The sequence below is a fragment of the Pantoea sp. JGM49 genome (genome assembly GCF_018257655.1).
Taxonomy (GTDB): Bacteria; Pseudomonadota; Gammaproteobacteria; order Enterobacterales; family Enterobacteriaceae; genus Pantoea; species Pantoea communis.
The window spans coordinates 226,364-284,034 of sequence record NZ_JAERJM010000001.1 but is presented as its reverse complement, the minus strand read 5'-3'; the positions used below and the strand labels follow the sequence as shown (position 1 = coordinate 284,034).

Annotated in this window: 57 protein-coding genes and 1 other annotated feature (2 of these 58 running past the window's edge); of the genes, 14 read left to right on the top strand and 43 right to left on the bottom strand. The window is 53.9% G+C overall.

The features are described 5' to 3' along the window. From JK231_RS01495 to JK231_RS01420, 16 genes are all read right to left on the bottom strand, one after another. Window positions 1-874 carry the 5' portion of a protein adenylyltransferase SelO gene (locus JK231_RS01495; RefSeq protein ID WP_097119268.1) on the bottom strand. 566 nt of this gene lie to the left of the window's left edge, so only the first 874 of its 1,440 coding nucleotides appear in the window; its start codon is at window positions 872-874; its stop codon lies beyond the left edge, outside the window. Between the two features lie 97 nt (window positions 875-971). After that, a complete protein-coding gene (locus JK231_RS01490) occupies window positions 972-1,715 on the bottom strand; it encodes an EAL domain-containing protein (RefSeq protein WP_211727974.1) in 744 nt (247 codons plus the stop codon). Window positions 1,716-2,026: 311 nt separating this feature from the next. Then, window positions 2,027-2,488, bottom strand: a complete 462-nt coding sequence (locus JK231_RS01485) for an NlpC/P60 family protein (protein ID WP_097119267.1) — start codon at window positions 2,486-2,488, stop codon at window positions 2,027-2,029. Window positions 2,489-2,556: 68 nt separating this feature from the next. After that, window positions 2,557-3,303: a vitamin B12 ABC transporter ATP-binding protein BtuD gene (gene btuD, locus JK231_RS01480; protein ID WP_211727838.1), complete on the bottom strand. Its 747-nt coding sequence runs from the start codon at window positions 3,301-3,303 to the stop codon at window positions 2,557-2,559. Further along, window positions 3,304-3,849, bottom strand: a complete 546-nt coding sequence (locus JK231_RS01475) for a glutathione peroxidase (RefSeq protein WP_160834583.1) — start codon at window positions 3,847-3,849, stop codon at window positions 3,304-3,306. Between the two features lie 39 nt (window positions 3,850-3,888). After that, window positions 3,889-4,872: a vitamin B12 ABC transporter permease BtuC gene (btuC, locus tag JK231_RS01470; RefSeq protein ID WP_211727837.1), complete on the bottom strand. Its 984-nt coding sequence runs from the start codon at window positions 4,870-4,872 to the stop codon at window positions 3,889-3,891. Between the two features lie 90 nt (window positions 4,873-4,962). Continuing rightward, window positions 4,963-5,325 (bottom strand): DUF2502 domain-containing protein, encoded by a 363-nt coding sequence (locus JK231_RS01465; protein WP_097119263.1) that lies wholly within the window; start codon window positions 5,323-5,325, stop codon window positions 4,963-4,965. Between the two features lie 191 nt (window positions 5,326-5,516). Next, on the bottom strand, window positions 5,517-5,819 hold the full coding sequence (gene ihfA / locus JK231_RS01460; RefSeq protein WP_007892687.1) for an integration host factor subunit alpha: 303 nt from the start codon (window positions 5,817-5,819) through the stop codon (window positions 5,517-5,519). Between the two features lie 4 nt (window positions 5,820-5,823). Further along, on the bottom strand, window positions 5,824-8,211 hold the full coding sequence (gene pheT, locus JK231_RS01455; RefSeq protein ID WP_211727836.1) for a phenylalanine--tRNA ligase subunit beta: 2,388 nt from the start codon (window positions 8,209-8,211) through the stop codon (window positions 5,824-5,826). A gap of 14 nt (window positions 8,212-8,225) precedes the next feature. After that, on the bottom strand, window positions 8,226-9,209 hold the full coding sequence (gene pheS, locus JK231_RS01450) for a phenylalanine--tRNA ligase subunit alpha (RefSeq protein ID WP_034821723.1): 984 nt from the start codon (window positions 9,207-9,209) through the stop codon (window positions 8,226-8,228). A gap of 71 nt (window positions 9,210-9,280) precedes the next feature. Then, window positions 9,281-9,406, bottom strand: a sequence feature (Phe leader region). Beyond that, on the bottom strand, window positions 9,357-9,401 hold the full coding sequence (gene pheM / locus JK231_RS01445; RefSeq protein WP_121626058.1) for a pheST operon leader peptide PheM: 45 nt from the start codon (window positions 9,399-9,401) through the stop codon (window positions 9,357-9,359). It overlaps the preceding feature by 45 nt. Before the next feature lie 115 nt (window positions 9,407-9,521). Then, window positions 9,522-9,878, bottom strand: coding sequence for a 50S ribosomal protein L20 (gene rplT / locus JK231_RS01440; protein WP_211727835.1), 357 nt, complete (start codon window positions 9,876-9,878; stop codon window positions 9,522-9,524). Between the two features lie 82 nt (window positions 9,879-9,960). Then, a complete protein-coding gene (gene rpmI / locus JK231_RS01435) occupies window positions 9,961-10,158 on the bottom strand; it encodes a 50S ribosomal protein L35 (protein WP_006118955.1) in 198 nt (65 codons plus the stop codon). Window positions 10,159-10,257: 99 nt separating this feature from the next. Next, window positions 10,258-10,809 (bottom strand): translation initiation factor IF-3, encoded by a 552-nt coding sequence (gene infC / locus JK231_RS01430; RefSeq protein WP_034821726.1) that lies wholly within the window; start codon window positions 10,807-10,809, stop codon window positions 10,258-10,260. Between the two features lie 4 nt (window positions 10,810-10,813). After that, the gene (thrS, locus tag JK231_RS01425; protein ID WP_038647340.1) at window positions 10,814-12,742 is read right to left on the bottom strand and encodes a threonine--tRNA ligase; all 1,929 of its coding nucleotides are present in this window, start codon (window positions 12,740-12,742) and stop codon (window positions 10,814-10,816) included. A 244-nt stretch (window positions 12,743-12,986) separates the two neighbouring features. After that, window positions 12,987-13,748 carry a DUF481 domain-containing protein gene (locus tag JK231_RS01420; protein ID WP_097119261.1) on the bottom strand — a complete coding sequence of 254 codons (762 nt, stop codon included), beginning with the start codon at window positions 13,746-13,748 and terminating at the stop codon, window positions 12,987-12,989. Between the two features lie 332 nt (window positions 13,749-14,080). Here JK231_RS01420 and ghoS point away from each other — a divergent pair, with 332 nt between their 5' ends. Together ghoS and JK231_RS01410 are read left to right on the top strand one after the other, a co-directional pair. Further along, window positions 14,081-14,371, top strand: coding sequence for a type V toxin-antitoxin system endoribonuclease antitoxin GhoS (ghoS, locus tag JK231_RS01415; RefSeq protein ID WP_211727834.1), 291 nt, complete (start codon window positions 14,081-14,083; stop codon window positions 14,369-14,371). A gap of 89 nt (window positions 14,372-14,460) precedes the next feature. Beyond that, entirely contained in the window at window positions 14,461-15,354 is an 894-nt protein-coding gene (locus JK231_RS01410) for a fructosamine kinase family protein (protein WP_211727833.1), read from the top strand. Window positions 15,355-15,358: 4 nt separating this feature from the next. Here JK231_RS01410 and JK231_RS01405 read toward each other — a convergent pair whose 3' ends face one another. Beyond that, complete coding sequence (locus tag JK231_RS01405) at window positions 15,359-15,895, bottom strand: YniB family protein (RefSeq protein WP_034821741.1); 537 nt, start codon at window positions 15,893-15,895, stop codon at window positions 15,359-15,361. 143 nt (window positions 15,896-16,038) lie between these two features. On the opposite strand from JK231_RS01405, the gene hxpB reads away from it, so the two are divergent. From hxpB to JK231_RS01375, 6 genes are all read left to right on the top strand, one after another. Beyond that, on the top strand, window positions 16,039-16,707 hold the full coding sequence (hxpB, locus tag JK231_RS01400) for a hexitol phosphatase HxpB (protein WP_211727832.1): 669 nt from the start codon (window positions 16,039-16,041) through the stop codon (window positions 16,705-16,707). A 231-nt stretch (window positions 16,708-16,938) separates the two neighbouring features. Further along, window positions 16,939-17,775 carry a 5-dehydro-4-deoxy-D-glucuronate isomerase gene (gene kduI, locus JK231_RS01395; protein WP_034821747.1) on the top strand — a complete coding sequence of 279 codons (837 nt, stop codon included), beginning with the start codon at window positions 16,939-16,941 and terminating at the stop codon, window positions 17,773-17,775. A gap of 12 nt (window positions 17,776-17,787) precedes the next feature. After that, on the top strand, window positions 17,788-18,549 hold the full coding sequence (gene kduD, locus JK231_RS01390; RefSeq protein WP_097119257.1) for a 2-dehydro-3-deoxy-D-gluconate 5-dehydrogenase KduD: 762 nt from the start codon (window positions 17,788-17,790) through the stop codon (window positions 18,547-18,549). A gap of 134 nt (window positions 18,550-18,683) precedes the next feature. Then, window positions 18,684-19,274: a metal-dependent hydrolase gene (locus JK231_RS01385; RefSeq protein ID WP_058959772.1), complete on the top strand. Its 591-nt coding sequence runs from the start codon at window positions 18,684-18,686 to the stop codon at window positions 19,272-19,274. Window positions 19,275-19,427: 153 nt separating this feature from the next. Then, on the top strand, window positions 19,428-20,819 hold the full coding sequence (locus JK231_RS01380) for an L-cystine transporter (RefSeq protein ID WP_160834589.1): 1,392 nt from the start codon (window positions 19,428-19,430) through the stop codon (window positions 20,817-20,819). Between the two features lie 198 nt (window positions 20,820-21,017). After that, window positions 21,018-21,401: a DUF6515 family protein gene (locus JK231_RS01375; RefSeq protein ID WP_211727831.1), complete on the top strand. Its 384-nt coding sequence runs from the start codon at window positions 21,018-21,020 to the stop codon at window positions 21,399-21,401. Window positions 21,402-21,455: 54 nt separating this feature from the next. Here the strand turns inward: JK231_RS01375 and osmE are convergent, their stop codons facing one another. Then, entirely contained in the window at window positions 21,456-21,791 is a 336-nt protein-coding gene (gene osmE, locus JK231_RS01370) for an osmotically-inducible lipoprotein OsmE (protein ID WP_034821760.1), read from the bottom strand. Window positions 21,792-21,982: 191 nt separating this feature from the next. On the opposite strand from osmE, the gene JK231_RS01365 reads away from it, so the two are divergent. From JK231_RS01365 to cho, 3 genes are all read left to right on the top strand, one after another. Further along, window positions 21,983-23,173: a multidrug effflux MFS transporter gene (locus tag JK231_RS01365; RefSeq protein ID WP_211727830.1), complete on the top strand. Its 1,191-nt coding sequence runs from the start codon at window positions 21,983-21,985 to the stop codon at window positions 23,171-23,173. 117 nt (window positions 23,174-23,290) lie between these two features. Further along, a complete protein-coding gene (gene nadE / locus JK231_RS01360; RefSeq protein WP_058959728.1) occupies window positions 23,291-24,118 on the top strand; it encodes an ammonia-dependent NAD(+) synthetase in 828 nt (275 codons plus the stop codon). Window positions 24,119-24,230: 112 nt separating this feature from the next. Then, a complete protein-coding gene (cho, locus tag JK231_RS01355; protein ID WP_097119253.1) occupies window positions 24,231-25,091 on the top strand; it encodes an excinuclease Cho in 861 nt (286 codons plus the stop codon). A gap of 78 nt (window positions 25,092-25,169) precedes the next feature. On the opposite strand, the gene spy is transcribed toward cho, so the two are convergent. From spy to JK231_RS01325, 6 genes are all read right to left on the bottom strand, one after another. Continuing rightward, window positions 25,170-25,667 carry an ATP-independent periplasmic protein-refolding chaperone Spy gene (gene spy, locus JK231_RS01350; protein WP_034821771.1) on the bottom strand — a complete coding sequence of 166 codons (498 nt, stop codon included), beginning with the start codon at window positions 25,665-25,667 and terminating at the stop codon, window positions 25,170-25,172. A gap of 280 nt (window positions 25,668-25,947) precedes the next feature. Next, window positions 25,948-26,943: a succinylglutamate desuccinylase gene (gene astE, locus JK231_RS01345; RefSeq protein WP_211727829.1), complete on the bottom strand. Its 996-nt coding sequence runs from the start codon at window positions 26,941-26,943 to the stop codon at window positions 25,948-25,950. 43 nt (window positions 26,944-26,986) lie between these two features. Beyond that, window positions 26,987-28,315, bottom strand: a complete 1,329-nt coding sequence (gene astB, locus JK231_RS01340) for an N-succinylarginine dihydrolase (protein ID WP_211727828.1) — start codon at window positions 28,313-28,315, stop codon at window positions 26,987-26,989. After that, on the bottom strand, window positions 28,315-29,781 hold the full coding sequence (gene astD, locus JK231_RS01335) for a succinylglutamate-semialdehyde dehydrogenase (RefSeq protein ID WP_097119251.1): 1,467 nt from the start codon (window positions 29,779-29,781) through the stop codon (window positions 28,315-28,317). The genes astB and astD overlap by 1 nt, the downstream gene beginning before the upstream one ends. Continuing rightward, the gene (gene astA / locus JK231_RS01330) at window positions 29,778-30,809 is read right to left on the bottom strand and encodes an arginine N-succinyltransferase (RefSeq protein ID WP_160834592.1); all 1,032 of its coding nucleotides are present in this window, start codon (window positions 30,807-30,809) and stop codon (window positions 29,778-29,780) included. Before astA ends, astD begins: the two co-directional genes overlap by 4 nt. Continuing rightward, a complete protein-coding gene (locus tag JK231_RS01325; RefSeq protein WP_211727827.1) occupies window positions 30,806-32,026 on the bottom strand; it encodes an aspartate aminotransferase family protein in 1,221 nt (406 codons plus the stop codon). Before JK231_RS01325 ends, astA begins: the two co-directional genes overlap by 4 nt. Window positions 32,027-32,914: 888 nt before the next feature. On the opposite strand from JK231_RS01325, the gene JK231_RS01320 reads away from it, so the two are divergent. Further along, window positions 32,915-34,006: a porin gene (locus JK231_RS01320; RefSeq protein WP_097119247.1), complete on the top strand. Its 1,092-nt coding sequence runs from the start codon at window positions 32,915-32,917 to the stop codon at window positions 34,004-34,006. A 172-nt stretch (window positions 34,007-34,178) separates the two neighbouring features. After that, a complete protein-coding gene (locus JK231_RS01315) occupies window positions 34,179-35,237 on the top strand; it encodes an alpha/beta fold hydrolase (protein WP_211727826.1) in 1,059 nt (352 codons plus the stop codon). Here the strand turns inward: JK231_RS01315 and JK231_RS01310 are convergent. The 8 genes from JK231_RS01310 to JK231_RS01275 form a co-directional block, all read right to left on the bottom strand. After that, a complete protein-coding gene (locus JK231_RS01310) occupies window positions 35,170-36,189 on the bottom strand; it encodes a helix-turn-helix domain-containing protein (protein WP_211727825.1) in 1,020 nt (339 codons plus the stop codon). The genes JK231_RS01315 and JK231_RS01310 overlap by 68 nt on opposite strands. A gap of 85 nt (window positions 36,190-36,274) precedes the next feature. Further along, complete coding sequence (locus tag JK231_RS01305) at window positions 36,275-37,675, bottom strand: YchO/YchP family invasin (protein ID WP_249221600.1); 1,401 nt, start codon at window positions 37,673-37,675, stop codon at window positions 36,275-36,277. A gap of 247 nt (window positions 37,676-37,922) precedes the next feature. Beyond that, complete coding sequence (locus JK231_RS01300; RefSeq protein ID WP_211727823.1) at window positions 37,923-38,720, bottom strand: SDR family oxidoreductase; 798 nt, start codon at window positions 38,718-38,720, stop codon at window positions 37,923-37,925. Window positions 38,721-38,731: 11 nt separating this feature from the next. Then, entirely contained in the window at window positions 38,732-39,799 is a 1,068-nt protein-coding gene (locus JK231_RS01295) for an ABC transporter permease (protein ID WP_034821800.1), read from the bottom strand. Between the two features lie 19 nt (window positions 39,800-39,818). Beyond that, window positions 39,819-41,339 (bottom strand): sugar ABC transporter ATP-binding protein, encoded by a 1,521-nt coding sequence (locus JK231_RS01290; RefSeq protein ID WP_160834646.1) that lies wholly within the window; start codon window positions 41,337-41,339, stop codon window positions 39,819-39,821. A gap of 9 nt (window positions 41,340-41,348) precedes the next feature. After that, entirely contained in the window at window positions 41,349-41,960 is a 612-nt protein-coding gene (locus JK231_RS01285) for a DUF2291 domain-containing protein (protein ID WP_034821806.1), read from the bottom strand. Between the two features lie 44 nt (window positions 41,961-42,004). After that, window positions 42,005-42,940, bottom strand: coding sequence for a D-ribose ABC transporter substrate-binding protein (locus JK231_RS01280; RefSeq protein ID WP_058959717.1), 936 nt, complete (start codon window positions 42,938-42,940; stop codon window positions 42,005-42,007). Between the two features lie 65 nt (window positions 42,941-43,005). After that, the gene (locus tag JK231_RS01275) at window positions 43,006-43,803 is read right to left on the bottom strand and encodes a GolD/DthD family dehydrogenase (protein ID WP_034821811.1); all 798 of its coding nucleotides are present in this window, start codon (window positions 43,801-43,803) and stop codon (window positions 43,006-43,008) included. A gap of 376 nt (window positions 43,804-44,179) precedes the next feature. Between JK231_RS01275 and JK231_RS01270 the strand changes: the two genes are divergently transcribed. Next, on the top strand, window positions 44,180-45,001 hold the full coding sequence (locus JK231_RS01270) for a DeoR/GlpR family DNA-binding transcription regulator (RefSeq protein WP_160834647.1): 822 nt from the start codon (window positions 44,180-44,182) through the stop codon (window positions 44,999-45,001). A gap of 47 nt (window positions 45,002-45,048) precedes the next feature. On the opposite strand, the gene cheZ is transcribed toward JK231_RS01270, so the two are convergent. The 11 genes from cheZ to motA all read right to left on the bottom strand — a co-directional run. Continuing rightward, window positions 45,049-45,690, bottom strand: a complete 642-nt coding sequence (gene cheZ / locus JK231_RS01265) for a protein phosphatase CheZ (protein ID WP_160834648.1) — start codon at window positions 45,688-45,690, stop codon at window positions 45,049-45,051. Window positions 45,691-45,699: 9 nt separating this feature from the next. Beyond that, window positions 45,700-46,089, bottom strand: a complete 390-nt coding sequence (gene cheY, locus JK231_RS01260) for a chemotaxis response regulator CheY (RefSeq protein ID WP_007892562.1) — start codon at window positions 46,087-46,089, stop codon at window positions 45,700-45,702. Window positions 46,090-46,128: 39 nt separating this feature from the next. Continuing rightward, window positions 46,129-47,178, bottom strand: a complete 1,050-nt coding sequence (locus JK231_RS01255; RefSeq protein ID WP_160834649.1) for a chemotaxis response regulator protein-glutamate methylesterase — start codon at window positions 47,176-47,178, stop codon at window positions 46,129-46,131. Next, on the bottom strand, window positions 47,175-48,050 hold the full coding sequence (gene cheR, locus JK231_RS01250; protein ID WP_034821825.1) for a protein-glutamate O-methyltransferase CheR: 876 nt from the start codon (window positions 48,048-48,050) through the stop codon (window positions 47,175-47,177). Before cheR ends, JK231_RS01255 begins: the two co-directional genes overlap by 4 nt. 90 nt (window positions 48,051-48,140) lie before the next feature. Beyond that, window positions 48,141-49,820 (bottom strand): methyl-accepting chemotaxis protein, encoded by a 1,680-nt coding sequence (locus JK231_RS01245; RefSeq protein WP_097119237.1) that lies wholly within the window; start codon window positions 49,818-49,820, stop codon window positions 48,141-48,143. A gap of 165 nt (window positions 49,821-49,985) precedes the next feature. Continuing rightward, on the bottom strand, window positions 49,986-51,656 hold the full coding sequence (locus JK231_RS01240) for a methyl-accepting chemotaxis protein (protein WP_211727822.1): 1,671 nt from the start codon (window positions 51,654-51,656) through the stop codon (window positions 49,986-49,988). 249 nt (window positions 51,657-51,905) lie between these two features. Beyond that, window positions 51,906-53,582: a methyl-accepting chemotaxis protein gene (locus JK231_RS01235; RefSeq protein WP_211727821.1), complete on the bottom strand. Its 1,677-nt coding sequence runs from the start codon at window positions 53,580-53,582 to the stop codon at window positions 51,906-51,908. 170 nt (window positions 53,583-53,752) lie between these two features. Further along, window positions 53,753-54,250 carry a chemotaxis protein CheW gene (gene cheW / locus JK231_RS01230; protein WP_034821837.1) on the bottom strand — a complete coding sequence of 166 codons (498 nt, stop codon included), beginning with the start codon at window positions 54,248-54,250 and terminating at the stop codon, window positions 53,753-53,755. A 22-nt stretch (window positions 54,251-54,272) separates the two neighbouring features. Beyond that, window positions 54,273-56,255, bottom strand: a complete 1,983-nt coding sequence (cheA, locus tag JK231_RS01225) for a chemotaxis protein CheA (protein ID WP_196250088.1) — start codon at window positions 56,253-56,255, stop codon at window positions 54,273-54,275. 10 nt (window positions 56,256-56,265) lie between these two features. After that, complete coding sequence (motB, locus tag JK231_RS01220) at window positions 56,266-57,297, bottom strand: flagellar motor protein MotB (RefSeq protein WP_034821843.1); 1,032 nt, start codon at window positions 57,295-57,297, stop codon at window positions 56,266-56,268. Further along, window positions 57,294-57,671: the 3' end of a flagellar motor stator protein MotA gene (motA, locus tag JK231_RS01215; protein WP_034821846.1), read on the bottom strand. 510 nt of this gene lie beyond the right edge of the window; 378 of the gene's 888 nt are visible here — the last part of the coding sequence; its start codon lies off the right edge, out of view; its stop codon occupies window positions 57,294-57,296. The genes motB and motA overlap by 4 nt, the downstream gene beginning before the upstream one ends.

The following is a 57,671-nucleotide window of genomic DNA, read 5'->3' as shown; positions in this document are numbered from 1 at the left end:
TCCACAAACCAATCATCGGCTGATTCTCAAAGGAATAACGCCCCTGATAATCGCTGTGATTGCAGATGAATCCGGGTTGGTAATCATCAAGGAAGCCATAGGGACCATAATCCAGCGTCAGTCCGAGGATCGACATGTTGTCGGTGTTCATCACGCCATGCGCAAAGCCCACGCTCTGCCAGTGGGCGATCAGGCTGGCAGTGCGTTTCACGATATCGGTAAACCACAGCACATAGCGGTCAGCGTCATCGCTTAATTCTGGCCAGTGATGATGAATGGCGTAATCTGCCAGTTGCCGGACCTTATCCTGCTCGCCGCCATAGTAAAAATGTTCAAAGTGACCAAAACGCAGATGACTCTCAGCGATGCGCATCAGCATTGCCCCGCGTTCCTGCGTTTCACGCAGCACTGGCTCATCGCCAATCGCCAGAGCCAGCGCGCGAGTGGTGGGAATCCCCAAATGGTGCAACGCTTCCGAAGCCAGGAACTCACGCACGCTGGAACGAATCACCGCCCGGCCATCACCCATACGCGAATAGGGTGTCAATCCCGCCCCTTTCAAATGCCAGTCGAGTTTACGTCCGTTCGTCAGTTGCTGTTCACCCAGCAGAATGCCCCGCCCATCGCCCAGCTGGCCGGCCCACACACCAAATTGATGTCCGCTGTAAACCTGCGCCAGCGGGGCCATACCTGGCAATAGCTCACGACCACTCCAGACGCCGTGCCCCTGCCCAGTGAAGAGCCCGGCATCCAGTTCCATTTCTGCCGCCAGCGGCGCGTTATGATAGAACAGACGCCCGCCTTCCAACGGCGTTGGCATCAGCGCCGTATAGCATCCCGGCAGCTCTTGCTGCCAGCTATTAATAAATTGCATCACCACTCCAGAAGGTGCACACAAAAAGCACCAACAGTGAGTTTAAAGAATAGGGTTCAGTGTAACGCTGGGCGTCAGCGGATGACAGTTGAAAGGACTACTGCTGTGAAGGGGTGTGCGAAGTCACATCAGGATAAATAAGATCACCTAACCGTTCCGCTTTGACAACCGGGAACAAATTGCCTTGCAGTTGAGCTCCGCTCAGCGTGCTGACTTTCTCCAGCATGAGGTTATCGTCAATACCACATATTATGAGCTGATCGGCATAATCTGAGAAATTATCGATGACCGTTTGGATAAATGGTGTAAAAGATGCACGTTTAGCCAGGCCTTGTATAAAGGTTTTATCCAGTTTCAGTACACTAAAGAGATTATCGTAAACTGCGGTTGCAGGTGCTTTACCTGCACCAAATTGGGAAAGTGATAAACGGAATTCCTGCTGTAATGTTGCCAGAAGTGGCTGCGCTTTTCCGCGCGCTAATTGCGGAAACGTTTCGCTAATATCGAGAATAATAAAAGGAAGTTGTTTAAATTTCCTTAACAGAAATTCACTTTCAAGCAGCGTTAACGCCATCGAATCATCAATACGAACCAAAGCGGTAATTTGATGTAGCTCAAAAAAGTCACGGTACTTTTCCAGTAAAGAAAGCTGGCTCTGCATTAACCGTAATTGCTGCGCATCGTCTAATTGCGGCAACAGCAAATCCTGCGGCAGCGTAATAGGTGCGCTGTCGTGGACGAATTGCGTCACCAGCTCGACCGCAGTCAGCTGGCCCGCCAGTGTATAAACTGGATAGAACCAGGTTTCCGACTGATAGTCGGCAGATAAATGGACTTTCATTTTAGCAGCCAGAAGCAGTGGCAATTGGCGCATCGTATATCAATGAAAACGGTCAGGCAATAGGACCAAACGTTAGAAGAGACGCAATTTTGTGCCTGATTAAACCGTTTTAAGCCATAAATAAAACTTAAGCCAAATAGCCGAGGTGGTTGTCCATACTCATTAAATAAATTCAGTCCTATTTTTAGTATTTATGCGAGCACAGGTAAAGTGCCATTTTAAATGAGAGTTAAATTTGAGGGGAATTCAATAATAAACCGGCTGAAAAACCATGAAGAGAATAGGTCATTCAGCACTGGTATGGTAATCATTCAGATACGACGTGCCTGCCAAAATACCTTGCGCCAATAGACATTATCCAGTGAAGAGCGAATCACGCCCTGGCTGGTAGAAGCGTGGATGAAGGTGTTATCGGTATCATAAATACCCACATGCAGGCCATTCTCTCCGCTGCCCGTTTTGAAGAAGACCAGATCACCGGGCAGCAAATCGCGTTTATCAATGCGAGTGCCAATATCCGTCTGGTCAACGGTAGAACGCGGCAGTTGCATATCGAATTTATCGCGGAAGGTCAGATAAACAAAACCAGAGCAATCCACACCGCCTCGACTTAACCCGCCGTAGCGATAAGGCGTGCCACGCCAGCGACCTAACTGATCGTTGAGTTGAGCAATCACGGTGATGGAATCAGAAAGGCGGCCATTCGGCGGCGGCGCGTGATGGCTACTACACCCAACCAGCAGCAGCATCAGAAGAAATACCGTTATTCGCATCAGAATGTCCCTAAATCCGTCGCCCGGATGACACTTTAGCGGCAAATCTGCTTAACAGGCAATGTTATTCAGGGAATAAACAGCAGAGGGCCTTGCGGTGTATCTAATTGTTGAAACTCGGTTTGGTATAACGGAGAGAGATTGGCGGCGGTTAATACATCCCGCGCACGCCCCTGCATCACCACTTCCCCCTGATGCATCAATCCTACGCGGTCGGCATGGCGCAGACTGTGGTTAAGATCATGGCCGCTGGCAATCACCGCAATACCGGCGTGGCACAGCTGGAGCAGCAATTTATCCACGGCTCGCTGCTGCGCGACATCCAATGCCGTCATCGGCTCATCCAGAATTAAAAGCTTGCCGTGAGGATTGCTCGCCGGATGGATTTGCATCACTACTGCCGCCAGCCGCACACGCTGCCATTCGCCACCAGAGAGCTGCGTCAGTTGACGGGTTAATTTGTCGTGTATGCTGAGTTGCGTCAGCACATCATTGAGTGTGACATCTACCTGCGGCGACGCCGAAGAGAAATGCAGACGCAGATAGTGCCAGACGGGCATGGTCCCTAACGCGGCCTGTTGTTGCGGTAACCAGGCACGCCATTGAGCCAGTGCAGCCCCGCTTAAGCGGCTCAACGACGTTCCTGCAAGCTGAATCACGCCTTGAGCCGGCAATAATCCCGACAGCGCACAGAGTAAAGTACTTTTTCCCGCGCCATTCGGGCCCACCAAATGTATCCATTCACCTGCATTGACGCTGAGATCAACCGGAGCCAGACGTCCCGCGACGCTGACTCCCTGACACTGCAACAGCATTTACTCTGCCAGCGCCTGCTCAACGCGTTTCAGGATGATCGGATCATCAGGCGTCATATCCGGAGAGAAACGCGCAATCACCTTACCCTGTTTGTTGATGAGGAATTTTTCGAAGTTCCACAAAATGTCGCCCTCGGCTTTTGGTGTACGTCCTTTGCTCACCATACGCTCGAGGAAACCGCTGCCTTCAGGACGTTCGGCTTCAGGCTGTGCCGCCGTTAACTGCGCATACAGCGGATGACGATTGGCACCGTTCACATCGGTTTTATCGAACATCGGGAAAGTCACACCATAAGTGGTGCTGCAGAAGGTTTTGATCTCTTCGTTGCTGCCCGGTTCCTGCTCCAGAAACTGGTTGCAGGGGAAACCCAGCACGCTAAAGTTTTTGTCCTGCCAGGCTTTCTGCAGTGACTCAAGCTGCTCATACTGCGCCGTCAGCCCACATTTTGACGCCACGTTGACCACCAGCAGTACGTTGTCCTGATACTGTGCCAGCGTCGTTTTTTCGCCGTCCAGGGTAACCAGTTCTGTCTGATAAATGCTCATTGTCGATTCCTGTTGTTGAGACCAAGATGCCAGCCATTGCTAGCGCGAAGATTTCACTAATAGCACGATAAACAGCGGTGCGCCGAGGGTGGCGGTGACCACGCCAATCGGCAACTCTGCCGACGTCAGCACCAGTCGGGCGATAATATCTGCCCCGAGGAGCACCGCAGCCCCTGCCAGCGCCGAGACGGGCAGCAGGTATCGGTGATCGCTAAAACCGCTTAAGCGTAACAGATGAGGGATGACCAATCCGACAAACCCGATGGCACCGGCCATCGCCACGCTGGCGCCAACCAGCCAGCCCATCGCCAACACTAACAGGTTACGCCATAACAATAACGGCAGGCCTAGCTGACGCGCCGAGGTTTCCCCCAGTGAAAGTAAATTCAGCGTCCAAGCGGTGGCTGTCAGCAGCAGAGTGACCGGCAACAGCGCCAGCATCATCCAGCCATAGCGCCAGTCAATACCGCCAAAGCCGCCCATCATCCAGTACATTAACTGCCGTAGATCGAGGCTGGTGCTAAAGTACACGGCCCATGTCATCACTGCGCTACAGATAATGCCGAGCGCAACTCCCGTGAGCAATAAGCGGCTAGCTGAAAGCTGACGATGGGCAAAGTGCAGCAGGATCAGCGTGATCAATAATGCGCCCGCCATCGCCGCCAGCGTCAGGCTCCATAATGAGCCATTGCCCAGCATGACACCCAACACTAACCCAATGCCCGCGCCATTGGATACGCCAAGCAGGCCGGGTTCTGCCAGCGGATTGTTGAACAGCGCCTGCATCACCACACCACACACCGCCAGCGCAGCGCCCACAAGCAGCACCGCCAGCGTCCGCGGTAAGCGCAACTGCCAGACGAAGAGTTCACCGTTAGAGGAAAACCATTGGGTTGGCGATATCCAGATGTCTCCGGCGCACAGGCTGAGAATAAACAGCAGCAGCAGAATGGCACCGAGCAGCATCAGCCAGCGCTGGCTACGACGATCGGCCTGACGGGCAAGCTGGTCCAACAGAGTCATAGATAAGATTGGCAGAGAAAACAGAGATTTGATTGTAGTGGGATTGTGGCAAAAAGAAAGCGGCACCGAGTGGGTGCCGCTAAGCAACGCTTACTGATGAGGCGGGATCGGTTGACCGTGATTATCACGCTTGTCGTGGCTATCACGCGAGTCATGATGCTGGTCGCGCGGCTGCGGTTTGTTATCGTGGTGCGGCGCATTGCCCGGGTGCTGTGGCTGCCAGCCGTTACCGTTCCAGTAACCGTGCGGGCCTTTGGTGCCGATGCGTTGATTGTGGTGCTGTTTCCACCAGGTTGGCGCACGCCAGTCGTAGCCATCCCAGTAGTAGCCACGTTTATCTTGATCACCGATATGAATAGAAACACCCGGTGTGTTGATGTTAACTGAAACATTGGCGTTAGCCAGCAGCGGCATGCCTAACAGGATGCCCAGTAAAAGTGCTGTCTTTTTCATCAGCAATACCCCTTGTTATGTGATGGCGCTGTTATAACAAATGGATTGCCGCAGTCACTATCAGCCAGTGCCGATTTTCATCCTATTTTCCGGATACTTACGAAATCCTGACATTATGGAAAGATTGCGCAGAACGGCCATTTTACAGCCAATAAAAAAGGCCGCTAAGCGGCCTTTTTGTCATACTGAAATTAGTCAGCGTCCTTCGGTGTCGCGTTCTCAACGCGACTTTTCAACTTCTGTCCCGGACGGAAGGTCACCACTCGGCGGGCAGTGATAGGAATATCTTCCCCCGTCTTCGGGTTACGGCCCGGACGTTGATTTTTGTCACGCAGATCAAAATTACCAAATCCGGACAGTTTAACCTGTTCTCCGTTTTCTAACGCGCGGCGAACTTCTTCAAAAAAGAGCTCAACCAACTCTTTGGCATCGCGTTTGCTCAACCCGAGTTTTTCAAACAGGTACTCTGACATTTCAGCTTTTGTAAGCGCCATAGGTTCAATCCCTCAAGGTTGCCTGGAATCGCTCTTTTAATGCCGCAACGCATTTGGCAACGGTCGCGGCAATCTCCTCTTCTTCGAGTGTCCGGCTGGTATCCTGCAAAATCAGGCTAATCGCGAGGCTCTTTTCGCCCTCGTTCACGCCCTTACCACGGTACACGTCAAACAAGTTTACGCCAACTACCTGATTTACGCCAACTTTCTTACACTCCGCGATGATATCTGCTGCAGGCACGTTTTCAGCCACTACCACAGCGATATCACGACGGTTCGCCGGGAAGCGTGAAATCTCGCGCGCGTCAGGCAGGACGCGGTCTGCGGCCTTATTCCAAAGCAGTTCAAACACTAAGGTGCGGCCGTTGAGATCCAGCTTACGTTCCAACTCCGGATGAACCACTCCGATAAATCCGATTCGTTCGCCGCGTAAATAAATTGCCGCGCTCTGTCCCGGATGCAGCGCCGGATTGACTTCTGCACGGAAAGAAATCTCATCGAGTTTACCGGTCAAATCCAGTAACGATTCTAAATCGCCTTTTAAATCATAGAAGTCAACTGTCTGACGCGCCAGATCCCAATGCTCTTCATAGCGATTACCGCTCAGAACGCCCGCCAGCATAAGATCCTGGCGGATACCGAGATCGGCCTGCGTATCAGGAACAAAGCGCAAACCGCTCTCAAACAGGCGCACACGGCCTTGCTGACGGTTCTGGTTATACACCACCGCACCAAGCAGACCGGTCCACAGTGACAGGCGCATTGCCGACATATCGCTGGAAATCGGGCTTGGCAGGATCAGCGCTTCTTCACCCGGATGCAGCAGCTGCTGCACTTTCGGATCAACGAAGCTGTAGGTAATCGCTTCCTGATAGCCTTTATCGACGAGCAGGTTACGCGCACGCTTCAGCGACAGATCCGCTTCGCGATGCTTCGTCATAATCAGGCTGGCTTTCACCGGCACGTCTGGAATGTTGTTGTAGCCGTATACGCGGGCCACTTCCTCAACCAGATCTTCTTCAATCGCAATATCGAAACGCCAGCTTGGTGCAACGGCTGTCCACTCGCCATTGCCCACGGTCACTTCGCAACCGAGACGCGTCAGGATATCGGTGACCTGCTCATCGGCGATCACGTGACCAATCAGGCGGTCGAGTTTTTCGCGACGCAGCGTTATGGTGGCGCGCTCAGGCAGTTTGCTGGCGTCGGTTTGATCGATAACCGGACCCGCTTCACCGCCGCAAATGTCCAGCAGCAACTGGGTCGCACGCTCAATGGCTTTGAATTGCAGTGCCGGATCAACACCACGCTCGTAACGGTGTGACGCATCGGTATGCAGGCCCTGACGACGAGCACGGCCGGTGATCGCCAGCGGTTCAAAGAAGGCACACTCGAACAACACATTTTGGGTTTCTTCGTTCACACCAGAGTGCTCACCACCAAAAATGCCGCCCATCGCCAGCGCTTTCTGATGGTCAGCAATCACCAGCGTGTCGCTGCTGAGTTTCGCTTCGGTGCCATCCAGTAAGGTCAGGACTTCACCCTCTTCCGCCATGCGTACCACAATGCCACCGTCAATGCGGTCGAGGTCAAAGGCGTGCATCGGCTGACCGAGTTCCAGCAGAACGTAGTTGGTGATATCCACCACCGGGTCGATAGAACGGATGCCGCAGCGACGCAGTTTTTCACGCATCCACAATGGCGTTGCCGCTTTCACATTGATGCCTTTTACAACGCGGCCCAGATAACGTGGGCAAGCGTCGGTGGCATCTACGCGAATCGGGAAGGTATCGGTAATGGTCGCTTTAACCGGCTCAATCGTTGGCTCGGTGAGCGGCAGACCGTTGACTACCGCCACATCGCGCGCAATACCGATAATACCAAGGCAATCGGCACGGTTTGGCGTCACGCTGATTTCGATGGTGTTGTCATCCAGCTGCAGGTAGCTGCGGATGTCAGTGCCGATAGGCGCATCAGCAGGCAGTTCAATAATGCCGCTGTGATCGTCGGAAATACCCAGCTCAGAGAACGAGCACAGCATGCCTTCGGAAGGCTCACCACGCAATTTCGCCGCTTTGATTTTGAAATCGCCCGGCAGCACCGCGCCTACGGTCGCCACGGCGACTTTCAAGCCCTGGCGGCAGTTTGGCGCGCCACAGACGATATCCAGCAGGCGCTCGCCGCCCACGTTGATTTTGGTCACGCGCAGTTTGTCTGCGTTCGGATGCTGGCCGCACTCCACCACTTCACCCACGACCACGCCATGGAACGCACCGGCGACTGGATCCACGCCGTCCACTTCCAGGCCGGCCATGGTGATTTGCTCAGACAGCGCAGCGCTGTCCAGGGCTGGATTTACCCATTCGCGTAACCAGAGTTCACTGAATTTCATTGGATAACCTGCCCTTATTTAAATTGTTTGAGGAAACGTAAATCATTTTCGAAGAAGGCGCGCAGATCGTTCACGCCGTAACGCAGCATGGTCAGACGCTCCATTCCCATGCCGAAAGCGAAGCCAGAGTAGACTTCCGGGTCGATGCCCACATTGCGCAACACATTTGGATGCACCATGCCACAGCCCAGCACTTCCAGCCACTTGCCGTTTTTACCCATCACATCCACTTCCGCGGAGGGTTCGGTGAACGGGAAGTAAGAAGGACGGAAGCGAATCTGCAGGTCTTCTTCAAAGAAGTTGTTCAGGAAATCGTGCAGCGTGCCTTTCAGGTTGGTGAAGCTGATGTCTTTATCGACAATCAGACCTTCCATCTGATGGAACATTGGGGTGTGGGTTTGATCGTAGTCGTTACGATACACGCGACCTGGCGCGATGATGCGGATCGGCGGCTGCTGGTTTTTCATGGTGCGGATCTGCACGCCAGACGTCTGGGTGCGCAGCAGACGGGTGGCATCGAACCAAAAGGTATCGTGGTCAGCACGCGCCGGATGGTGGCCAGGAATGTTGAGTGCGTCGAAGTTATGATAGTCATCTTCGATTTCCGGGCCAGTGACCACCGCAAAGCCCAACTCGCCGAAGAAGTTTTCGATGCGGTCGATGGTGCGGGTCACCGGGTGCAAACCGCCGTTCTCAACGCGACGACCAGGCAGCGAGACATCAATGGTCTCTGCGGCGAGGCGCGCATTCAGCTCAGCGCTTTCCAGGGTGTCTTTACGTGCGTTAAGACGATCCTGCACCTGCTGCTTCGCTTCGTTAATCACCGCGCCTGCTGCCGGACGGTCTTCCGCTGGCAGTTCACGCAGGGTGGTCATTTGCAGCGTCAGATGCCCTTTCTTACCCAGGAATTCGACGCGCACGGCGTCCAGGGCGGCGATATCCGACGCCTCGTCGATAGCGGCCGTGGCACGGGCCACCAGGTCTGCGAGTTGGGACATGATTTCCTCTTCTTCCAGCCGGGCTGGTCAGTTCTTGTAAGGACCGTGAGATCCGATTAAGTGTCGCCAGAAACAAAAAAGCCTCCACGAGGGAGGCTTTCAGCGCGATTTTTCGTTTCTTTTCTTATGCGCAAAAGCCCCCGATTGTCAGGCGCTAAAGTAAAAAAAGAAACGGAAAATAGCAGCGTGCATGCTTGCGTTACCTTGTCTTGATAGAAACCGCACTATTGAAAAGCCCAGCGGTTAAAATGTCAATCTTTTGCGTGAGTTGCAGGCAATAAAAAAGGGAGCAAGCTCCCTTTTTCATCTGACTTACGCCAGAGCTGATTTTGCTTTTTCGACCAGTGCCGCGAAGGTCACTTTGTCGAATACAGCGATGTCAGCCAGAATCTTACGGTCGATTTCAATAGAGGCTTTTTTCAGGCCATTGATGAAACGGCTGTAAGAGATACCGTTCTGACGGGCCGCAGCGTTGATACGCGCGATCCACAGCTGACGGAACTGACGCTTACGTTGACGACGGTCACGGTAAGCATACTGACCAGCTTTGATAACAGCCTGGAAAGCAACGCGGTAAACACGTGAACGTGCACCGTAGTAGCCTTTAGCTTGTTTTAAGATTTTCTTGTGACGTGCGCGAGCAATTACACCACGTTTTACGCGAGCCATGTGAGCTCTCCTATATCATATTCTGTGATGCCCTATTCCCTGCAGTACGCAAAGTGTTCAGGCAGATTTATAAAAAGTTTACTTATGCGTACGGCAGGCAGGCAACAACCAGACCCAGATCGCCTTTAGACACCATGCCTTTCGGACGCAGGTGACGTTTACGCTTGGTAGACTTCTTAGTCAGAATATGACGCAGGTTCGCGTGCTTACGCTTGAAGCCGCCAGAAGCGGTCTTCTTGAAGCGCTTAGCCGCGCCACGGACAGTTTTAATCTTTGGCATTTTTACAAATATCCACTTCGCATTGTTAATAAAATGAATCAGACAGGCGAATAAGATTCCGCACAGCGCGAACGCTGCGCGGAATTATTACTTGAAGGCCTACTGTTTCTTCTTCGGTGCGAGCACCATGATCATCTGGCGGCCTTCGATCTTAGTCGGGAAGGACTCGACAATGGCCAGATCCAGATCTTCACACAGGTCTTTACGGACGCGGTTAAGCACTTCCATACCGATCTGCTGGTGCGCCATTTCACGACCACGGAAACGCAGCGTGATTTTGGCTTTATCGCCCTCTTCCAGAAAGCGAATCAGGTTGCGTAGTTTGACCTGATAGTCGCCATCATCGGTACCAGGACGGAATTTAATTTCCTTAACCTGGATAACTTTCTGCTTCTTCTTCTGTTCCTTAGAAGATTTACTCTTTTCATAAAGGAACTTGCCGTAATCCATAATACGGCAAACCGGCGGTTCGGCGTTCGGGCTGATTTCAACTAAATCTACGCCAGCTTCTTCGGCTTTCTCAATTGCTTCGCGCAATGTCACAATGCCAAGTTGCTCGCCGTCTACGCCAGTTAAGCGCACTTCGGTAGCACGGATTTCGCCGTTGATACGGTTCGGACGCGTCGGTTGTACTCGTTTTCCGCCTTTAATAACCTTATTCCTCTAATTGGTGAAGATGTCGGCTGCGAATCTCTTGTTGCAGCTTCTCAACAAACACATCTACGTCCATGCTCCCGAGGTCTTTACCACGGCGGGTGCGCACGGCAACTTTGCCTGCTTCCACCTCTTTCTCACCGCAAACCAGCATATAAGGGACGCGACGTAATGTGTGCTCGCGGATTTTAAAGCCTATCTTCTCGTTTCTCAAGTCTGCTTTGACACGAATGCCAGCTTTCTGCAATTTCTTTGTCAATTCACTGACATATTCTGCCTGACTGTCGGTAATATTCATCACCACAGCCTGCACGGGGGCCAGCCAGCTCGGGAAGAAGCCCGCGAACTCTTCGGTCAGGATGCCGATAAAGCGCTCCATTGAACCGAGAATCGCACGGTGAATCATTACCGGCGTCTGACGATCGTTGTTTTCGCCCACATAAGTGGCGTCCAAACGTTTTGGCAGGGAGAAGTCTAGCTGAACGGTGCCGCACTGCCATGCGCGGTCGAGGCAATCGTACAGGGTAAACTCAATTTTCGGGCCGTAGAAGGCACCCTCTCCTGGCTGATATTCGAACGGAATTTCGTTCTCCTTCAGCGCTTCTGCTAAATCCACTTCCGCACGGTCCCACATTTCATCGGTACCGATACGTTTCTCCGGACGGGTCGACAGTTTCACCACGATTTTTTCAAAACCGAAGGTGCTGTACATGTCGTACACCATACGAATACAGCTGTTCACTTCATCACGAACCTGATCTTCGGTACAGAAGACGTGCGCATCATCCTGGGTAAAACCACGGACGCGCATCAGGCCGTGCAATGCGCCTGATGGCTCATTACGGTGGCAGCTACCAAATTCAGCCATACGCAGCGGCAGGTCACGGTAGGATTTCAGACCCTGATTAAAGATCTGAACGTGGCCAGGGCAGTTCATTGGCTTGATGCAATATTCACGGTTCTCTGAAGAGGTGGTGAACATCGCTTCTTTGTAGTTTTCCCAGTGGCCGGTTTTTTCCCACAGCACACGGTCCATCATAAACGGACCTTTCACTTCCTGGTAATCGTACTCTTTCAGCTTGGTACGGACGAACACTTCCAGTTCACGGAAGATGGTCCAACCGTCGTTGTGCCAGAACACCATACCTGGCGCTTCTTCCTGCATATGGTACAGGTCGAGCTGCTTACCGATTTTACGGTGATCGCGCTTCGCCGCTTCTTCCAAACGCTGCAGATAGGCAGCCAGCTGCTTCTTGTCGCCCCACGCTGTACCGTAAATACGCTGCAGCATTTTGTTGTCGCTGTTGCCGCGCCAGTAAGCACCGGAGATTTTCTGCAGTTTGAAGTGATGGCAGAAACGCATGTTCGGCACGTGCGGACCGCGGCACATGTCGATGTATTCTTCATGATGATACAAACCAGGTTGATCATCGTGGCTGATGTTTTCGTCAAGAATGGTGGTTTTGTAGCTTTCGCCACGCTCAGCAAACACATCACGTGCTTCCTGCCAGCTCACCTTCTTCTTCACCACATCGTAATTAGTCTCAGCCAGCTGGTGCATACGCTTTTCCAGCAGCTCAAGATCTTCCTGCGTCAGGGTGTGATCCAAATCAACGTCATAATAGAAGCCGTTATCGATCACCGGACCAATCGCCATTTTGGTATTCGGCCACAGTTGTTTAATCGCATGCCCTAACAGGTGCGCACAAGAGTGACGAATAATTTCCAGACCGGCTTCATCTTTGGCGGTGATAATTGCCACCTGAGCATCTTCGGTGATCGGATCAACCGCGTCCACCAGCTCGCCATTAACACGACCGGCAATACAGGCTTTCGCCAGGCCCGGTCCAATATCCAGAGCGATGTCCATCACGCTGACCGGACGGTCAAATACGCGCTGGCTGCCATCAGGAAGAGTAATTACTGGCATTTCATATCCTTAATTGCAGTGGTAAGCCACACGAAAGCCTACATGCAACATTGAGTTCTGTTTGAGTAACCCGGCGTAATGTCAGACCCACATTGTCGGAATGACGCCAGGAATGTAAAGCGCCGGAGATAATAGCAGCTTTCGCTCGCGATCTAAACCCGTGAAAAATGCGCTAAGCCATCGACAGATAAAAAAAAACCGCTGCACGGCGCTAGCCGGCAACGGTTTTTTCATCACGGCTCGCTTACATCGCGTAAGAAAGCTGGATGGTGGTTTTGGTGTCGGTACGATCCGGCGCAGACTCTGGCGGATTATTATTCCAGGTCACGTTGTAAGCCAGCTTCAACGCGAAGTGTTCGTTGATGGCCACCTGCAAGCCGGTTTCGGAGTTCAGCGTTGTATCTTCACCGAAGCTGCTCAACACGGAAACACCCTGGATGAATTTGGTCGTGTCAGTCAGTTGCCACTGATAGCTCACAGCACCGTATCCCAGCGCCTTGGTTTCGTGACCACCTTCATGGAAATCATCGTAACGGACACCGGGACCGAATTCAGCTCGCAGCGAGTGCACAGGACCGTTCAGCAACTGGCGACCATAACCGGCAGTCAGTACATCGCGCGAATCATAACCGTTGAAACGGTCGCTCAACCAGCTCGCCTGACCGAACAGATAGTCCGCACTGTTCATATTGTAACGAGTACGACCACCGATGTTGTAAGTCTCTGAGGAACGCTCATCGTTGGATGAGTTGTTCGCGGCGTTGCCCCATAAGCTGTAAGCGGTGTTGGTCTGATACCACGTCATATTGGTTGAGGCGCTCAATGATGAACTGGTGGTATTCCCTGTCTGTGCCAAATAACCGGCTGACGCGCTGCCTTCAAACGGTTTTTTTGCCGTTGAAGGGTCATCCATAGAGGTAAAAACGGTGTTATCAGCAAATGCCTGGTGACAAAATGCTCCAGCAGAGAGCAATACAACAGCGGACAGCTTATTAAAGGCTTTCATTAAATGTGACCCGTACGGCAGTTTAAAAAAGAGTGAGTCTGAAGAGTTTTCCCGGCCAATCAATGCAATTTACGGTAAGTTTTGTAAAAAAGTATGAAGATGCCAGAAATGCCAGGTTCCGCGCTGGAACCGCATGGTTAATAGGAGCTTTCCCATTTCCGCTGCGCATTATAAGAGGCAATTAACCAAATAGCAGCCCAATTGATACAAGAATTTTCTGAAGCCAGTTGACGCAGATTTACGCTCCCTTTTCCCATCTGAATTGCGCAGAATTCGCTCTATCCGAAGCGCTGGTCTACGCTGAAATCTGTTCCATTACAATGAGGTGAATGATGAGTGACCACGACCTTAAACGTTACATTGTCACGCTAAGCTATTCCGATGAGAGCTTAGGCGATCTGCAATCCCTTAACAGCGTGATGGTCAGCGGCGGTTACACCACGACCTTGCATGATGATGAAGGTCATTCGCATGAGTTGGGAACCAACAGTTTTGGCATCATCAGTGCATTGGAACAACATGAGATCGCAGAACACGCCGCCGGGCTGGCGGATGTTGCCCTGCATCGTAAAGCGGAGGTGAAGATCACCACGCTGTCCGAATTTCTACAGTTAAAACCCTGACGCGCCACAAATAATCGCCTCACCACTGGTTTTGCTGAAGTTTTGAGCGCTACAATCAAACTTACGCAGCGAATAAAGAGGATTACCCAATGTGGTCAGCCATTAGTCGTCTGTTAAGCGAACACGCCGGTGAAGCTGAAATCACTGAACGTTACGAACTCCCTGGTGGCGATGTGCATCCTGCCTGGCGCCTCCGCTACGGCGATCTCGACGTTTTCGTTAAATGTAATACGCGCGATATGCTCACTCTGTTTAGCTGGGAAGCGGACCAGCTGGGCTTGCTGGCGCGGACACAGACGGTCCGGGTGCCTAAAGTATATGGCGTCGGGAATGACCGCGACAGCAGCTTTTTGCTGCTGGAATATATCCAGCCAGAGGCGCTGAACGAACAGAGCGCCTTCCAGCTTGGCCAGCAGTTGGCTCACCTCCATCAATGGAGCGAGCAACCGCAGTTTGGACTCGATTACGATAACAACATCACCACCTCCCCCCAGCCCAACAGTTGGCTACGACGCTGGTCGGTGTTCTTTGCTGAACAGCGTATTGGCTGGCAACTGCAACTGGCCGCTGAAAAAGGGGTGCAATACGGCAATACCGAATTGATCGTCGATTGCGTGCAACGCGCGCTGGCCAATCATCATCCTCAGCCTTCTCTACTTCACGGCGATTTATGGCCTGCTAACTGCGCGGATAGCAGCAGTGGGCCATGGCTGTTTGACCCCGCCTGCTATTGGGGCGACAGGGAGTGCGATCTCGCGATGTTGAATTACTACGTCGAATTGCCACGCCAGATTTACGAGGGATATCACTCGGTGTGGCCGCTGGCGGAAGGGTTTTCGCAGCGACAGCCCGTGTATCAGCTCTACTATGTGCTCAACCGCGCCAACGTGTTTGCCGGTAACTGGACAAACGCCGCACAATTCGCGATTGACCAGTTGTTAAATGAAGATGCATTGGGACAACGTCAGGCCAGGCCGGCCTGACGCCTTACAGCATGCCCAGTAATTTCAGGACAAAATAACCCGCAATAGCAATCACAATTGGCAGGATATAGAGCGGGAAAATTTGCAGCAAAATAGTATGTCGCGGGACATGGATCTTCTCTTCCAGCTGAGCACGTGTGCGCCCTTCAGCTCCTTTGGCTTGTTCAAGAATCAACTGATCTTCAATACCTTCCTTGATGTGACGCGACTGACGCCACATGCGCGCGCCTGACGCCTGCAGCGCAATGCCGACGAAAATCAGGATGTAGATGACCCAGAAGCCAATATTGGCACCGCCATGAAACTCCGGTACCGGTGAGTTTTGCCAAAACAGGTTCAAAAACGGCGTATTGAACTTGATCATGTCGACCATGACATGGACAAAATCAAGCATCACTGCATCAATGCCCGGCTGCTTTTCACTGTGTTTAAACATGAAGCCGAGAATTGAGATAATGGTGGATAGCAGCGCCGGAATAAAAATTACCCAGCCAGCCACTCGCTTAAGGATGGCGATGCGGCCAGCCTGTTGGTAAGTCATGGTGTCTCCCTTCACATACAATAGTTTTGCCCTAAGTCTACCTGCACTGCGGCTTTTTTTCCTGAAAAATGCGTAACCTGCCGTGAGTCGGATTTCCCGGCTGCGCATGATAAGGTAGGGCAAATTTCAAACGGAGCTGTTGTATGTCTTATCGTCGCCCGGTGTTGGCCGCTATTTTTGATATGGACGGATTGCTGATCGACTCTGAACCCTTGTGGGATCAGGCAGAACTGGATGTGTTTGCGAGTCTGGGGGTGGATATTACCCGCCGCCATGAACTGCCCGATACGCTGGGTTTGCGCATCGATCAAACCGTCCGTATGTGGTTTGAAGCTTTGCCGTGGAACGGCCCGGATCAGGCGGAAGTGACGCAACGTATCATTGCTCGCGCACTGGCATTGGTTGAGGAGACGCGTCCATTACTGCCCGGCGTTGAACAGGCATTGCAACTTTGCCAGCAGCAGGGATTAAAAATCGCCCTCGCCTCTGCCTCACCGCTGTTTATGCTGGAGCGCGTGCTGGAGATGTTCGACCTGCGCAAATACTTCGACGCCATTGCTTCAGCCGAAAGCCTGCCGTACAGCAAACCTCATCCACAGGTCTATCTGGATGCGGCGACGAAGTTGGCGGTGGATCCGCTTAACTGTGTGACTCTGGAAGATTCGTTCAATGGCATGATCGCCACCAAAGCCGCGCGCATGCGTTCGATTGTGGTGCCAGCAGCCGAGTACGCGGATGATTCGCGTTGGGCGCTGGCCAATGTGAAGCTGGCGAGTTTGGCCGAGTTGAAAGCTGAGCATCTGTTCAATTAATTCTGATACACCTGTGCCGGGCCAGGACTCAGCCCCTCCATTCTCGTTGCCCATCTGTGGGCAACGCTTTGCATTGTTCCTGACACCCACTACGCCAATAACTGCGCGTATTTGATCACCCACACAATTAAATAAAACAACGTTTCATTTTTATTGAATTCACATCTCATCCTGCCTAAGATGCCCAAAGACCCGCTTCGGGACACTTCCTTCAACTTTGAGAGGTCTGAGATGGACGTTCGTCAAAGCATTCATACTGAGCATGCAAAAAATCTGGACACCGCCGGATTACGTCGCGAATTTTTGATCGAGAAAATTTTTGAGGCAGACCATTACACCCTCACTTACAGCCACATTGATCGCATCATCATTGGTGGTGTCATGCCAATCCAGCAGTCGGTGACGATCGGTGAAGAAGTTGGCAAACAACTGGGCGTGAGCTATTTTCTCGAACGCCGCGAACTGGGCGTGATCAATATTGGCGGGCCGGGCTTGATTGACGTCGATGGCAAAACCTGGGAGGTGGGCCATCAGGAGGCGCTGTATGTTGGCCAGGGAGCCAAAAGCGTGGTTTTCCGCAGCAGCAACGCCAACCTTCCAGCGAAGTTTTACTACAACAGCGCACCCGCACATACCCGTTATCCGGATAAAAAGATCACCCTGCAGGATGCAGTCAAAGCCACGTTAGGGGATGCCGCGACCTCAAACCGTCGCACCATTAATAAATTTATTGTGCCGGATGTGTTACCCACCTGCCAGCTCACCATGGGACTCACGCGTCTTGATGACGGCAATCTCTGGAACACCATGCCGTGCCACACCCATGAACGTCGTATGGAAGTGTACTTTTACTTTGATATGGCAGATGACAGCGCCGTTTTCCACATGATGGGCCAGCCGCAGGAAACGCGCCATTTGCTGGTGCACAACGAGCAGGCGGTGATTTCACCAAGCTGGTCAATTCATGCCGGAGTGGGCACACAGCGCTATACCTTTATCTGGGGCATGGTGGGCGAAAATCAGGTGTTCGATGACATGGACCACGTCAGCATCAGCGCGCTGCGCTAACAGGAGCGAAAGATGATCCTTAACGCATTTAATCTTGAAGGCAAAATTGCGCTGGTCACCGGCTGTAATACCGGTTTAGGTCAGGGGATGGCCTTAGGGTTGGCGCAAGCCGGCTGTGACATCATTGGCGTTAATCGTGCCGGTCCTGCCGATACACAGTCTAAAGTTGAAGCCCTGGGGCGCCGCTTTTGGTCGATTCAGGCCGATTTGACTCAGCCGAAAGGGGTGCCGCAGATTGTTGAACAAGCCGTGGCTCAGGCCGGACGTATCGATATTCTGGTGAATAACGCGGGCATCATCCGCCGTGAAGATGCACTCAACTTCAGCGAGCAGGACTGGGACGATGTCATGAACATCAACAGCAAAAGCCTGTTCTTCCTGTCTCAGCAGGTGGCGCGTCAGTTTATCGCTCAGGGCAACGGCGGCAAAATTATTAATATCGCCTCAATGCTCTCCTTTCAGGGCGGCATTCGCGTGCCCTCTTACACTGCGTCGAAAAGCGCGGTGATGGGTTTAACGCGGCTAATGGCAAATGAGTGGGCGAAACACGGCATTAACGTGAATGCCATCGCTCCTGGCTATATGGCGACCAATAATACCGAACAACTGCGTAATGATGAGTCGCGCAACGAAGAGATCCTTGGGCGCATCCCTGCCGGACGCTGGGGTGTTCCGGATGACATGATGGGTCCGATCGTGTTTCTGGCTTCTGACGCTGCAGATTATGTGCACGGCTACACACTGGCCGTCGATGGTGGATGGTTAGCACGCTAACCTGTTCTTTTCCCGCGTCATTATGACGCGGGAAAGCGAAAAATATTAACGCTTCGTTACAGCGTCACCGTTCTATTTCACTGGATAAATCCCTATACTGGATGCATCGACAGTTTTTGCAGCCAGGTTTCATCATGACGGCCGAAGGCCATATCATTTTTGCCATTGCCAGCGCGATTTTTGCTAAGCGTGCGGAGCTGACGCCAGTCATGGCCAGCGCCGACTGGTGGCATCTCGTGCCTGCTGCACTGCTGACCTGTCTGCTGCCTGATATTGACCATCCTAAATCTGTGTTAGGCCAGCGCCTGAAATGGATCTCACAACCCATTGCGCGCGCCTTTGGTCATCGTGGATTTACCCACAGTTTGCTGGCGGTGGCGATAAGCCTGTGGCTATTCCAGATTAACGTTCCGGCGGACTGGTTCCTGCCTGCTGATGTTTTACAGGGGATGACGCTGGGTTATCTCAGTCACATCGTCGCCGACATGTTGACCCCCGCAGGCGTCCCCTTGCTGTGGCCGTGCCGCTGGCGTTTCCGTTTGCCGCTGCTCAATAGCCAGAAAGGCAATCAACTGGAGCGCGCACTTTGTCTCGCATTGGTCGGATATGCATTGTGGTTTCCCGCAGGTATGCCCTCTTTTGGTGCCAACGGTTGGCCCGAGCAACTGTTTAATACGCTGCAAAATGGTGTCGGTCGGCTAGTTAATGGCCAAAGTGGTCAATAACCAGGCAAATCAATCAATAAAGTTATAAACCATTCCTTTTGAGTATAAGCCTGCACTTTCCTGAACTGGTAACATTCCTGACATTCCCTGACGGGAACTTACTGTTTTCCGTGCCAGCCAAACGTGCTGCGCGGCACACCTCTGGAGTCGAGTATGGATTTTCCCCTCATTATTAATATCATCGCCTTCGTTGCGTTGCTGATTCTGTTGAATCGTATTGGCAACCAAAGCTGGAGCCTGTCGAAACGCGTGCTGACTGGCTTAGTGATTGGCGTGCTGTTCGGTCTGGCGCTGCAAACCATTTATGGCGAAAACAGCCCGGTGGTGAAGGATTCAATTAGCTGGTTCAACATTGTCGGCAACGGTTATGTCCAGTTGCTGCAGATGATTGTGATGCCGCTGGTGTTTGCGTCAATCCTGAGCGCTGTCGCGCGCCTGCATAATGCCTCTTCACTCGGCAAAATCAGCGTGCTGACCATTGGCGTATTGCTGTTCACCACCGCGATCTCCGCGTTGGTGGGTGTGATGGTCACCGGGCTGTTTGGCCTGAGCGCAGAAGGTCTGGTGCAGGGTGCGCAGGAAACCGCACGTCTGAGCGCGATCCAGAGCAACTATGTAGGCAAGGTTGCCGATCTCAGCACGCCGCAGCTGCTGCTCTCCTTTATCCCGAAAAATCCGTTTGCCGATATGGCGGGTGCTAACCCCACCTCGATCATCAGCGTGGTGATCTTCGCTGCCTTCCTCGGCGTGGCTGCATTGCAGTTGCTGAAGGATGACAAAGTCAAAGGCGAGCGCGTACTGGTGGCAATTGATACGCTACAGTCCTGGGTGATGAAACTGGTGCGTTTGATCATGAAGCTGACGCCGTACGGTGTGCTGGCGCTGATGACCAAAGTGGTGGCGGGTTCTAACCTGCAGGACATCATCAAGCTGGGTGGTTTTGTGGTGGCCTCTTATCTCGGTCTGGCGATCATGTTTGGTGTGCACGCCCTGCTGCTGTCAGTGAACGGCATCAACCCGATGCGCTTCTTCCGCAAAGTATGGCCGGTGATCACCTTCGCTTTCACCAGCCGTTCCAGTGCGGCCAGCATTCCGCTGAACGTCGAAACGCAGACGCGCCGTCTTGGTGTGCCCGAATCGATTGCCAGCTTCTCGGCTTCTTTCGGTGCCACCATTGGTCAGAACGGTTGCGCCGGTTTGTACCCGACCATGCTGGCGGTGATGGTTGCGCCAACGGTCGGCATCAACCCGTTTGATCCGATGTGGATTGCGACGCTGGTCGGTATCGTTACGCTGAGCTCAGCCGGTGTTGCCGGTGTCGGCGGCGGTGCCACCTTCGCAGCGCTGATTGTGCTGCCTGCGATGGGCTTACCGGTGACCCTGGTTGCGCTGCTGATTTCCATTGAGCCGCTGATCGACATGGGCCGTACCGCATTGAACGTCAATGGTTCGATGACGGCCGGTTCACTCACCAGCCGCTGGCTCGGTTTGACCGATAAAAGAGTGCTGGAAAGCGACGAGCACGCTGAACTGGCGCATCGCTAATTCCGACGCAGCAGAACAACGGCAGGCCTCATCGCCTGCCGTTTTTTTATGGCTGAAACTCCGCAATTCCCCCCGATCGTGGCGCTAGCGTCAGGAAAGCGTTAAGCATGGTAAACAGACGAAAAATCAGCCACTTTTCACTTGAGTTTTGTCGTCAGAAGGCTAATTCTGCTATCAGTCATAGCAGGAGAATCACCGATGAAAAACGTTATCGCCTCGGTGCTGGCGTTAACCTTATTAACGCCCGCCATTAGTTTTGCCCACCCTTACGGATGGGGCCCCGGCCCAGGTCCACATTGGGGTGGTGGCCCACGTTGGGGCGGTCCTGGTCCGCTGCGCTTCTTACCTGAGGCGGCGACAGCGGTGCTGATAGGCGGTCTCACTTATTACATGCTGAATGGCAATTACTACCAGCGTCAGGGCGATACCTACGTGGTGGTTCAGGCGCCTGAAGCGCCGCCAGAAGGCGGGATGCGCGTGCTCGATTTCAACGGAAAACGCTATTACGTGCAGGGAGGGCACTACTATCAGCGTGAGACGGGCGGCAATTACGTTGAAGTGCCCCGCCCGTACGGACTGTAAGCGTAAAACGAAAAAAGGCCCGTCATTGACGGGCCTTTTTGCATTCGGCAAGAATTACTGAGCAGCTTGCGGATCGGTATCGTAGTCTTTACAGCTCTGGAAACCGTAGTTCATGACACGGCCCACATCGTTGTAACTGACAAAGTAGGTCTGTGCTTTACCATCACGCTCGCCAATCACGTAAGTCTGGCAAGTACCACGGGCGTGTACCATGGTGATTTCAGTTGATGGAGCACCCGCAATCTGGCGAACCTGATCGCGCGTCATTCCTTTTTTCACATCCTTAACCACCGGCTTAGTCACATAGCTTTCCGCTTTGTCATAAGTCGTACAACCTGACAGAGCTACCAGCGTCACAGCAGCAGCGATACATCCCAGCACTTTATTCATCTTTATATTCCTCATTCTTTGTCCATGTCACATTAAGCCTGGAACATAAATCCAGATTTATCAACTCAATGGCTTCGCTTTAAGCCCATTCTGAAGCGTTAGTTTTTCGTAAAGTTGCTGTGTTGCCGCTTCGCGCTTCGTATAATCCCCCGGCAAAAAAAATCTTGAGACATCAATAAAACAGAGGATCAATGACACCTGCACACTCTAATCGGCTGGTTTACGCCATTACGCTGGGCCTGCTCGCGGCACTTGGACCGCTCTGTATCGACTTGTACTTGCCCGCCTTACCTGAACTGGCGCGCGATCTGCATACCGAAACCGCCACCGCGCAGTTAAGTTTGACCGCAGGATTACTGGGCCTCGGCGCTGGACAATTGCTGTTTGGCCCGATGAGCGACAAGTTTGGCCGTATCCGCCCGTTGTTGCTGTCGCTGGTGCTATTATTTATCGCGTCGATTGGCTGCGCGCTGGCAAAAGACATTCACTCTCTGTTGGTAGCGCGTCTGTTTGAAGGTCTGGCGGGCGCAGGCGGTGCGGTATTATCACGCGCTATCGCTCGTGATATGTACAGCGGCCATGAACTGACTCGCTTCTTTGCCCTGCTGATGCTGGTGAATGGCCTTGCGCCAATTGGTGCACCGGTGCTCGGCGGTGTGTTAATGACGGTGCTGAACTGGCGCGGCATTTTTGTGGTGCTCGGTTGTATCGCTGTACTGCTGATCTTCCTCGCGCGCTGGAAACTGCACGAAACGCTGCCCGCCGAACGTCGCAGTCAGGGCTCGATCTTTTCCGCCTGGGCGGCACTCGGCCAGGTGATAACTCATCGTCCCTTCATGGGCTTCTGCCTGACGCAGGGCTTTATGATGTCCGGCATGTTTGCCTACATTGGCGCTTCCCCGTTTGTGTTACAGCAAATCTATGGACTGTCGCCGCAGGCGTTTAGCTTCTGCTTCGCCGCCAATGGCTTCGGCCTGATTATTGCATCGCAAACCAGTGCACGTTTGTGCCCGCTGTGGGGTGAATATCGCGTGCTGAAAGGTGGACTGACGCTGGCATTCGTGGCGTCAGGTTGCTTGCTATTAGCAGGCCTGACCGGTGCACCATTGCCAATCATTCTGCTGGCACTGTTCTTCACCATCGCCAGTAACGGTGTGATTGCCACCACGGCTTCGTCATTGGCGATGCAAAGTCAGGGACACCGTGCAGGCAGCGCCTCGGCGGTGATTGGCGTCACCATGTTCACCTTAGGTGCCATTAGCGTGCCCGTCACCGGTTTGGGCGGCACCTCAGTATTGAGCATGACGGGCACTATCTTTGGCTGCTTTATGCTGGCAATTTTGATGTTCATCCTGTTGGCGCAAAAACCGAAAAGCGCCTGAAAAGCCTGCAAATAAGTGCGACAACAAGCCATGCGGCTTGTTGTTTGCCAGCGGAGGCGTTAGCTTTAGCAGATGATTCGTATTGTGCCGTCAGGCTACTGACTTGAGGAGAGGTTCATGTCACTGCAGCAGGAAATCATTGAAGCGTTGGGTGTTAAACCCGTTATCGATCCGCAACAGGAAGTCCGCGTCAGCGTCGATTTTCTGAAATCCTACCTGAAAGCCAATCCATTCCTGAAAACCCTGGTGCTCGGCATCAGCGGCGGACAGGACTCCACGCTAACCGGCATCTTGTCACAAACCGCCATTCGCGAGTTACGTGAAGAGACCGGCGACAAAGATTACACCTTTATTGCGGTACGTCTGCCGTATGGCGTGCAGGCCGATGAGCAGGATTGTCAGGATGCGCTGGCGTTTATCCAGCCGGATCGCACCTTGGTCGTGAATATCAAGGAAGCGATTCTCGCCAGCGAGCGCGCGTTGAAAGAGGCGGGCATCGTGGTTTCCGATTTCGTGCGCGGCAACGAAAAAGCGCGTGAGCGTATGAAGGCACAATACAGCATCGCCGGCATGACCAAAGGCGTGGTGGTGGGCACCGACCATGCGGCCGAAGCCGTGACCGGTTTCTTCACCAAATACGGTGACGGCGGCAGCGATATCAACCCGATTTTCCGCCTGCACAAAGGTCAGGGAAAACAGCTGTTAAAAACCCTTGGCTGCCCGGAACACTTGTATCTGAAGCATCCTACTGCCGACCTGGAAGACGATCGTCCTGGCTTGCAGGACGAAGTGGCACTCGGCGTCACCTATCAACAGATTGACGCTTATCTGGAAGGCAAAACCATCGATGCCGCCGCCGCGAAGATCATTGAAGGCTGGTATCTGAAAACCGAACACAAACGTCGTCCGCCGATCACCGTGTTCGACGACTTCTGGAAAAAGTAACCGCTCTACGTTTCCCGCCGCTGTCGCGGGAAACGCCCTCCTCCTGCCGCTGACTGGCGAGAAAAGCATCACGCTGATATACTGGACAGACAACCAGTAATCGGAGTGTGTTTTGGTCAGACGTGCAGCCAGCCACCGCCTCGAATTTGATGCGGCCGCGATTTATCAATATCCCGAACATTTACGCCAATGGCTGGAAGGTTTGCCCAATCAGCCTGGCGTTTACACCTTTCACGGTGACAGCGCTAACCTGCCGTTATATATCGGCAAAAGCGTCAACCTGCGCAGTCGGGTGATGTCGCATTTTCGCACCCCGGATGAAGCCAACATGTTGCGTCAGGCGCGACGCGTCACCTGGATCCCCACCGCGGGCGATCTTGGCGCGCAATTGCTGGAAGCGCAGATGATCAAAACGCAGCAGCCGCTGTTTAATAAGCGCCTGCGCAAAAATCGTCAGCTCTGTTCGTTGCAGCTTGGCGATGGCGCTCCACAGGTGGTGTACGCCAAAGATCTCGACTTCTCGTGTTCACCGAATCTCTATGGCTTATTTCGCAGCCGCTTTGCAGCCATGGAAAAACTCAAGACGATTGCCGATGAACAGCGCCTGTGTCATGGATTGCTGGGATTGGAGCGGTTAACGCCGGGACGCGGCTGTTTTCGCGCCGCGCTAAAACGCTGTGCCGGGGCGTGTTGCGGTAACGAATCCTTTGAAGCCCATCAGCAACGTTTGCATCAGGCATTGGAAAAGATGCGCGTGGTGTGCTGGCCGTGGCAAGGCCCGGTTGGCATGGTGGAAGTAGGAACGGCGATGACGCAGATTCACGTTATCGATCACTGGTTCTGGCTCGGTTCGGTCGCTACCGAAGCAGAGGCTCGCCAACTGCAGCGCGCACGCCAGGGTTTTGATCATGACGGCTATAAAATTTTGTGCCGCCCGCTACTGTCCGGGGTTTTCCCGCTGATAGAACTCTAAAACAAAACCGCCGACGCTGCCCAAAGCATCAGATGCAGTGGACAACGTCGGCGGTCTCAAACCGATTAGCTAAACGGCTTATTCACCATCAGCCGGCGGTGGCGGCATTTTACCGTCATGCGGGCCTTTCTCTGTCAGACGTTTCTCAAAGTTGGCGTTGTACTGTTTTTTCTGCTCAGGCGTCAGCACGTTGTAAATCTTGTTCTGTGTTTCCATCATGCTCACCGCACGATCTTTCGCGTTGGCGGTCATTTTCTCAGCCTGCGCTTCGGCTTTCGCTTTATCGAAAGTATCTGAAGCGATGATGCTGTGGTTGGCACGACGCTCTTCCAGAGATGGACGTTTCATCTCTTTATGGCTGTCACGCATGATGGTCTTGATCTGCGCTTTCTGCGCATCCGTTAAATTCAGGCCTTTGAACATCATCTCCATACCGTGATGATGCATTGGCGGCTTGTGCATCGGTTTTTCGCTACCTGCTGGCGGTGGTGTCAGATTGTCCGCTGCAGCGTGGACGATGTTGGCAGCACCAAGAGCCATTGCAGTAGCCAGGAACAGGGAAGTGAGTTTACGCATAATATTTGTCCTTACTATTCAGTTTCATGACGACAAGGTGTGTCGCGTCTTCGGAAACAAGCATACGACGCCAAACGTCAACTACTCAGAGTCTGAGTAAAGCCCTGAAAGCATAAAAGACAGTAATCAGGCAATCATGGAGAGAAAGAGAAGAAATGCGTGAGGAATTGCAAAAGAGTATGACAATCAAACGGAAATGCGCAGGAATTAAGGAGGAGTGTAACGGTATTGTCGGATTTGCGGAAGGGAAAAATGGGTGAATTTTCTTCACCCACCTTTTTTATAACGTCAGTGCCTGCGTTTGCTCGTTTTCTTCCACCAGCATCAAGCCTGCACGCAATCCTGCGGCAACATTCGGATTGGGAAACAGCACATATTCGCGCGCCTGTTGCACGTAATAGCGCGTCTCGCCCTCTTCTGCCAGCAACGTGCCCTGCGGGAAAGCGGTGAAGTTCAGGGTCTCTGGCCCCATGTGCAGCACAAACGCGTCGCCGTGACGGGTAATTTGCTGTGCCACACGATAGTGTCGCGGCTGTTCCCGCACTTCTGGCAGTGACTCACCGTACAACAATGCCGCCAGCGCCAGCTGTACCGCCGCGAACTGGCTAAGATCATTTTCACCAAACGGCAGCGCTTTACCCAGCTCCAGCGTGCAGCTGGCCGCATCGTGATGTTCACAGCTGTAATGGGTAAAAGTGCCACCTGGGGAACGATGAAACACCAGCGCCTCCAGCTCAGCCGCCGCCAGCCAGTGCAGGAAATCCTGCGGCCACGGCTGAGGATTCAGCGGCATCACGCCGAAACGCGCATGGTACGAGCCACGAATCGCGGTATGCAGATCCAGATGCCAGCGCACTTCATGATCGCGACACTCGCGCCAAAATCGCTCAAGCGCTTGCTCCAGTTGCAGCGTACGCTGCGCTTCAGGTAGGTCGGGAACCTTCTGCCAGCGCCCTCCGAACAAACGGTTAATATCATATTGCTGATAGCGTTTGCCGCTGCGCAGCGCCTCTGGATTGCCTAATATCACCAGCAAGCGCACCGCTAACGGTTGTTCTCCGCGTAGCAGTGGCGTCAGCAACAGGTTAAGAATCTCAACCGGGGCCGTTTCGTTGCCGTGGACGCCCGCTGACAGTACCAGCGCCTGATGCGTCGGTGCATGGGGGGTCAGGGATAGAATGCCCTCATCATGCCACTGCCACTGTAAATGGGCATTGCTGCCCTGCCGCTGCTGCGGCGGCTTACCTGACAGGGTTTGTTGTAGAAAATCCTGCATGTACACTCCTTTTCAACTCAGAAGCTTCACTTACCCTCTGAGGTTAACGCTGAAATGCGTAGACACTGCCTAAGTCTAGCAGCTGTGTCAGCTCATCCAGCGCGGTGCGTCCTTCACGCAGTAATTGCGGATCGGCCAAATCGGCTTGCGTGAGGCGATCGCGGTAGTGGCGATCCACCCAGCTGTTCAGGGTGTTGAACAGGCGATCATTCATCAATACCGCTGGATTCAGGGCCTGACGCTCTGCTTCATTCAGTACCACGCGCAAACGCAGACAGGCTGGTCCGCCGCCGTTACACATGCTCTCACGCAGATCGAACACCGTGAGTTCGCGAATTGGCCCGCCGCTCTCCACCAGCCCGGTCAAATAGCGCCATACGCCGGCGTGCTGGCGTGACTCTTCTGGCAGCACCAGTCGCATGCCACCTTCAGGATGCTGCAACAGTTGGCTGTTAAACAGATAGGTATTCACCGCGTCGGCTACTGACACTTTATCTCGCGGCACCACAATCGGCTGGAAACCGGGCACCCGCGCAGCCAGCTGTTGTAATAACGCCGGCTGATCGACAAACGCCTCTTCATGGCAGAACAGCACCTGCTGGTTGCTGACGGCGATGACATCGTTGTGGAATACGCCCTGATCGATCACCAGCGGGTTTTGCTGAGCAAACAGCGTGCGATCGTCGTCGAGCTGATGCAGGCGCGCCACCGCGGCACTGGCTTCCCGCGTCTGACGTGCCGGATAGCGTGCCGGTGCAGCACCCTGCTGTTGACCATCACGACCATAAACAAACAGCTGAACACCCGCATCGCCGTAGTCCGCACCAAAGCGGTTATGGTTGGCAGCACCTTCATCGCCAAACAGCGCCACCTGCGGCAAAGCATCATGCACGCTGAAATGTTGCGGATCGCGGAAAATGGCGCGCAGCAAGTCGGCGGTTTCCGGCGCTTCGATGGCACGGTGGAATTTATTGTTGAGGTTAGCCACGGTGAAGTGCACGCGGCCATCGGCGCTATCAGCCGAAGGCGATACAGTGGCGGCATTGGCCACCCACATTGCCGAGGCAGAACTGGCCGCGGACAACAGCTGCGGCGCCTGCTGAGCCGCTTTCGCCAGTACCTGTTCGTCCGTGCCAGCAAAACCGAGCTGGCGCAGTAGCGGGATATTCGGCCGTTCATGCGGCGGGATCACCCCTTGCACGTAGCCCATGTCCGCCAGCGCCTTCATTTTCAACAGGCCCTGCTTTGCGGCCAGGCGCGGGTTTGAAGGCTGCAGCTGATTGCGCGTCGACGCTTCATTACCGAAAGAGAGCCCGGCGTAATGGTGCGTCAGGCCGACCAGTCCATCAAAATTGGCTTCAAACGCTTTCATTATTCAGCTCCTTCCGCGGAGAAATCGAGTCCCGGCGATAAGCTGCCCGGTAAGGCCAGGCTTGGGCTCTCTAAAGATGCCATCGGCCACGCGCAGTAATCCGCAGCATACCAGGCACTGGCGCGATGGTTACCGGACGCACCCACACCGCCAAACGGCGCTGAACTGGCGGCACCGGTTAACGGTTTGTTCCAGTTAACAATGCCGGCACGCGCTTCCAGCAGCAGCTGATCGAACTGCGCACGCTGCGGAGAGATCAAGCCGCAGGACAAACCGTAACGCGTCTGGTTAGCGATACGAATTGCCTGATCATACTCGTCGTAACGGATCACCTGCAGCAGCGGACCAAACACCTCTTCGTCAGGCAGTTTCGCCACGTCGGTCATCTCAATGATGCCTGGAGTGATAATGGCGCTGTCGCGATCCGGCCAGTGCATCGCTAGCAACACCTTACCGCCCAGATCGATACGCTGCTGCCAGGCTGCGTAAATATGTCCGGCGGCGGCAGGTGAAATCACGCTGCCCATAAAGGGTTGCGGTTCAGCATTCCATGCACCAGGTTGCAGACGTCCGGCCACTTCCACCAAACGCTGCAGGAAGGCATCGCCTGCTGCTCCGCTTTTCACCAGCAGACGACGTGCACAGGTGCAGCGCTGCCCGGCGGTAATAAAGGCAGACTGAATCGCGATGTGTACTGCACCATCAAGGTCTGAAGGATCTTCAACAATCAGCGCATTGTTACCCCCCATCTCCAGCGCCAGCATTTTCTCAGGCTGACCGGCAAACTGGCGATGCAGGTGATAGCCTGTTGCGGCGCTGCCGGTAAACAGCAGACCATCGATTTGTGGCTCATGCGCCAGTGTCTGCCCGGTTTCGCGCGCGCCCTGCAACAGCGCTATCACGCCCGCTGGCAGTCCCGCCTGCTCCCACAGTTCAACGGTTTTTTCCGCTGTCATCGGCGTGAGTTCACTTGGCTTAAATACCACACAGTTACCCGCCAACAGCGCAGGAACGATATGACCGTTCGGCAGATGACCAGGGAAATTGTAAGGACCAAACACGGCAAGCACGCCATGCGGGCGATGGCGTAGCGAACTTTCGCCGTCGGCCTGTTCTCCGGTACGCGTGTGGTAGGCTTTCACCGAGATGGCGATTTTGTTGATCATTGCCTGCACTTCGGTCAGGGTTTCCCAGCGCGGCTTACCGGTTTCTTTGGCGATGGTCTCTGCCAGTGCAGTTTTGTGGCTCTCGAGTAATGCGGCGAAGGCTTCCACTACCGCCTGACGCTCCGCAAACGGCTTGCGTGCCCACGCGGGAAAGGCCGCGCGTGCCGCTTCACAAGCCGCCGCCACTTGCGCACCTGTCGCTGCCCGACCCTGCCACAATGTTTCACCGTTCACCGGGTTTTGTTTGGTTAACGCTTCCGCGCCGCCTGTCAGCCATTGACCATTAATGAAGTGCGTCATGCTTTTTTCTCCTCGCGGCACAGCGTGACCACACGCAATGCATCGCCATAATCGCAGCGCAACGCCGTGCGCTGATGTTCATTGATGCGGACTTTTCCGCTCGCCATATCGACAGGCAGCAGCGCCACACGGAAATGCTGGTAATCACCGTTGGCGACCAGACACAGCGGCCAGCTTTCGTCCGCTTCCCCGGCTTCGGCCTGAAGCAAATGGCTTTTACGAATGGCGCGAATGCGATCAATCTCGCACTCCAGCGTTGGGCCGCCGTCGAAGATGTCGACGTAATTGAGATAACGAAACCCTTCGGCTTCCAGCACGGCGCGCGCGGGGGCCGTTTTCGGATGCACTTCACCAATCACCTTCTGCGCCGCTTCGCTGAGATAGTGGATATACAGCGGATGCTTTGGCATCAGCTCGGCAATAAAGGCTTTCTGCCCGGTGCCGCTGAGGAAATCGGCCTCACGAAACTCCATGGAGAAGAAACGGCTACCGACGCTGTCCCAGAACGGGGAATGACCGCTGTCATCACTGACACCGCGCATCTCTGCCACCACATGCTTCATAAAGCGGTCGCGGAAATTAGCCATAAACAGGAAACGGGATTTCGACAGCAGATGGCCATTTTTGCCATCACGATAATCGGGATCGAGGAACAGGGTGCACAGCTCGCTGCTGCCGGTGTGATCGTTACTTAACGACAGTGTTGGCAAGCTGGCATAAACGTTTAACTCTTTCGAAGCGTGCACCTGGGTGCCCACACGGAAGTTGTACCACGGGTCTTGCAGACCTACGGCCACCTCAATGGCACAGATACCGACAGCACGGTTGTCTTCGCTGTCGGCCAGCACAAATACATAGCCTTGTTCAGCACGCGATAACGCGCCCTGCCAGGTGAGCAGAGAACGCTCGATTCGCGCTTTCAGTGTATCGCTATCGGCGGGCAGCGAAGTTAAGCCGCCCCCGGTTTTGCCCGCCAGCGACAGCAACTGCGCAAGGTCGTCACGTTCGACGGGGCGAATCACCATCATGATGCAGCTCCTGTGAGCACACGAGCGCAGGCACGTTCAAAGCGCGCCAGTCCCTCTTTCACTTCCGCTTCGCTGATATTCAGCGCTGGCGCGAAACGCACCACGTTAGCACCGGCAATCAGCACCATGACACCTTCTTCAGCCGCCGCCAGGTTGAATTGCTTCGCTTTCCCGGCAAAATCTTCATTCAGCACGGCTCCAATCAACAGCCCAAGACCACGAACTTCTTTAAAAATCGGCAGGCGCTGATTCATCTCCTGCAAAGCATCGACAAACCACTGGTGGCGCTGCGCCACGCCCGCCATAAAATCGGGTTGGTTTATCAACTCCATCACTTTACCGGCGACGGCACCCGCCAGCGGGTTACCGCCGTAGGTGGTGCCATGGGTACCCACGCCCATCACCAGCGCCAGATCTTCGCGCGTCAGCATCGCGCCAACCGGGAAGCCGCCACCGAGCGCTTTGGCGGTGGTCAGGACGTCCGGCGTCACGCCATAATGCATGTAAGCATACAGCGAGCCGGTACGACCCACGCCGCTCTGTACTTCATCGAATATCAGGGTCGCCTGATGTTTATCGCACAGTTCACGCAGGCCGCGCAGGAAAGCAGGATCGGCAGGCAAGACACCGCCTTCGCCCTGAATCGGTTCAACAATCACGGCACAGGTCTGGTCATTGATCAGTGCTGCCGCAGAGGCGAGGTCGTTGAAGTTGGCGTGCTGAATCGCCGGAGGCAGCGGTGCAAAATCACGTGAGTAAGCCGGTTGTCCACCCGCTGAAACAGTAAACAGCGTGCGTCCGTGGAAAGCATTATTGAAGGCTACAATGCCGTTTTTCTCTGCGCCAAAACGATCGTGCGCCACTTTACGGGCCAGCTTCAGTGCAGCCTCATTAGCTTCCGCCCCGGAGTTACAGAAGAACACGCGATCGGCGAAGGTGGCGTTAATCAGCTGTTTAGCCAGACGTAAAATAGGTTCGTTAGTATAGCCATTGCCGGTGTGCCACAGCTTACTCGCCTGCTCGGTCAGTGCCTGTTGCAAAGCCGGGTGTGCATGTCCCAAAGCATTCACCGCGATGCCGCCTGCAAAGTCGATGTAATCCTTACCTTGCTGATCCCAAAGGGTTGAGCCTTCAGCACGCACCGGTACGAAAGCCGCGGGGGCGTATACCGGCATCATCCATTGATCAAAATCGTGACGTGAAACCTGCAGTGACATAGCCATTTCTCCTGCTCCACCTGAGTGAAGCTATTGTTTTAAAATTGTTAAAATCTGTTGTGTCGCAGCACTACTGTAGAGTGCAGTAAGCGTGCCAGCTAGCGGAAAAAATGCATAAATGGGTTTGGGTAACGTAATATCAATGAGTTACACCAGGTCACTATTCACATAAAATGCATAAAAAGTGAATATTAGTCTGATGAAGATGGGAGAGCAGCAATTTATTTAGCAGATTTATGCATTCACAAAATGAAATAGCGCTTTTGTGATCGCACAGGGAATATTTCGCCAAAATGTTGCGGCTGTCGCCCTGTTTTAGGGCAATTTGTGCATTTATGGTGCGCAAGTGTGCAGGAAGTGTGCAGCCAAATGGGCAAGTAAAGGCTGGGCCGATTCGCCGCTAATTAACAATCTCGTTGCATATTTGGCTGTATTTTGAACAGCCATTTAATTAAACGTGAGTTAAACGATATTTAGTGACTAAGGTTATTATCAGAACAGAAATAAAAGGATACAAACACATTAACCAGATAATTACCATGCTAATGATTAGGTGGTTTTCTATATTTGTTATTGAACAATAATGCATAGGCTTGTGCTATTTAACCCTCAAGTAAAAGCGGTGATTTACTTTTCTTTAATTTCACTAAAAACCAATAAAAACAATGTTATATTTATTTATATTGGTCAAATGAATGACGGAATTGAGATAAGTTTCTCCAATGTAAAATCCCAAATAATGGAAGTTAAGATTAAAAATCACACAAAAAGCCAATTAGAAATATTTAGTTACATATATTGCACTGTTGATCTTGAACCTTTTGTGTCATTTTCTTTTCACCCCGACTACGGGGACACAATTAAAAAATATCACAGGGTAAATTATAAATGATGAAGCGCTCCTTACTGGCAGCAGTGATGCCTTTACTGCTGGGACTTTCTTCGGCTCAGGCCGCCGAAATCTATAACAAAGATGGCAACAAACTGGACCTGACCGGCAAAATCAACGTTTCGCATCTGTTCTCGGATAATGACAGCCAGAACGGTGAAGTCTCTTCCTATGCCCGTCTGGGCTTTAAAGGCGAAACCAAAATTAATGACCAACTGACCGGTTACGGCCAGTGGCAATATCAATACAGCCTGAGCAACTCAGAAGGCAGCGATGCTAACACGGGTAACAAAACCCGACTGGGCTTTGCAGGTCTGAAAATCGCGCAGTTCGGTTCAATCGACTACGGCCGCAACTACGGTCTGGTGTATGACGTTCTGGGTTACACCGATATGCTGCCATACTTTGGTGGTGATTCCGGTTACACCGATGCCTTCCTGTCAGGCCGTTCTACCGGTGTGCTGACCTGGCGTAACAAAGATTTCTTCGGTCTGGTGAAAGGCTGGAACTTTGCCGCGCAGTACGAAGGCAAAAACGAGCGCTCTGATAGCGCGACTGCCAGCAACCTGGCGGTACGTCGTTCGAATGGCGACGGCTTTGCGCTGTCAACCTCTTATGACTTCGATTTCGGCCTGAGCCTTGTCGGTGCTTACGCTAATCTGGATCGTGTCACTGCACAGAACACCGCGACCTACGGCCGTGGCGATAAAGCGCAGAGCTGGGCAGCCGGTCTGAAATATGATGCTAACCAGATTTACCTGGCGACCATCTATGGCGAAACGCAGAATGCAACGCCGATCGGTAACAACGGTTTCGCTAACAAAGCGGTTAACTTTGAAGCCGTTGCACAGTATCAGTTCCTGAACGGCCTGCGTCCTTCACTGGGCTATGTGTCTTCTCGCGCGAAAGATGTTGAGAACAACGTGGGCGATACCGATCTGTTCAAATACGTTGCCGTTGGCGTGACTTACTACTTCAACAAGAACATGTCTGCTTATGCAGAATATAAAATCAACCTGTTGAAAGATAATAACGCGTTGAACATCAACACTGACGACGTAACTGCTGTTGGTCTGGTGTATCAGTTCTAAGAGAGTATCCCTCATTGCATACCGGCTAGTGTCGGCTGGGTATGAGCCAGGGGCAGCGTAAGCTGCCCTTTTTTGTTGTCGTTACACAGGTACTCAATCGTGATTGAGGACGTGATAACTGACTGTTTCCGTTATTACTCTTCATGATTTTACACTCATGGAGACAACGCTAATGATTCGATTTTGTATTTGTGCACTTATGCTGATGATGTGTGCGTCGCTTGCACAGGCCGCAACGGGTTTTCGTCAGATAACACTTGATAGTCAAGGTAATCGTCCGCTCAATGTTGCGTTTTGGTATCCCACTGCCGCCACGGGCGTCTTTGAAGATGTGGGTGAGAACCCCGTGTTCTATGGTGAGCCGATGTTACGCAATGCAACGCCTCGTCCAGGACAGCATCCTTTAGTCCTTCTGTCTCACGGCTATGGCGGTAGCTGGCGTAACCTCAACTGGTTGGCGCATGCACTCACTGTGCAGGGATATATCGTCGCTGCCCCCAATCATCCCGGTACAACAACTGAGAATCACGATCCTGCTACTGCCCGGAAAATTTGGCTGCGTCCAGATGATATCAGCCGGGTACTGGATCGGTTATTGGCAGACGAACACCTGGCAGGAAAGGTCGATTCGTTGCGCATCGCCGCCATCGGCCACTCACTCGGAGGGTGGACAGTAATGGAGTTAATCGGTGCCCGGTTTTCGTCGAACAGATTTGTTCAGGATTGTCAGAACCACGCGCAACTAGCAGACTGTCAATTAATCGAGACTTTGGGTATCAGCAATAAAAATACCGCTTCTTTATTAGATGCTCAATTACGTAATCCACGTATTAAAGCGGCCGTATCGCTTGATCTTGGTCTGGCGCGCGGATTCACACCTGAGAGCCTGGCAAGGGTTTCTGTGCCAGTGCTGGTGTTATCCGCAGAACAAGACAGTGTTGAACTTCCCGCCTCACTGGTATCCGGCTATCTGGCGCAGTATCTTCCGCCGCAACAGACATCGTTTTCACGTATAAGAGGCGCAACCCACTTTAGTTTTATGCAGCGCTGTAAACCCCATGGTGCTGAGTTAATCGAACAATCTTCCCCTGGTGAGGGCTTCGTTTGCCGGGATCAAGGCAGCCTCACCCGCGCCGATATTCATCAGGAGTTAATCGCCCGTATCACTCGCTTTCTGACAGCGGCATTGAACTCGCCTGCTGACGAAATGCACTCGGCGTCTGTCCGCTAATGCGTAAAAACTCGCGATTGAAATTTGATTTAGTGGTGAATCCTGACGCCAGCATCACCTCCGTAACCGGCAGTGAACTGCTTCGAAGCAACTGCTGCGCATGAGCGATGCGAAAACCATTTATCCACTGAGAAACATTGCAGTGGTAAGTCGCATTGATCGCACGTGAGATATGACGCGCGGGAATACCGGATTTGCGTGCTAACAGATTCAACGTGAGTTGTGTATTAAGGAACAGGTCATCCTGCCGCAGTCGATTTTCCAGTTGCAGGCACAAGGCTGCCTGCTCAGGCGTCTGCAACGGAGAAGAATCGGGCAGTACTGTCTCAATACTCACTTCCCGGGGGCGGGTCCGTGCTGCAAGTACAATCGCCAGACTAAGCAAAGGCAGCATTAAACTTTGCAGTATCGCGATGATTTGCGGCACAAGCTTGCCCTGATGCAAAGTGAACTCGAGCGCCACCAGCAAATCTGTCATACCAGAGAAGCAAAGATAAACACCGGCGGTAAGAGCCATTCTTGCCGCCAGCCCGACTTCACCAATGCGCGCATCGCTAAATCGATCCCCACCGCCTAAGCCCATAAGAATCAATGTCGCCCCGTATCCGATATAAAGCACAAATAGCGCGCTATCAATGGCTTCTGGCCAGCACTGCATAATGATGATGGCCAGCGCGGGCGGGACGATTTTCCAGCGTGAATATTGATGAGTCGTATGCGGGCTGAAACAGTGCCAGGCCAGCGCCGGGATTAGCGTTGCTAATAACACGCGCAAAGCCATGAGTGGTGTTGACGGCCAGATCCAACGTAATGCTCCCACCGCCAGTAACAGTGAGCAGACGACCAGAAATAGCAGCGTGGTTTGGTGGCGTTGCTTATCGTTCGCCGCTAAGGTCACGATTAAAATTAGCAGCACCATTAGCGTAACCAGCGGAACCGGAATTGAAGGCATGCAGTAAGAATCCATTCTTGACAATAAGCCGCTATATTACCAGGTTCATGCACTGAAGTGGCGGGAGTTTCTTCGATGGCCGTTACTAAGGCGTCATCAGATCGAAACGATTATCCTCACCGGAATCGATGCTAAACGGTTCCTGAATTTGCAGCGTAATCCAGTTGGAGGTCACCCGACTGCCCTTGCTGTCTTCCAGTGTCACAGACAGACGATAGCTGTTGGTGGCGTCCGATGCGCTATTCCATGCGGGCATGATGATGCTCCAGCCTTGCGGATCATTCGGATTAGCGCCCGGCGTGAGGCTTAACGCCTGGGTATCGCCCTGCCACGTCACCCTGGTTATCGGATTCGCATTACGGATTTGCAATTTCAGCGGCAGGCTTTCGCCGCCGTTTAATTGCCATGGCGGTGTGGCGAGGAATACCGATAAGGTTTTGCGCTGACGATACTCCACCACCGGCGTATTGTTGCGCGTCACCATGTCGTAACGGCTGCCGCGCAGCGAACGCGCTTCGGCCACGTTATCGGCACTCAACTGCTGGCTCAACGGCACGCCGAAACGATAGTTAAGATGTAAACCCAGCTGATCCTGACTTTCACCTTCATTACTGGTTTTGTGGCTGGCAGAAAATGTCACCAGCGGCACCGGCGTGTAGGACACACCAAAGGTCAACGCCGAAGGATTGTGATAGGTATTGCCGCTGTTAAACAGATCCACATCATTGCCCAGATACTGCTCCCAACTCACCGACATACCAAGCTGGCGATAAAACGGCAGGTAGCCCTGAGTGGTGAAATCGTAGCCGCGTGCTAAACGCTGCTGCTGAAAGGGATCGCGGTTTTGCCAGCCCGACAGCGGTGTATAGTAGTTAGCCGAGAAGCGCAGGTAATCGCCCCAGGCTTCTGTGCCCACTGAAGCACGCTGCAATCCGCTGTTGAACATGCGATCGACAAAACCGTTGTAACCAAGCAGCCATTTGCCCGCCGTCCAACGTTGTCCTAAGCCGATATTGCCCACCAGCCCATCATCCGTTTGGTGGAAGCCCACCTCACTAAAGGTCAGATATTGATAGCGATCGGCCCACGGCGTTAGCAGAGAGGCGCCACTGCCGGTGAAGTTACCATCCATATCAACGTTAAAATCGATCTGCGCTTTACCATAAGGCGATAGCAGAGATTGGCCCTCATCTACCACGCGGTTTGCCACCTCATCGCGGAAATGGTTAAACGCCCAGATACCCGCCTGATGACCAAAAGTGTTGTCACTGGTGCTGTCCTGACTGGCTTCACCAATGCTCTTAGCGATGGTCGCCAGATTTTTGCTGAAAGCCGCATTTTCATCTTCATAGCCGAGTGCAGGCAGATCGCTGGCCATTTTCTGGAAGCGTTCGGGATCGCTAAAAGGCGCATCAGCGACATGCGTGTCAGTGACCAGCGCCAGAGCAGGCGCGGTGAAAAGCAGCCCCGTTGCAGCGGGCAACATACGCAGTGATTTGAAAGCAGAGAAAACAGATGTCATAGCAAAAACAGGCTTTTATCCAGTTTAGAATTTGAAGTGGCTCACAAAACTGTACTGGAATACCCTAACACATTCTGCCGATTTTGCAGAAAAGGCCGGGCTGAATTAGGACATTGCCTGATTAGCAAAAGGCATCATCTTATCTTGATAGCCACATCGCTCCACAGAGCGCCCTGCGTAAAGCCCCGCAAGACGCTCACGGCTGCTGCGATTAGGAGAAGATCAACCCGCCATCCACATTGATGGTTTGGCCGGTGATGTAGCGCGCATCATCCGACGCGAGAAACGCCACCAACCCGGCGACATCTTGCGGCTGTCCGGCGCGTTTCAGCGGAATATTTTCCACCCACTCCGCCATCAACTCGCCTTTGCCATACTGCTTTTTATCGCTGCTAAGGATTTCTCCCCACACGCGATCGTTGTAATCCCACATCTCACTTTCGATGATACCCGGACAGAAAGCATTCACGGTGATGTGCGACGGCGCCAGTTCCAGTGCCAGGCTCTGAGTAATGCCGATAACACCCATTTTACTGGCCGCATAGTGTGGCGTGTAAATAAAGCCTTGTCGCCCCTGCCCGGATGAGGTGTTGATCAGGCTGCCGCTGCCCTGCTTCACCATGTACTTTGCCGCCTCACGGCAACACAGCCACACGGCCGTGGTGTTGACCGCCAGGATTTTTTCAAAGTCGCTCTTTGGCATTGAATCAAAGCGATCAATAGTGATCACTCCGGCATTCTGAATCGAGACATCAATGGTGCCAAAGCGCTCCGCCGCCTGCTGGTAAAGCTGCTGCACTTCGGCTTCATTGGTCACATCCACCTGCAGCGCCAGAATCTCGCTGCCGTACTGTTCTTCCAGCGCCCGCGCCGTGGTGAATACCCGGTCCGAGTTGGACACCATTACCAGCTGTGCGCCATCGCGCGCAAATCGTGCGGCAATACCCGCTCCAATCCCGCGGCATGCGCCGGTAATCACCACCGTTTTTCCACTAAAATCGCGTGTCATATTGCCTCCTGTTATCCGTGCGTTGCTTCAGGCAGGGCGGCCGATTGCTGCTTTTTTTCATGTCTGCGCAGCAGCACCACCTTACTTTGTAATTTTTGCTGGAACTGGTCGATCACCACGGCGGTGACGATCACCAGCCCTTTAATCACCATTTGCCAGAAATCGCTGACGCCCATCATCACCATGCCATCGGCGAGGAATACGATGACAAAGGCACCGATAATAGAACCCGATACACGCCCGCGCCCTCCTGCTAACGCCGTTCCGCCCAATACGGTTGCACCGATAGCGTCCATCTCGAACATGTTGCCAGTCATCGGGTGCGCGGTTTGCAGTTGGGATGCGACGATCAATCCCACCAGCGCAGCACATAAACCGGAGAAGGCATAGACAAACACTTTGACCTTAATGATCGGCACACCGGCCAGGCGTGCCGCAGATTCATTGCCGCCGGTGGCATAGATATAGCGGCCCAGCGGGGTTTTACGTGTCAGATAGAGGCCGAGCAGCAGGAAGCCGATCATTAACCAGATTGGGATGTAGACGCCAAGCACACTGCCCGATCCCAGCAACGCGAAACCGGTATTACCCAATGCTGGCATCCCCACCAGATTGGCGTAGGTACTGCCATCGTTGAACAGCAGCGCGGCCCCACGAGCCACATACATCATGCCGAGGGTGCAGATAAAGGGTGCCACGCCCAGACGCGTCACCACGGTGCCGTTGATCAACCCCAGCACGATGCCGAACAGCGCCACCACCAGAATCACTTCCGGCACGTTAAAGAACAGCGTGTTGCCGCCCCACAGCGGCACACCATTGGTGAGCAACGCCCCCGCCACCATGCCGCAAATGCCCGCAACCGCACCGACCGACAGATCGATGCCACCCGTCAGGATCACTAGCGTCATACCAATCGCCAGCAGCCCGGTGATGGCAACATGCTGCGTCATGATCAGTAAGTTTGAAGTGGTCAGGAAATTAGGCACCATAAAGCTAAAAAAGCCGACCACGATCAGTAACGCGATAAAGGTTCGCGCTTTCAGCAAGTACATATAAAGCAGGTATTTCTGGTTCATTTATTGCTCTCCTGCGGGCTCAATCATGCGGTGTTGAGGCGCTAATCAGCGCTTCTCGCGTTGCCGCGCTGCGCGGTAAGTCGGCGGTAATACGGCCATCGGCCATCACCAAAATGCGATCGGCCAGTGCCATCACCTCGTCCAGTTCAGAAGAGGAGAACATCACCGCCAGACCTTGCTGTGCGAGATTGCCAATCAGGTGGTACACGTCCGTTTTGGCCCCCACATCGATCCCACGCGTGGGTTCATCCAGCAAAACCACTTGAGGGCCCGTCATCAGCGCTTTTCCCAGCACCACTTTCTGCTGGTTACCGCCGCTGAGTGAGGTAATCGGCAGTTCCGGATCGCTCACTTTGATGGCGAGATGACCAATCATTTCATCGACGCGACGCTGCTCTTTGTGGGGATTGAGTAAGCGCAGCGCACGGCGAAAACCGCGCAAGCTGAGATCGCTTAACGTCATGTTGGCGGTGATCGACATCAACTGCACCACGCCTTCGGTTTGTCGATCTTCCGGTACCAGCGCAATGCCTTTTTTCAGGCGCTGCTGGAAGTTGCGTTTATCCAGCACTTCGCCATTCAAACTGACGCTGCCAGACTGGCAGTGCATCATGCCAATCAGCCCTTTAAACAGCTCGGTGCGCCCCGCGCCCAGCAAACCGTAAATGCCGATCACTTCGCCCTTGCGCAGTGAGAACGACACATCATTAAGCTTATAGCCACCATTCTGATGCAGCGCCGTCAGGCCGTTGACGTGCAAAATCGTTTCGCCCTGTGCTGCGGGCTGATAGTCGAAGTGCTTTTTCTTGTCACCGACCATCTGTTCGATGATCCAGGGAACTGACGCATCACGCACTTCCCGCTCGCTGATAAAACAACCGTCACGGAAAATGGTGATGTGATCGCCAATTTCCATCAGCTCTTCCAGCCGATGCGAGATATAGATGATGGTCACACCACGCCGCTTCAGCTGGTCAATCACGTTGAACAACACTTTGACTTCAGACTGGCTCAGCGCACTGGTGGGTTCATCCATGATCAGCACACGCGTATCTTTGGACAGCGCTCGGGCGATCTCGACCAGTTGCTGATGGCCGATCCCCAGTTCGCCCAGTGGCGCATAAGGGTCAACATCCAGCTCCAGCCGCTCCAGTAATGATTTCGCCAGCGCATACTGATATTTTTCGTTGATCACACCGCGCTGGAAAAACTCGTTGGCGATAAAGATGTTGTCCATCACGTTCATGTTGGGGAACAGGTTAAGTTCCTGAAAGATGATGCTGATACCGTGCTTTTCCGCCTGATGAGTGGAGCTTAGCGACACCACTTCTCCGTCCAGCAGAATTTCACCGGATGAAGGCGTTTCCACGCCCGCCAGCATCTTCATCATGGTGGATTTACCGGCACCGTTTTCGCCAATCAGCACGTTCACTTTGTTGCGATAGACGCGGTAATTCACCTGATCGAGGGCAGTCACGCCGGGGTAAATACGTGACACATTACGGGTTTCGATGATCACGTCACTTTGAGGATTTTGCATACCCGCTCCTTACTGCCGCACGATGGCAGCAGGTGTGACATTCGGCACCTGCTCAGGCGTATCGAAGCTGCTAAACACGCCGGAAATTTGCACCTTATCGCCGACTTTGGGCTTGAAGGCGCTCATCATGTTGGCTGCCTGCTGATTAATGGCGCGGCTGTAGTCGCCAAACAGCACCTGATCGTTAAAGTCCTGATAGCTGGCCCCTTTATAGGCATCACGCAGCACCGTGCCAGGGAAAATCGGACCGACCTGCACGGTCACGTTATCGCCGGAAACATCTTTCACCGTCATGCGGCCATTGCGCGAAGTGGTATTCACCGCTGTCACCTCACCGCTGACCTTGACGCTAAAGACACAGGGGTTCTCTTCCTGTGCGCGGTAGCCGTAGGTTTGACAGGCGCTGTCAAAATCTTTGGCGGACTTTAGCGCATTCAGCAGTTCCGCCACCGGCTTCGCATCGTGCTGAATCTGCGGCACCAGTTTCTGCTGCCAGGTCTGAGCAATATTGGCCATTTTGGGATTGGGGGGATTTTTCAGGTCGGCCAGCTCCTGCTGCGACACAATGCGGCAACCGCTAAGGATCACGATAGGAAGCAGTAACCAGAGTCGTTTGTGCATCTCATTCTCCTGGGCGCCTGCTGTGCAGGCGCACCGATTATTGATTACGACTTGTAGTTAAAGTCCTGCACACCTTTAGCATTGTCCGGGGTGATTAAAATGCCGCGGAACATCACGCGCTGCTTCTCCGGCTTCACCCCTTTCTGGATGAAGTTGTCGAGATCGGTCACGCCCTGCGCAGCAATAGCCTGCGCCTGCAACATTACCGTAGCTTTCAGATCGCCTTTTTCTACCGCATCACGCTCGTCGTTGCTGCCGTCGATACCCACCACGGTGACATCGTTGCGGCCTGCGGCTTTAAGTGCCGCAATCGCGCCCAGCGCCACCGGACCGTTACCACAGATCACGCCTTTTACATCGGGATGGGCCTGCAGAATGCTGTCCATAATGCGTTTGCCATCGATCAGGGTGCCTTTCGCATCCTGACGCGCGACAGATTTCATATCCGGATACTGATCCAGCACCTGGTGGAAGGATTTCGAGCGGGTGACACAGTTATTGTCCGCGAGGTTACAGGTCAATTCGGCATAGCTGCCTTTTTCACCCATCTTCTCCACAAACACGTTGGCCACATCAGAACCCGCCTGGAAGTTGTTGTGGGTGATCTGCGCCAGCGCCACATCGTCGACCGGAATTTCACGGTTGATCAGCACCACGGGGATCCCCGCATCTTTGGCTTTTTTGATTGCTGCGACGCTGGCGGTGGAGTCGGCGTTATCCAGCACAATGCCCTGCACTTTTTTACCGATGGCGGCATCGATCAGTTCGCTCTGCTTCTTAACGTCTTCACCGTGCGACAGCACGCTGGTTTTATAGCCCAGCTCTTGCGCTTTCAGGTTGGCGCCTTTGGCTTCGGAAGCGTAATAGGGGTTATCCAGTGAGTTCACCAGAATCATGATGGTGCCTTTGTCGGCAGCGAAACTGGATTGGGCGATCAGGCAACTGGCAATGGCAGTGAATAACAGGGTACGTTTTTTCATGTTCGTGCTCTCTCATTGTTTTGTTGTTATTGCAGGGTTGAGGCCGTACTGGTGCTGGCGCGGCATTACCAGATGGTGAAGCCGCCATCGATCATTAAATCTGCGCCGGTGATCATGTCGCTGCCGTTGCTGGCGAAGAACAGCACGGCAGCGGCAATTTCATCGGTGTAAGCAAAACGCCCTAGCGGGATCAGTTTTTTCATCTGTTCGCCCTTCTCACCGCGCCAGGCCTTTTCGCCCATCGGCGTCAGCACCACGGTGGGTGACAAGGTATTGACGTTGATACGGTGTGGTGCGAACTCTTTGGCCATCACTTTAGTCATACCGAGTAGACCCGCTTTGGCAGAGGTATAGGCCACGTGGTTATCAATGGCGATGGAAGCGGCCTGTGAAGCGATATTGATGATCTTGCCGCCATTACCGGCGCGCACCATGCGTTTGCCCGCCGCTTGTGAGCAAAGAAAAGGACCGGTGAGATTGACGGCGATCTGCTTTTGCCACTCGGCAAAGTCGGTTTCCAGTACCGGCTGTAACATCACATAACCCGCGCAGTTCACCAGGATATCAATGTGGCCGTAATGCTGTTCAACCTGGTTGAACGCCGTCTCGACTGAGCCAGCATCGGTCACGTCACAGCACACCAGCAGTACACGATCGGCAGAGAATTGTTCCTGCACAGCCGCCACGCGATCGCTTTCGAATGGAGGGTAAAGCAGGGCCAGCCGTGCACCTTTCTCTAACAGCATGGCGTTACTGGCCATGGCAATTCCACCGAGGCCACCGGTCACCACCGCCACCTTGCCGGTGAGGTCCAGATCGGTATTTACGCCGTAGCGCAGGTTGACATCGTATTCCCCACTCATCCCTTCTCTCCTGTGTGCATGTTCAGCGGCTCTGGTTATCTCTGGCCGGATAGGTTTGCAGTAACATTGATTTTCGAACAAAAATATAAGCTATCGTTTCGCAATGGTTTGTGGGTGAGATCAAATTTCATACAAATGATGCAAACTATTTTTATCTTACTGTATTTTAAGTAAATAACTAAATATCACGTTTTGTGATATAGAAATAACGGCTGGCAGGTCTATGTGAAATCAATTGCATGGCTTTATCTTATTTTCATTCGAAAATGCATCTTTGTGCGAGCCGCCTCGCAAATCCCTGGTGCGCAGAGTAAAATCATCACGGGTTTTCTTATTGCCAAAACCAGACCGTGATTGGAAAGAGGGAGCATTTCGATTGAAAAGCAAATCTGAGCAGCTGGCTGATATGCAGCAGCGTCGTGAGAAGATCCTGGAGATGATCCGCGAAGACGGCACAGTCACGGTTAAAGCGCTTACCGATACCTTTGGCCTGACCGAGGCAACCATCCGCACCGATTTGCGTATGCTGCAAAAAGCCGGGCATGTGCAGCGTTATCACGGTGGCGCCACGCTGATGACCGGTAAGCAGAACACCGGCGCACTGCTGCTTGAGCGTCAAACTCACCTTGATGAGAAAGAAGCCATTGGCCGGCTCGCCGCGCAGTATGTGGAAAATGGGGATACGGTGATTTTCGATTCTGGCACCACCACCACCGCCATTGCGGAAGCAATTGGCCACATCCGTCGTTTATCGGTGATCACCACGGCGGTGAATATTGCGCTGAAGCTGGGGGGCGAACCGGGGATTAATATCCTGCTGACGGGGGGGACCTTCAAATTTCCAACACTCTCGACGTCCGGTGAGAAAGCCGCTTCTTTCTTTGAAAACGTGCTGGCCGAAAAGCTGTTTCTCGCCACCGCCTGTATTTCGCCCCGCCTCGGGTTAAGCTTCCCCAGTGAGACGGATATCAAAGTGAAGATGGCGATGATCAACTCCGCCAGTACGGTATTTGTGGTGGCAGACTCCAGCAAAATCGATAAGGTGTCGATGTTTGCCCTGCCCTGTGACTGGAGCAAAATCCATTATTTGATTACCGATCGCGGGATTACGCCGGCGCAGATTGCAGCGTTTGAAGCGTTAGGGGTACAGGTGTTGGTGGCAGGCATTGAAGAGACAAAAAAACGCGCGGTGTTTTGAGCATCAATTCAGGGGCGGCCCACTCGCAGCCGCCCCCTCAATGCTAATTAGAAACCTAAGCTATCCAGCAAGTCATCCACCTGATCCTGGTTCGCTACCACGCCAGGTGCATTGGCATGGATCTGTGGACCATTCAACAGGCTGCTGGCGTCTTTACGCGCGGCAGCGTTGGCTTCAGGCATATTCTCCAGCAGCACCATCAGCAACTGACGCTCGATCTCCTGGATCACATCCATCATGCGCTTGATCACCTGGCCGGTAAGGTCCTGGAAATCCTGCGCCATCATGATCTCAAGCAGCTGCTTGTTGGTGTACGAGGTATGCGACGGCACATCACTGAGAAATTCGCGCGTATCCGAAACCAACTCGCGTGCATCCGCCAGCTCAATCGGGTTTTCAAACCACGCATCCCAACGGCCTTTCAGCTTGTTGGCGTTGGCTTCCATTTGGTCCTGGTGTGGCTGCGCGGCTTCAACGCAGTTGAGTGCGCGTTCTGCCGCTTGCGCCGTCATCTGCACCACGTAATCCAGACGGTCACGCGCGTCCGGAATCGCTTCCGCCGCTTCGGCAATCGCCTGGTCTAACCCCAATTCGCGCAGGCTGTCGCGCAACATACGCGTCAGCGAGCCGATACGGGTAATAATGTCGTGTGCCGAGGCTTCTTCGGTTGGTTTCGAAAGGTCGCTCATCACATCTCCTTACATACCCAGTTTTTCGAAAATTTTACCCAGCTTTTCTTCCAGCGTGGCTGCGGTGAACGGCTTCACTACATAACCGCTGGCACCGGCCTGGGCAGCTGCAATGATGTTCTCTTTTTTCGCTTCGGCGGTAACCATCAGCACCGGCAGTTTGCTCAACGCCGCGTCCGCACGAATGGTCTGCAGCAGTTCCAGACCGTCCATGTTGGGCATGTTCCAGTCGGATACCACGAAATCAAAACCACCCGCACGCAGTTTGGTCAGTGCATCAACACCGTCCTCTGCTTCTTCAACGTTGTTGAATCCCAGCTCTTTCAGCAGGTTGCGGACGATACGACGCATCGTATTGAAGTCATCCACCACCAAAAAGCGCATGTTTTTATCAGCCATATCTACTCCTGTGTTGTCTCGTCCGGCAGGACGGGCTCGTTAAATTCGCAATGCCTGTCCGGCGCTAATTTTTGCCAGCATGTGCTGACTGATGTGTCCTAAATCGACTACTTCACTGGTGCCGCCCATCGCAATCGCTTCGCGCGGCATACCAAAGACGACGCAACTTGCTTCATCCTGCGCGATGGTCCAGGCACCGGCGCGATGCATTTCCAGCATCCCGGCGGCACCGTCGTTACCCATCCCGGTAAGGATGACACCCACGGCATTTCGTCCTGCGTGCACCGCCACGGACCGGAACAGCACGTCAACAGAGGGCTTATGACGGTTCACCGGCGGGCCATCATTCAGTTTCACCACGTAGTTGGCGCCACTACGGCTCAACTCCATGTGCATCGCGCCCGGTGCGATATAGGCATGACCGGGCAAAATACGTTCGCCATCTTCCGCTTCTTTCACGGTGATCTGGCAGAGCTTGTTCAGGCGCTCAGCAAACGAGCGGGTAAAACCTGGCGGCATATGCTGCGTGATCAGCAGCGCCGGGCTGGTCGCGGGCAGCGGCTGCAGTACATGGCGAATCGCCTCGGTGCCGCCAGTGGAAGAGCCAATCGCAATCAGCTTCTCACTACTCAGCAGCGGGCCAGCTTTCAGCATCACCGGGCCGGGTGTGGCCGGGCGCGCATGCAATTTGGCTCGCGCCGCTGCGCGAATTTTGTCGGCGATCATCTGGCTGTACGCCAGCATGCCTTCGCGAATACCCAACTGCGGCTTAGTGACGAAATCCACTGCGCCCAATTCCAGCGCGCGTAATGTCACTTCCGATCCTTTACCGGTCAGCGATGACACCATCACGACTGGCATCGGACGCAGGCGCATTAACTTCTCAAGGAAGTCGAGGCCATCCATACGCGGCATCTCGACGTCCAGTGTCAGCACCTGTGGGTTGTATTGCTTGATTAAATCCCGCGCCACCAACGGATCGGGCGCGGTAGCGACCATCTCCATATCGGCGTGGCTGTTGATGATCTCCGTCATCAACTGTCGCATTAGCGCGGAGTCATCCACGCACATCACGGTGATTTTGCTCATCGTCTTTCCTTGGTCAATCCATAGACTGTCTGTCCACGCAGCCAGAACTCTTTACTGATCTGGCTGAAGTTCTCTGAGTGTCCAGCGAACAGCACACCGCCGGGCTTCAGCAGGGGAACGAAACGGCGCAGAATTTTTTCCTGCGTCTCTTTATCGAAATAGATCATCACGTTGCGACAGAAAATTGCGTCGAACGGACCCGGCAACGCCCAGTCGTTGGCCAGTAAATTCAGCTGCGAATAGTTCACCATGCTGGCGAGATCGGAGCGAACGCGTACCATACCTTCATGCGGGCCGGTGCCACGCAGGAAAAAGCGTTGCAGCTGCGATTGCGATAAGGTGCGCAGCTCTTCCTGGCGGTACACCCCCGCCACGGCTTTTTCCAGTACCTGTGTATCAATGTCGCTGGCGTGCACCTGGAACTTACCCGGTCCGGTACCCAGCGTTTCCGCCAGCGTCATGGCGATGGAGTACGGCTCTTCGCCGGTTGAGGCGGCGGTACTCCACACGCTGTAACTGCCACTGCGCTTACGCGCATGATCCGCGAGGATCGGGAAATGGTGCGCCTCGCGGAAAAATGAGGTCAGATTGGTGGTCAATGCGTTAATAAACGCCTGCCATTCTGCACTGTTCTGGTCTTGCTCCAGCAACGCCAGATAACGACCAAAATCATCAATGTTCAGCGTGCGCAAACGGCGCACTAAGCGGTTATAAACCATCTCCCGCTTGTGATCGGCCAGCACGATGCCTGCGCGTTGATAGATCAGCTGGCTGATACGACGAAAATGCGTATCTGAAAGCGGCAGGCGCTGCACCATTTGCGAGAGCAGCGTTGTTGCTTCACTTTGATCCAATAACGTCGATTTCTTCATGTCAGGTCACCCGGCAACAAACTGATTAAATTGTGATACTGCGATTACTGCTGCGCTGCCAGTTGGGCCGCCTTGCGGCGGCCATACGGATTAAAAGGTTTCCCAGTTATCGTCCGCGCTACGTGCACCTGCGGGTTGAGCCAGCGCTTTGACTGCGGCTGGACGCAACATTTTTGGCGCTGTAGATAGGTTAACGGCCTGAGCGACAAATTCTTTACCAATATTGAACACCGCAACCGACTGTTTCAGTCGACTGGCCTGATCTTCCAGTGCGGCAGCCGCCGTGGCTGACTCTTCTACCAGCGCGGCGTTCTGCTGTGTCACGCGATCCATCTCGTTTACGGCCAGACCCACCTGGTCGATTCCGCGACTCTGCTCATCCGACGCCGAGGCGATTTCGCCCATGATGTCGGTGACGCGAGTGACGGCGTTGACGATGTTGGTCATGGTTTCGCCCGCGCTCTCCACCAGCACCGAACCAGTGTTGACGCGACTCACCGAGTCTTCGATCAGACCTTTGATCTCTTTCGCTGCCTGGGCGCTGCGCTGTGCCAGACTGCGCACCTCACCCGCCACCACCGCAAAGCCACGGCCCTGTTCACCCGCACGTGCCGCTTCAACCGCCGCGTTGAGTGCCAGAATGTTGGTCTGGAACGCGATGCCATCGATCACACTGATGATATCCGCGATTTTCTTCGAGCTGCCGGTGATCTCTTTCATGGTGGTGACCACGCCATCCACCACTTTGCCGCCGTGCTGCGCGGTTTCAGAGGCAGTCAACGCCAGTTGTGAAGCCTGACGGGCGTTTTCGGCGTTCTGCTTCACGGTCGCGGTCAACTGCTCCATGCTGGCAGCCGTCTCTTCCAGAGAAGCGGCCTGCTGTTCAGTACGTGAAGAGAGATCGTTGTTACCCATGGCGATTTCGCTGGCACCGGTGTAGATAGCGTCTGAACCATCACGCACGGTACGCACGGTATTCGCCAGCTCCTGCTGCATGTGCTGCAGTGAGCTGAGCAATTCACCCATCTCGTTGCGCATACTGACATCAATCTGCTGCGTCAAATCACCACGTGCGATGTGACGGATATGGTCGATGCTCTGTTTCAACGGACGAATCAGCACGTTGCGCATGCCGCTCCACACCAGTGCAATCACCAGCAGGGTCACCAGTAAAGTACCGATCACCAGCATGATGGAGTGCTGATAGGCGCTTTCGTTGGCATCAATACCCTGCTTTGCCAGCACGATGTTGTAGTTCAGCCATGCGGTGTAATCCTTCTCGAATTTATCCTGCATACCCTGCGTTGGTTGATCGACAAAGCCTTTAAAGTTCCCGTTACCCAGGAAATCAATCAGCTCGGCCAGTCCACCACGGAAGGCGTTGTAGTTGGCCTGCAGCGTCTTAACGTTCTCTGCGCTTTTGCCCTTCTCAGACAAATTCGCGTTGAACTCGGCAAAAGCCTGGTCAGCGTTTTTCAACTCCTCACTTGCCAGCGCCACCAGTTCTTTCACGGTCGCACCTGATCCAGCCTGCTGGCTATCCAGCAAATAGCGGATCCCTGCACGGTTCAGCGTGTTACGCGCCTGAACCAGCGATACCCAAGAGGTGCCCATCGCCCGTTGCAGCGTGCTGAGACGCTGGTTGTAGGCAAAATTCTCTTTATCGGCTTTCACCGTGGTAAAAAACATCCCTCCGGAAAACAGCTGCAGCAAGGCAAACAGTGCCAGCACACATAACAGCCCGGAAACGACACGAATACGACTAAACATAAACACCTCATTGGTTGGCGGATCGCTCCTGTTATCGGCGTTCGCAGGGGGATCTTTAAGTTGTCTGCAACGGGTTGGACCAGCGGGAATTAGGGAGGATCAGGGATAAATTAAAGTGTGGCGACAGGTGTGCGGGCGCACCTGCGTGCGCCCGGTTAAAAACGTTTAAAATGTCTCCCAGTTGCTGTCACTGACGGGCGCCGTCACGGCTTTGCGTGGTGCACTCAGCATTGGCTGCGCGCTCTGTGGCTGACGCACTGCGGCAGTGGCCTGTGAAGCACGCGGCACGCGGAACACCGCCACTGACTGGCTCAAACGGCTGGCCTGCTCTTCCAGTGACGCCGCTGCAGCGGCGGATTCTTCCACCAGCGAGGCATTCTGCTGGGTCACGCGATCCATCTCGGTGACGGCCTGGCCGACCTGATCGATACCGCGACTCTGCTCATCAGATGCTGAAGCAATTTCGCCCATGATATCGGTCACGCGCGTCACAGCACCGACGATATCATTCATGGTTTCACCGGCAGTACCCACCAGCTGTGAACCGCTGTTCACCCTGTTCACCGAGTCTTCAATCAGGCCTTTAATCTCTTTGGCTGCCTGCGCACTGCGCTGTGCCAGATTACGCACTTCACCGGCCACCACCGCAAAGCCACGCCCTTGCTCACCGGCACGCGCCGCTTCTACCGCCGCGTTCAGTGCCAGAATATTGGTCTGGAAAGCAATGCCATCGATCACGCTGATGATATCGGCGATTTTCTTCGAACTGCCAGCAATGTCATGCATGGTGCGCACAACACCATCCACCACTTCGCCACCTTTACGCGCGGTATCAGAAGCACTGAGCGCCAGCTGAGATGCCTGACGGGCGTTCTCGGCATTCTGCTTCACGGTAGCCGTCAGTTGCTCCATGCTGGCCGCCGTCTGTTCCAGCGAAGCCGCCTGCTCTTCAGTACGCGCGGAGAGATCGTTGTTGCCCGCCGAGATTTCGCTCGCGCCGGTAAACATGGCATCAGAGCCGTCACGCACGTTGCTGACGGTACGCACCAGCGACTGCTGCATCTCATGCAGGCTGGCCGCCAGTTGGCTCATCTCGTTGCGTCCTTCCACGGCAATATGCTGCGTCAGATCGCCAGAAGCGATATGGCGGATATGGCCCAGCAGCTGATGCAATGGCTGGATCAGTACCGCACGCAGGCCAAACCAGCAGCCGACAATTACGAACACCACCACCAGCGCCACCACTGCCAGCAGCCACATCATCATATGGAACGCTTGCTGATTTTGCGCCACGCCTTCCGCCGCCAGTGTGCTTTGCGCCGTGCGCCACTCAGCATAGGTGGCCTTCATCTTCACCTGTTTGGCTTCAATGTTCTGCGCAAACATGCCTTGCAGATCGTTGGCTTTTAAACGTTCCAGCATCGCTTTCAGGCCATCGTTGAAGGCGGCGTAGTCCGTTTCCAGGCGATCGCGCAGTGCGTCCGGCAAGCCTGGCGTACCCGGCAGATCGTAGTAACGCTGGTAGTGCCCGGCAGCCACATCCAGCTGCTTTTCAGTCTGTGCAATCAGCGCCTGAAGCTGGCCGCCGTTGGACTGTGCCGCCATACTGCCCTGCATGCGCAGCATCGCGCGGTTTAACACGGTACGGGTCTGGTTGAGTTCGATCCAGGCATCGGACATCGCGCCGACGTTGTTGGTCGACGTCTGTGCCACGGCAAAAGCTTCTTTATCTTTTTGTAAGGCAGACCAGAACAATCCGCCCGACAGTAACTGCAAAGCACCAAAGACCAGCAAGACTGCGATCAGGCTGGTGACAACATTGATTCGTTTTAACATGGGTTCTCCAAAGAGTGAGGCATTTCGGCTCCCGCTGTTATCGACCGCAGTTGTTAAATTTTGAGGGGCTTTAACGGATTTTACGAAATATAATTCTGCCAATAACTTTCTTTACAGAGTTTTATAACTAAAGAAATTGTCATTAAAAAAAATGCGCCTTTATCGGGCAAACGATAAAAGCGCATTGATGCTTTTGGAATAAAAGGATATTGCGGCAGTGGGTGCGCCAGCGCACACCACTGCAAACGATTAAAACGTTTCCCAGTTACTGTCGCTGACTGGTGCAGTCACAGCTTTACGTGGTGCACTCAACACCGGCGGCGCGATCTGCGGATGGCGCACCACGGCACTGGCCATGCCAGGCTGTTCGGCACGCGGCACACGGAATACCGCCACAGACTGGCTCAGACGGCTGGCCTGCTCTTCCAGCGAAGCCGCTGCCGCAGCAGACTCTTCTACCAGCGAGGCGTTCTGTTGGGTCACGCGGTCCATTTCCGTCACAGCCTGACCGACCTGATCGATACCACGACTCTGTTCATCAGACGCTGAGGCGATTTCGCCCATAATATCGGTCACACGGGTGACCGCATTGACGATCTCACTCATGGTTTCACCGGCGGTACCCACCAGCTGCGAACCGCTGTTGACGCGATTGACAGAATCTTCAATCAGACCCTTAATCTCTCTCGCCGCCTGGGCGCTGCGCTGTGCCAGGTTGCGAACTTCACCTGCCACCACCGCAAAGCCACGCCCCTGCTCGCCAGCGCGCGCCGCTTCCACCGCGGCATTCAGCGCAAGGATGTTGGTCTGGAAGGCGATACCGTCAATCACGCTGGTGATATCAGCGATCTTCTTTGAACTCCCGGCGATATCGCTCATGGTGCGTACGACGCCTTCCACCACGTTGCCGCCCTTTTGCGCGGTTTCCGAGGCACTCAACGCCAGCTGTGACGCCTGGCGGGCATTTTCGGCGTTCTGTTTCACTGTCGCGGTCAGCTGTTCCATGCTGGCTGCGGTCTGTTCCAGCGAGGCAGCCTGCTCTTCCGTACGAGCAGAAAGATCGTTGTTACCTGCCGAGATTTCACTCGCACCGGTGAAGATGGCATCAGATCCGTCACGCACGTTACTGACAGTACGCACCAGCGACTGCTGCATGTCATGCAGGCTGCTCGCCAGTTGGCTCATCTCATTGCGGCCTTCAACGCTAATACTCTGGGTCAGGTCACCCTGCGCGATCGACTGAATGTGGGCAATGTTAGTGTTCAATGGATTAATCAGGATGCGACGCAGGTTCACCCAGCACAGTCCAATCACCACTAATACCACCACCATGATAGCGCCCAGAATCCAGCTCATGCGGCTGAAGGCATCGGCATTTTTTTCCTGGCCTTGTGCTGCCAGTTTCGCCACATCCGCACGCCAGTCGGTGTAAGTTTTCAGGAACTTACTTTGGCTCGGTGCCACCGGCACGCTGCCCGCTTTCGATAAATCGTTGGCGAGAAGCGCATCCTGCATCTGGCTCAATGCCGTGGCGTAAGCGGTATAGCCCTCATCCAGTTGACCTGTGAGTTCCTTATTTTGTCCCGGTGTATCCGGAATCGCTTTATAGAGTTTGAAATTATCCGCTGCTTTTTGCTGGAACTGTTTGCTGTCGTTGAACAGCCCCTCAATATCCGGCTCTTTGTTGGCCAGTTTACTGGTGGCGATACGCAACTGGATGCGCGTCAACACAACACGGCTTTGGTTGAGGCTCATGTAAGCATCATTCAGCGCCGAAAGGTTTTGGCTCGCTAACTGCGACACATTGAAGCTGGATTTGTCGTCGTTTAAGGCTTTGAGGAATATTGAACCGGATATGACCTGCAGCAGGCCAAACATCAGTAGCACCACCAGCAGACTGGTGACGACGCGAATTTTTTTTAACATAGATAGCCCTGGGAAAAGTAAGTAAATGGAACGCAATATTTATCGGCGGGCGAGGCAGGGAGTTTAATGAAAGTTGTGTGAATAAATATTGTTATTATCTGATTTTTATAGGGATTATTTCAGAGCGGAATTATCACGGGCCGATGCTGCCAGCCCGTGATTGTCGATGATTACGCGCTACGCAGCGTATCCACCAGCGCCATCTCTTCGCTGCTCAGCAGCTTCTCGATGTCGACCAGAATCAGCATACGTTCGCCCAGTGCGCCGAGGCCGGTCAGGTACTCGGTGGACATGGTGACCGCGAATTCCGGTGCCGGACGAATCTGTTCCTGCATCAGAGACAGCACGTCAGACACGCCATCCACCACGATACCCACGACGCGGTGCTCAAGATTCAGCACGATCACCACGGTGTTTTCGTTGTATTCCACATCCTGCTGCGCGAACTTCACACGCAGGTCGATGATTGGCACGATCACGCCACGCAGGTTCGTCACACCCTTGATGAATTCTGGGGTGTTGGCGATACGCGTTACCTGATCGTAACCCCGAATCTCCTGCACTTTAAGAATGTCGATGCCGTACTCTTCGTCACCCAGGGTGAAAACTAAGAATTCCTGGCCCACGGTTTCGCCAGCGATTTTGGTCACGGTTGCCATGTCAGTCATTTTTTTGCCCTTTATTTATCTATTACGCTGCGGCACCGGCCACACGCTTTTCACGGTTCAACGATTGCAGTGCAGAGACATCCACAATCAGCGCCACACTACCATCGCCGAGGATGGTGGCGGCTGAAATGCCCGGCACTTTGCGGTAGTTGCTTTCCAGGTTCTTCACCACCACCTGATGCTGGCCAATCAGCTGATCCACCAGCAGTGCATAACGGCGGCCTGCGCTCTGCAGAATCACCACGATGCCCTGGGTCGCGTCGGTTTTGGCATTCTGCACATCAAACACATTCCACAGCTCAACCAGCGGCAGGTATTCGCCACGCACTTCCAGCACGCGCTCGCCACCGGCCAGCGGTTTCAGCTCTTCAGCCGTTGGCTGCAGGGATTCCATCACCGCGTTCAGCGGCAGAATGAACACTTCATCCGCCACGCGCACTGACATGCCATCAAGAATGGCCAGCGTCAGTGGCAGCAGGATGCGAATAGTGGTGCCTTTGCCCTGCTTCGAAGAGATTTCGACGTGACCGCCCATCTCCTGAATGTTTCGTTTTACCACGTCCATGCCCACACCACGGCCGGACACGTCAGTGACCTGCTCCGCCGTTGAGAAGCCCGGTGCGAAGATCAGCATGCCGACTTCTTCATCGCTCATGCTGTCGCTGACCGGCAGGCCAGAGGACAGGGCTTTCGCCAGAATACGTTCACGGTTCAGACCGGCACCGTCATCGATCACTTCGATGCAGATATTGCCGCCCTGATGTTCCGCTGACAGCGTCAGATTGCCCACCGCTGTTTTGCTCGATGCCAGACGCTTCTCTGGCGTTTCGATACCGTGGTCAAGGCTGTTACGCACCAGATGCGTTAACGGATCGATAATGCGCTCGATCAGGCTCTTATCCAGTTCAGTAGAGCTACCCAGCAGCGTCAGCTCCACTTCTTTGCCCAGCTTGCTGGCCAGATCGCGCACCAGACGCGGGAAGCGGCTAAACACATACTCCATCGGCATCATACGAATCGACATCACCGACTCTTGCAGGTCACGCGCGTTACGCTCCAGCTGGCCCATGCTGTTCAGCAGGTCGCCGTGAGCCACAGGATCCAGTTCGCCAGAACGTTGTGCCAGCATTGATTGGGTAATCACCAATTCGCCGACCAGGTTGATCAGCTGATCCACCTTCTCAACCGCAACACGAATACTGCTGGATTCGCTGGTTTTGGCCGGCGCTGCCGCACGTTTCGCTTCACGTTTGGCTGGCGGGGTGATGTCGGTTACGGTGGCGGTTTGCACCGGTGCAGGGGCTTCCACCGCAACGGCTTCGGCAGGTGCTGCTGCGACGGCGGCCGCGCCTTCCGGGAAGTGAATCTGCGCTTCATCAATCACAAAACAGAGCACCGCAACGATGTCGTCTTTACCGACGCCATCAATGGTCACTTCCAGCGAGTTGGTGCCTTTCACCACGTTGGAGACAGTGCCGAGATTACCCAGCTCCTCCAGCATCAGTTCCGGCTCTTTCTCTTTCAAATCGATCAGTTGCAGGCGTAAACCCGCGGCCGCTGCCGGGGCGGCGGCGATCTCCACCACGTCGGCCACTTTTGCCGGCTCGGGTGCGATTCCTTTGGCTTCCAGCGCCAGCTGACGCAGTGCTTCGCAGATATATTTGAAGTTTTCTGCGTTGGGTTCCTGCGCCGTTTTATAGGCATCGAGCTGTTCTTGCATAATATCTTTGGTTTCCAAAAACAGGTTGATGATGTCGGTGCTAAGCTGCATTTCGCCGCGGCGCGCACCATCCAGAATGTTTTCCAGGATGTGGGTGGTTTCCTGTAAAACCGTAAAGCCAAACGTACCGGCTCCGCCCTTAATGGAGTGGGCGGCGCGGAAGATGGCATTCAACTGCTCGGAATCGGGCTCCTGGGGATCCAATCCCAACAGGTGTTGCTCCATATCCGCTAACAGCTCATCGGCTTCATCGAAAAACGTCTGGTAAAAATCGCTGATGTCCATGCTCACGGGATCACCTCGGCTGTGAGGGTTGGTCTGGTGTCACCGCGCCTGCCGCTGGCTGCGCTGCTGGTGCAGGCGCCACCGCACTGGCCGGCGAAGCCGGAGTCGCGGTAGAACTTGCGGGTGCAGCAGATGCAGCGGGACCGGTCGGTGCGGTAATGTCGGGAATAATTTGTGCCGGGTCAGTTATCTGCGCGGCATCGCTCTCAGAGTTCTCTTTCTCAATCGCAGCCTGGGTGTCATGGTTCAACACCAGCAGACTGATACGACGGTTTACAGCATCGTTCGAACCACGATTCTTTAACTTCATGGTGTCAGCCATGCCCACCACGCGCAGCATTTTGCCCCCATCCAGCCCGCCAATCACCAGTTCACGGCGTGAGGCATTGGCACGGTCGGCTGAGAGTTCCCAGTTACTGTAGCCGCGATCGCCCGTCGCATACTGGAAGTCATCCGTATGGCCAGCCAGGCTGATTTTGTTCGGAATATCATTCAGAACCGGCGCAATGGCGCGCAGGATGTCACGCATGTACGGCTCCACTTCTGCGCTACCGGTTTTGAACATTGGGCGGTTCTGGCTATCAATAATCTGAATGCGCAGCCCCTCTTCCACCATGTTGATGATCAGATGCGGACGCAGTGCTTTCAGACGCGGATCGGCTTCAATCAACTGGTCCAGCTTTTCGCGCAGACGATTCAGACGAATCTCCTCCAGCTTTTTCTTCTGCGCATCCATATCGACCACTTTCTTCACTTCGCCGTCTTTACGTGTTGGATCATCACCGCCACCGGGAATCGGGCTTTCGCTGTCGCTGCTGCGCTGGCCACCGGTCAGCGCGACTTTCAGCGGTGTACGAAAGTATTCTGCAATCTGAATCAACTCTTTCGGGCTGGAAATTGAGAGCAGCCACATCACCATAAAGAACGCCATCATCGCCGTCATAAAGTCGGCATAGGCAATCTTCCACGAGCCGTGGCTGCCATGATGACCTTTATGTTTGCGCTTTTTAACCAGCACAATGGGGCGATTGCCTGCCTTCATGAGTTCTGATCCGAGGTTTGTTTCGCAGGATTTTTCGCGTTACGCACATGTTCTTCCAGCTCGGAGAACGACGGACGCTCAGCGGAATACAGGGTTTTACGCCCAAACTCCACGGCGATCTGCGGTGCGTAACCATTCAGACTGGAGAGCAAAGTCACCTTGACGCACTGCATCATTTTGGTGGTTTCAGCACACTTCTGACGCAGCACTGACGCCAGCGGCGAGATAAAGCCATAAGCCAGCAAGATACCGAGGAAGGTTCCCACCATGGCGTGTGCGACCAGCGCGCCCAACTCTGCTGCCGGGCGATCGGCTGAGGCCAGTGCGTGTACCACGCCCATTACCGCCGCCACGATACCGAAGGCAGGTAAGCC

Excerpts from the sequence above, each read along its gene's own strand:
- JK231_RS01490 (WP_211727974.1), bottom strand. The coding sequence starts at position 1,715 with ATGAAAGTCCATTTATCTGCCGACTATCAGTCGGAAACCTGGTTCTAT.
- JK231_RS01485 (WP_097119267.1), bottom strand. The coding sequence starts at position 2,488 with ATGCGAATAACGGTATTTCTTCTGATGCTGCTGCTGGTTGGGTGTAGT.
- btuD (WP_211727838.1), bottom strand. The coding sequence starts at position 3,303 with ATGCTGTTGCAGTGTCAGGGAGTCAGCGTCGCGGGACGTCTGGCTCCG.
- JK231_RS01475 (WP_160834583.1), bottom strand. The coding sequence starts at position 3,849 with ATGAGCATTTATCAGACAGAACTGGTTACCCTGGACGGCGAAAAAACG.
- btuC (WP_211727837.1), bottom strand. The coding sequence starts at position 4,872 with ATGACTCTGTTGGACCAGCTTGCCCGTCAGGCCGATCGTCGTAGCCAG.
- JK231_RS01465 (WP_097119263.1), bottom strand. The coding sequence starts at position 5,325 with ATGAAAAAGACAGCACTTTTACTGGGCATCCTGTTAGGCATGCCGCTG.
- ihfA (WP_007892687.1), bottom strand. The coding sequence starts at position 5,819 with ATGGCGCTTACAAAAGCTGAAATGTCAGAGTACCTGTTTGAAAAACTC.
- pheT (WP_211727836.1), bottom strand. The coding sequence starts at position 8,211 with ATGAAATTCAGTGAACTCTGGTTACGCGAATGGGTAAATCCAGCCCTG.
- pheS (WP_034821723.1), bottom strand. The coding sequence starts at position 9,209 with ATGTCCCAACTCGCAGACCTGGTGGCCCGTGCCACGGCCGCTATCGAC.
- rplT (WP_211727835.1), bottom strand. The coding sequence starts at position 9,878 with ATGGCTCGCGTAAAACGTGGTGTAATTGCTCGCGCACGTCACAAGAAA.
- rpmI (WP_006118955.1), bottom strand. The coding sequence starts at position 10,158 with ATGCCAAAGATTAAAACTGTCCGTGGCGCGGCTAAGCGCTTCAAGAAG.
- thrS (WP_038647340.1), bottom strand. The coding sequence starts at position 12,742 with ATGCCAGTAATTACTCTTCCTGATGGCAGCCAGCGCGTATTTGACCGT.
- JK231_RS01420 (WP_097119261.1), bottom strand. The coding sequence starts at position 13,748 with ATGAAAGCCTTTAATAAGCTGTCCGCTGTTGTATTGCTCTCTGCTGGA.
- ghoS (WP_211727834.1), top strand. The coding sequence starts at position 14,081 with ATGAGTGACCACGACCTTAAACGTTACATTGTCACGCTAAGCTATTCC.
- JK231_RS01410 (WP_211727833.1), top strand. The coding sequence starts at position 14,461 with ATGTGGTCAGCCATTAGTCGTCTGTTAAGCGAACACGCCGGTGAAGCT.
- JK231_RS01405 (WP_034821741.1), bottom strand. The coding sequence starts at position 15,895 with ATGACTTACCAACAGGCTGGCCGCATCGCCATCCTTAAGCGAGTGGCT.
- hxpB (WP_211727832.1), top strand. The coding sequence starts at position 16,039 with ATGTCTTATCGTCGCCCGGTGTTGGCCGCTATTTTTGATATGGACGGA.
- kduI (WP_034821747.1), top strand. The coding sequence starts at position 16,939 with ATGGACGTTCGTCAAAGCATTCATACTGAGCATGCAAAAAATCTGGAC.
- kduD (WP_097119257.1), top strand. The coding sequence starts at position 17,788 with ATGATCCTTAACGCATTTAATCTTGAAGGCAAAATTGCGCTGGTCACC.
- JK231_RS01385 (WP_058959772.1), top strand. The coding sequence starts at position 18,684 with ATGACGGCCGAAGGCCATATCATTTTTGCCATTGCCAGCGCGATTTTT.
- JK231_RS01380 (WP_160834589.1), top strand. The coding sequence starts at position 19,428 with ATGGATTTTCCCCTCATTATTAATATCATCGCCTTCGTTGCGTTGCTG.
- JK231_RS01375 (WP_211727831.1), top strand. The coding sequence starts at position 21,018 with ATGAAAAACGTTATCGCCTCGGTGCTGGCGTTAACCTTATTAACGCCC.
- osmE (WP_034821760.1), bottom strand. The coding sequence starts at position 21,791 with ATGAATAAAGTGCTGGGATGTATCGCTGCTGCTGTGACGCTGGTAGCT.
- JK231_RS01365 (WP_211727830.1), top strand. The coding sequence starts at position 21,983 with ATGACACCTGCACACTCTAATCGGCTGGTTTACGCCATTACGCTGGGC.
- nadE (WP_058959728.1), top strand. The coding sequence starts at position 23,291 with ATGTCACTGCAGCAGGAAATCATTGAAGCGTTGGGTGTTAAACCCGTT.
- spy (WP_034821771.1), bottom strand. The coding sequence starts at position 25,667 with ATGCGTAAACTCACTTCCCTGTTCCTGGCTACTGCAATGGCTCTTGGT.
- astE (WP_211727829.1), bottom strand. The coding sequence starts at position 26,943 with ATGCAGGATTTTCTACAACAAACCCTGTCAGGTAAGCCGCCGCAGCAG.
- astB (WP_211727828.1), bottom strand. The coding sequence starts at position 28,315 with ATGAAAGCGTTTGAAGCCAATTTTGATGGACTGGTCGGCCTGACGCAC.
- astD (WP_097119251.1), bottom strand. The coding sequence starts at position 29,781 with ATGACGCACTTCATTAATGGTCAATGGCTGACAGGCGGCGCGGAAGCG.
- astA (WP_160834592.1), bottom strand. The coding sequence starts at position 30,809 with ATGATGGTGATTCGCCCCGTCGAACGTGACGACCTTGCGCAGTTGCTG.
- JK231_RS01325 (WP_211727827.1), bottom strand. The coding sequence starts at position 32,026 with ATGTCACTGCAGGTTTCACGTCACGATTTTGATCAATGGATGATGCCG.
- JK231_RS01320 (WP_097119247.1), top strand. The coding sequence starts at position 32,915 with ATGATGAAGCGCTCCTTACTGGCAGCAGTGATGCCTTTACTGCTGGGA.
- JK231_RS01315 (WP_211727826.1), top strand. The coding sequence starts at position 34,179 with ATGATTCGATTTTGTATTTGTGCACTTATGCTGATGATGTGTGCGTCG.
- JK231_RS01310 (WP_211727825.1), bottom strand. The coding sequence starts at position 36,189 with ATGCCTTCAATTCCGGTTCCGCTGGTTACGCTAATGGTGCTGCTAATT.
- JK231_RS01305 (WP_249221600.1), bottom strand. The coding sequence starts at position 37,675 with ATGTTGCCCGCTGCAACGGGGCTGCTTTTCACCGCGCCTGCTCTGGCG.
- JK231_RS01300 (WP_211727823.1), bottom strand. The coding sequence starts at position 38,720 with ATGACACGCGATTTTAGTGGAAAAACGGTGGTGATTACCGGCGCATGC.
- JK231_RS01295 (WP_034821800.1), bottom strand. The coding sequence starts at position 39,799 with ATGAACCAGAAATACCTGCTTTATATGTACTTGCTGAAAGCGCGAACC.
- JK231_RS01290 (WP_160834646.1), bottom strand. The coding sequence starts at position 41,339 with ATGCAAAATCCTCAAAGTGACGTGATCATCGAAACCCGTAATGTGTCA.
- JK231_RS01285 (WP_034821806.1), bottom strand. The coding sequence starts at position 41,960 with ATGCACAAACGACTCTGGTTACTGCTTCCTATCGTGATCCTTAGCGGT.
- JK231_RS01280 (WP_058959717.1), bottom strand. The coding sequence starts at position 42,940 with ATGAAAAAACGTACCCTGTTATTCACTGCCATTGCCAGTTGCCTGATC.
- JK231_RS01275 (WP_034821811.1), bottom strand. The coding sequence starts at position 43,803 with ATGAGTGGGGAATACGATGTCAACCTGCGCTACGGCGTAAATACCGAT.
- cheZ (WP_160834648.1), bottom strand. The coding sequence starts at position 45,690 with ATGAGCGACCTTTCGAAACCAACCGAAGAAGCCTCGGCACACGACATT.
- cheY (WP_007892562.1), bottom strand. The coding sequence starts at position 46,089 with ATGGCTGATAAAAACATGCGCTTTTTGGTGGTGGATGACTTCAATACG.
- JK231_RS01255 (WP_160834649.1), bottom strand. The coding sequence starts at position 47,178 with ATGAGCAAAATCACCGTGATGTGCGTGGATGACTCCGCGCTAATGCGA.
- cheR (WP_034821825.1), bottom strand. The coding sequence starts at position 48,050 with ATGAAGAAATCGACGTTATTGGATCAAAGTGAAGCAACAACGCTGCTC.
- JK231_RS01245 (WP_097119237.1), bottom strand. The coding sequence starts at position 49,820 with ATGTTTAGTCGTATTCGTGTCGTTTCCGGGCTGTTATGTGTGCTGGCA.
- JK231_RS01240 (WP_211727822.1), bottom strand. The coding sequence starts at position 51,656 with ATGTTAAAACGAATCAATGTTGTCACCAGCCTGATCGCAGTCTTGCTG.
- JK231_RS01235 (WP_211727821.1), bottom strand. The coding sequence starts at position 53,582 with ATGTTAAAAAAAATTCGCGTCGTCACCAGTCTGCTGGTGGTGCTACTG.
- cheW (WP_034821837.1), bottom strand. The coding sequence starts at position 54,250 with ATGACTGACATGGCAACCGTGACCAAAATCGCTGGCGAAACCGTGGGC.
- cheA (WP_196250088.1), bottom strand. The coding sequence starts at position 56,255 with ATGGACATCAGCGATTTTTACCAGACGTTTTTCGATGAAGCCGATGAG.
- motB (WP_034821843.1), bottom strand. The coding sequence starts at position 57,297 with ATGAAGGCAGGCAATCGCCCCATTGTGCTGGTTAAAAAGCGCAAACAT.